Origin of the sequence: Halomonas sp. NO4 (assembly GCF_010994375.1) — a bacterium.
In the GTDB taxonomy this organism is placed as follows: Bacteria; Pseudomonadota; Gammaproteobacteria; order Pseudomonadales; family Halomonadaceae; genus Halomonas.
Genome location: NZ_WHMA01000019.1, coordinates 1 through 57671, shown reverse-complemented (window position 1 = coordinate 57671; position 57671 = coordinate 1). Strand labels below are relative to the sequence as shown.

The 57671-nt window shown below is 62.8% G+C and carries 49 protein-coding genes and 1 other RNA gene (1 of these 50 running past the window's edge); 17 read left to right on the top strand and 33 right to left on the bottom strand.

Going from position 1 to position 57671, the window contains the following annotated elements:
- Together rmuC and FEF15_RS13270 are read left to right on the top strand one after the other, a co-directional pair.
- A protein-coding gene (gene rmuC, locus FEF15_RS13275; protein ID WP_163559649.1) for a DNA recombination protein RmuC crosses the window boundary here: on the top strand, positions 1-1162 show its 3' portion. Its footprint begins 266 nt before the window's first position; 1162 of the gene's 1428 nt are visible here — the last part of the coding sequence; its start codon lies off the left edge, out of view; the stop codon is at positions 1160-1162.
- Between the two features lie 253 nt (positions 1163-1415).
- Positions 1416-2699, top strand: coding sequence for an ArgE/DapE family deacylase (locus FEF15_RS13270; RefSeq protein WP_163559648.1), 1284 nt, complete (start codon positions 1416-1418; stop codon positions 2697-2699).
- A 93-nt stretch (positions 2700-2792) separates the two neighbouring features.
- Here the strand turns inward: FEF15_RS13270 and FEF15_RS13265 are convergent, their stop codons facing one another.
- From FEF15_RS13265 to FEF15_RS13250, 4 genes are all read right to left on the bottom strand, one after another.
- Positions 2793-3098 carry a hypothetical protein gene (locus FEF15_RS13265; RefSeq protein ID WP_163559647.1) on the bottom strand — a complete coding sequence of 102 codons (306 nt, stop codon included), beginning with the start codon at positions 3096-3098 and terminating at the stop codon, positions 2793-2795.
- Positions 3099-3507: 409 nt separating this feature from the next.
- Positions 3508-4518, bottom strand: coding sequence for a restriction endonuclease (locus FEF15_RS13260; protein ID WP_163559646.1), 1011 nt, complete (start codon positions 4516-4518; stop codon positions 3508-3510).
- Between the two features lie 143 nt (positions 4519-4661).
- On the bottom strand, positions 4662-5027 hold the full coding sequence (locus FEF15_RS13255) for a hypothetical protein (protein WP_163559645.1): 366 nt from the start codon (positions 5025-5027) through the stop codon (positions 4662-4664).
- A 22-nt stretch (positions 5028-5049) separates the two neighbouring features.
- The gene (locus tag FEF15_RS13250) at positions 5050-5556 is read right to left on the bottom strand and encodes a hypothetical protein (RefSeq protein ID WP_163559644.1); all 507 of its coding nucleotides are present in this window, start codon (positions 5554-5556) and stop codon (positions 5050-5052) included.
- A gap of 250 nt (positions 5557-5806) precedes the next feature.
- On the opposite strand from FEF15_RS13250, the gene FEF15_RS13245 reads away from it, so the two are divergent.
- Entirely contained in the window at positions 5807-6421 is a 615-nt protein-coding gene (locus FEF15_RS13245; RefSeq protein WP_163559643.1) for a recombinase family protein, read from the top strand.
- A gap of 266 nt (positions 6422-6687) precedes the next feature.
- Here the strand turns inward: FEF15_RS13245 and FEF15_RS13240 are convergent, their stop codons facing one another.
- From FEF15_RS13240 to ffs, 5 genes are all read right to left on the bottom strand, one after another.
- A complete protein-coding gene (locus tag FEF15_RS13240; protein ID WP_163559642.1) occupies positions 6688-6921 on the bottom strand; it encodes a hypothetical protein in 234 nt (77 codons plus the stop codon).
- Between the two features lie 172 nt (positions 6922-7093).
- Positions 7094-8530: a hypothetical protein gene (locus tag FEF15_RS13235; RefSeq protein WP_163559641.1), complete on the bottom strand. Its 1437-nt coding sequence runs from the start codon at positions 8528-8530 to the stop codon at positions 7094-7096.
- Positions 8531-9235: 705 nt separating this feature from the next.
- A complete protein-coding gene (locus tag FEF15_RS13230; protein ID WP_163559640.1) occupies positions 9236-9604 on the bottom strand; it encodes a zinc ribbon domain-containing protein in 369 nt (122 codons plus the stop codon).
- 36 nt (positions 9605-9640) lie between these two features.
- Complete coding sequence (locus FEF15_RS13225; protein ID WP_205598533.1) at positions 9641-10870, bottom strand: site-specific integrase; 1230 nt, start codon at positions 10868-10870, stop codon at positions 9641-9643.
- Positions 10871-10940: 70 nt separating this feature from the next.
- An RNA gene (gene ffs / locus FEF15_RS13220) (signal recognition particle sRNA small type) lies at positions 10941-11037 on the bottom strand.
- 230 nt (positions 11038-11267) lie between these two features.
- Here ffs and FEF15_RS13215 point away from each other — a divergent pair.
- Positions 11268-12491: a carboxylate--amine ligase gene (locus tag FEF15_RS13215; RefSeq protein WP_163559639.1), complete on the top strand. Its 1224-nt coding sequence runs from the start codon at positions 11268-11270 to the stop codon at positions 12489-12491.
- A 64-nt stretch (positions 12492-12555) separates the two neighbouring features.
- Positions 12556-14589, top strand: a complete 2034-nt coding sequence (locus FEF15_RS13210; RefSeq protein ID WP_163559655.1) for a hypothetical protein — start codon at positions 12556-12558, stop codon at positions 14587-14589.
- Between the two features lies 1 nt (position 14590).
- On the opposite strand, the gene FEF15_RS13205 is transcribed toward FEF15_RS13210, so the two are convergent.
- Positions 14591-15628 carry an AbrB family transcriptional regulator gene (locus FEF15_RS13205; RefSeq protein WP_240454171.1) on the bottom strand — a complete coding sequence of 346 codons (1038 nt, stop codon included), beginning with the start codon at positions 15626-15628 and terminating at the stop codon, positions 14591-14593.
- Positions 15629-15707: 79 nt separating this feature from the next.
- On the opposite strand from FEF15_RS13205, the gene FEF15_RS13200 reads away from it, so the two are divergent.
- The gene (locus FEF15_RS13200; protein ID WP_163559637.1) at positions 15708-16472 is read left to right on the top strand and encodes a TlyA family RNA methyltransferase; all 765 of its coding nucleotides are present in this window, start codon (positions 15708-15710) and stop codon (positions 16470-16472) included.
- Between the two features lie 3 nt (positions 16473-16475).
- On the opposite strand, the gene mscK is transcribed toward FEF15_RS13200, so the two are convergent.
- A complete protein-coding gene (gene mscK, locus FEF15_RS13195) occupies positions 16476-19805 on the bottom strand; it encodes a mechanosensitive channel MscK (protein WP_240454172.1) in 3330 nt (1109 codons plus the stop codon).
- A 249-nt stretch (positions 19806-20054) separates the two neighbouring features.
- Here mscK and FEF15_RS13190 point away from each other — a divergent pair, with 249 nt between their 5' ends.
- The 5 genes from FEF15_RS13190 (at position 20055) to FEF15_RS13170 (ending at position 22650) form a co-directional block, all read left to right on the top strand.
- Positions 20055-21077 carry a phospholipase A gene (locus tag FEF15_RS13190; RefSeq protein ID WP_163559636.1) on the top strand — a complete coding sequence of 341 codons (1023 nt, stop codon included), beginning with the start codon at positions 20055-20057 and terminating at the stop codon, positions 21075-21077.
- A gap of 67 nt (positions 21078-21144) precedes the next feature.
- Complete coding sequence (locus tag FEF15_RS13185) at positions 21145-21477, top strand: DUF883 family protein (protein ID WP_163559635.1); 333 nt, start codon at positions 21145-21147, stop codon at positions 21475-21477.
- Positions 21477-21881: a phage holin family protein gene (locus FEF15_RS13180; RefSeq protein ID WP_163559634.1), complete on the top strand. Its 405-nt coding sequence runs from the start codon at positions 21477-21479 to the stop codon at positions 21879-21881. Before FEF15_RS13185 ends, FEF15_RS13180 begins: the two co-directional genes overlap by 1 nt.
- Complete coding sequence (locus FEF15_RS13175) at positions 21859-22176, top strand: YqjK family protein (protein WP_163559633.1); 318 nt, start codon at positions 21859-21861, stop codon at positions 22174-22176. Before FEF15_RS13180 ends, FEF15_RS13175 begins: the two co-directional genes overlap by 23 nt.
- A gap of 18 nt (positions 22177-22194) precedes the next feature.
- Positions 22195-22650 (top strand): DUF4149 domain-containing protein, encoded by a 456-nt coding sequence (locus FEF15_RS13170; protein ID WP_163559632.1) that lies wholly within the window; start codon positions 22195-22197, stop codon positions 22648-22650.
- A 157-nt stretch (positions 22651-22807) separates the two neighbouring features.
- Here the strand turns inward: FEF15_RS13170 and FEF15_RS13165 are convergent, their stop codons facing one another.
- Together FEF15_RS13165 and FEF15_RS13160 are read right to left on the bottom strand one after the other, a co-directional pair.
- Positions 22808-23461, bottom strand: coding sequence for a TetR/AcrR family transcriptional regulator (locus tag FEF15_RS13165; protein ID WP_163559631.1), 654 nt, complete (start codon positions 23459-23461; stop codon positions 22808-22810).
- A 66-nt stretch (positions 23462-23527) separates the two neighbouring features.
- Entirely contained in the window at positions 23528-24703 is a 1176-nt protein-coding gene (locus tag FEF15_RS13160) for an NAD(P)/FAD-dependent oxidoreductase (RefSeq protein WP_163559630.1), read from the bottom strand.
- Positions 24704-25133: 430 nt separating this feature from the next.
- Here FEF15_RS13160 and FEF15_RS13155 point away from each other — a divergent pair, with 430 nt between their 5' ends.
- Entirely contained in the window at positions 25134-26018 is an 885-nt protein-coding gene (locus tag FEF15_RS13155) for a DNA-binding response regulator (protein ID WP_163559629.1), read from the top strand.
- 134 nt (positions 26019-26152) lie between these two features.
- On the opposite strand, the gene FEF15_RS13150 is transcribed toward FEF15_RS13155, so the two are convergent.
- The 13 genes from FEF15_RS13150 to FEF15_RS13090 form a co-directional block, all read right to left on the bottom strand.
- Entirely contained in the window at positions 26153-27457 is a 1305-nt protein-coding gene (locus tag FEF15_RS13150) for a pilus assembly protein TadG-related protein (RefSeq protein ID WP_240454170.1), read from the bottom strand.
- Between the two features lie 2 nt (positions 27458-27459).
- The gene (locus FEF15_RS13145) at positions 27460-27891 is read right to left on the bottom strand and encodes a TadE/TadG family type IV pilus assembly protein (RefSeq protein WP_163559628.1); all 432 of its coding nucleotides are present in this window, start codon (positions 27889-27891) and stop codon (positions 27460-27462) included.
- Positions 27892-27920: 29 nt separating this feature from the next.
- Positions 27921-28865, bottom strand: a complete 945-nt coding sequence (locus tag FEF15_RS13140; protein ID WP_163559627.1) for a tetratricopeptide repeat protein — start codon at positions 28863-28865, stop codon at positions 27921-27923.
- A gap of 45 nt (positions 28866-28910) precedes the next feature.
- The gene (locus FEF15_RS13135) at positions 28911-29879 is read right to left on the bottom strand and encodes a type II secretion system F family protein (RefSeq protein ID WP_163559626.1); all 969 of its coding nucleotides are present in this window, start codon (positions 29877-29879) and stop codon (positions 28911-28913) included.
- 12 nt (positions 29880-29891) lie between these two features.
- Positions 29892-30890 carry a type II secretion system F family protein gene (locus FEF15_RS13130; protein WP_240454169.1) on the bottom strand — a complete coding sequence of 333 codons (999 nt, stop codon included), beginning with the start codon at positions 30888-30890 and terminating at the stop codon, positions 29892-29894.
- Complete coding sequence (locus FEF15_RS13125; RefSeq protein WP_163559625.1) at positions 30881-32248, bottom strand: CpaF family protein; 1368 nt, start codon at positions 32246-32248, stop codon at positions 30881-30883. The genes FEF15_RS13130 and FEF15_RS13125 overlap by 10 nt, the downstream gene beginning before the upstream one ends.
- Positions 32249-32521: 273 nt before the next feature.
- Positions 32522-33709, bottom strand: coding sequence for an AAA family ATPase (locus tag FEF15_RS13120; RefSeq protein ID WP_163559624.1), 1188 nt, complete (start codon positions 33707-33709; stop codon positions 32522-32524).
- Positions 33710-33766: 57 nt separating this feature from the next.
- Complete coding sequence (locus FEF15_RS13115; RefSeq protein ID WP_163559623.1) at positions 33767-34105, bottom strand: hypothetical protein; 339 nt, start codon at positions 34103-34105, stop codon at positions 33767-33769.
- Between the two features lie 40 nt (positions 34106-34145).
- Entirely contained in the window at positions 34146-35729 is a 1584-nt protein-coding gene (locus FEF15_RS13110; RefSeq protein WP_240454168.1) for a type II and III secretion system protein family protein, read from the bottom strand.
- A 229-nt stretch (positions 35730-35958) separates the two neighbouring features.
- Complete coding sequence (cpaB, locus tag FEF15_RS13105; RefSeq protein ID WP_163559622.1) at positions 35959-36780, bottom strand: Flp pilus assembly protein CpaB; 822 nt, start codon at positions 36778-36780, stop codon at positions 35959-35961.
- On the bottom strand, positions 36777-38150 hold the full coding sequence (locus FEF15_RS13100) for an AAA family ATPase (RefSeq protein ID WP_163559621.1): 1374 nt from the start codon (positions 38148-38150) through the stop codon (positions 36777-36779). The genes cpaB and FEF15_RS13100 overlap by 4 nt, the downstream gene beginning before the upstream one ends.
- 170 nt (positions 38151-38320) lie before the next feature.
- A complete protein-coding gene (locus FEF15_RS13095; protein WP_163559620.1) occupies positions 38321-38869 on the bottom strand; it encodes an A24 family peptidase in 549 nt (182 codons plus the stop codon).
- A 95-nt stretch (positions 38870-38964) separates the two neighbouring features.
- Complete coding sequence (locus tag FEF15_RS13090) at positions 38965-39159, bottom strand: Flp family type IVb pilin (RefSeq protein ID WP_163559619.1); 195 nt, start codon at positions 39157-39159, stop codon at positions 38965-38967.
- 430 nt (positions 39160-39589) lie between these two features.
- Between FEF15_RS13090 and FEF15_RS13085 the strand changes: the two genes are divergently transcribed.
- Both FEF15_RS13085 and FEF15_RS13080 read left to right on the top strand, forming a co-directional pair.
- Positions 39590-40708, top strand: coding sequence for an efflux RND transporter periplasmic adaptor subunit (locus tag FEF15_RS13085; RefSeq protein WP_240454167.1), 1119 nt, complete (start codon positions 39590-39592; stop codon positions 40706-40708).
- Positions 40708-43821: an efflux RND transporter permease subunit gene (locus FEF15_RS13080; protein ID WP_163559617.1), complete on the top strand. Its 3114-nt coding sequence runs from the start codon at positions 40708-40710 to the stop codon at positions 43819-43821. The genes FEF15_RS13085 and FEF15_RS13080 overlap by 1 nt, the downstream gene beginning before the upstream one ends.
- Positions 43822-43861: 40 nt before the next feature.
- Here FEF15_RS13080 and FEF15_RS13075 read toward each other — a convergent pair whose 3' ends face one another.
- From FEF15_RS13075 to FEF15_RS13050, 6 genes are all read right to left on the bottom strand, one after another.
- Positions 43862-46444, bottom strand: a complete 2583-nt coding sequence (locus tag FEF15_RS13075) for an EAL domain-containing protein (protein WP_163559616.1) — start codon at positions 46442-46444, stop codon at positions 43862-43864.
- A 214-nt stretch (positions 46445-46658) separates the two neighbouring features.
- A complete protein-coding gene (locus FEF15_RS13070; protein WP_163559615.1) occupies positions 46659-47051 on the bottom strand; it encodes a hypothetical protein in 393 nt (130 codons plus the stop codon).
- Between the two features lie 61 nt (positions 47052-47112).
- Positions 47113-48693 (bottom strand): hypothetical protein, encoded by a 1581-nt coding sequence (locus tag FEF15_RS13065; RefSeq protein WP_205598532.1) that lies wholly within the window; start codon positions 48691-48693, stop codon positions 47113-47115.
- Positions 48694-48700: 7 nt separating this feature from the next.
- Positions 48701-50071 (bottom strand): NADH:flavin oxidoreductase, encoded by a 1371-nt coding sequence (locus tag FEF15_RS13060; protein WP_163559614.1) that lies wholly within the window; start codon positions 50069-50071, stop codon positions 48701-48703.
- The gene (locus FEF15_RS13055; protein ID WP_163559613.1) at positions 50068-50976 is read right to left on the bottom strand and encodes a hypothetical protein; all 909 of its coding nucleotides are present in this window, start codon (positions 50974-50976) and stop codon (positions 50068-50070) included. The genes FEF15_RS13060 and FEF15_RS13055 overlap by 4 nt, the downstream gene beginning before the upstream one ends.
- Positions 50977-51025: 49 nt before the next feature.
- Positions 51026-52834: a peroxidase family protein gene (locus tag FEF15_RS13050; RefSeq protein ID WP_163559612.1), complete on the bottom strand. Its 1809-nt coding sequence runs from the start codon at positions 52832-52834 to the stop codon at positions 51026-51028.
- A gap of 201 nt (positions 52835-53035) precedes the next feature.
- Between FEF15_RS13050 and FEF15_RS13045 the strand changes: the two genes are divergently transcribed.
- Positions 53036-53407 carry a hypothetical protein gene (locus FEF15_RS13045; RefSeq protein WP_163559611.1) on the top strand — a complete coding sequence of 124 codons (372 nt, stop codon included), beginning with the start codon at positions 53036-53038 and terminating at the stop codon, positions 53405-53407.
- Positions 53408-53441: 34 nt separating this feature from the next.
- Positions 53442-54905: a c-type cytochrome gene (locus tag FEF15_RS13040; RefSeq protein WP_163559610.1), complete on the top strand. Its 1464-nt coding sequence runs from the start codon at positions 53442-53444 to the stop codon at positions 54903-54905.
- A gap of 69 nt (positions 54906-54974) precedes the next feature.
- On the opposite strand, the gene FEF15_RS13035 is transcribed toward FEF15_RS13040, so the two are convergent.
- Positions 54975-56381 carry an alpha/beta hydrolase gene (locus FEF15_RS13035; protein WP_163559609.1) on the bottom strand — a complete coding sequence of 469 codons (1407 nt, stop codon included), beginning with the start codon at positions 56379-56381 and terminating at the stop codon, positions 54975-54977.
- A 498-nt stretch (positions 56382-56879) separates the two neighbouring features.
- On the opposite strand from FEF15_RS13035, the gene FEF15_RS13030 reads away from it, so the two are divergent.
- Positions 56880-57671, top strand: a 792-nt coding sequence (locus FEF15_RS13030; RefSeq protein ID WP_163559608.1) for an IS256 family transposase, incomplete at its 3' end; no start/stop codon positions are given.

Below are 57671 nucleotides of genomic sequence, written 5' to 3'. Positions count from 1 at the left end.
GACGGAGCTCTCCCACCTGGAGCGGCGCCACGCCGAACTCGCGACCACGCTCGACCAGAAGCAGCAGCACTTCGCCGAGCAGCTCAAGCTGCTGCGCGAGAGTCGCGATCAGCTCAGGCAGGAGTTCGAGAACCTCGCCAACGAGATCCTCGAGCGCAAGGGCAAGGCGTTCTCCGAACAGTCGCAGCAGCACCTCACCGGGCTGCTGCAGCCGCTGCACAACGAAGTCAAGGGCTTTCGCCAGCAGGTCGAGTCCCTGCACCGCGCCGATACCGAGCAGCGCGCCAGCCTGCGCACCGAGCTCAAGCATCTGCAATCGCTCAACCGCGAGATCACCGACCAGGCGAGCCGGCTCACCGAGGCGCTGCAGGGCCAGAAGAAGGTCCAGGGCAACTGGGGCGAACTGATGCTCGAGAACGTGCTGGAAGGCTCGGGCCTGCGCCCCGGCAAGGACTACCAGCGCGAGGCGAGCTTCACGACCGACCAGGGGCGCCGCCGGCCCGACGCCCTCGTCTACCTGCCCCAGGGCAAGCACCTGGTGATCGATGCCAAGACCTCGCTGGCCGCCTACGTGCGCTACGTCAACGCCGAGGACGACGCCGCGCGCCACCAGGCGCTGGCCGAACACGCCCGGGCCATGAGCGAGCGCATCACCGAACTGGCCGACAAGCACTACTACGCCCTGCCGGGCCTCAACTCGCCCGAGGTGGTGGTGATGTTCATTCCCGTGGAGTCGGCCTACGTCGAGGCGCTGAAATACGACGAGACCCTCTACCAGCGCGCCATCGAGAGCAACGTACTGGTCGCCACCCCCACCACCCTGCTGACCAGCCTCAATATCGTGCGCCAGCTATGGCGCTTCGAGGACCAGAGCCGCCACAGCGCCGAACTCGCCAACCGCGCCGAGCGCTTCTACAACAAGCTGCGCCTCTTCGTGGAGAGCCTGCAGGAGGTGGGCAAGAAGCTCGACGGCGCCCGAGAGAGCTACGACGAGGCCATGAACCGTCTGGTCAGCGGCCGCGGCAACCTGATCAAGCAGACCGCCGAGTTCAAGGAACTCGGCGTGGCCGTCAAGAAGGAGCTGCCCGGCGAGCTGGTGGAGCGTGCCGAGCTCGAGCTCGAGGCCCGTCGTGAGCGGGAGACCACTCGCGACGGAGACTGAAAGCGCTTACTGCACCGCTTCCTGCTCGCCGAAGCGCCCCTCGAACAGCTGTCTCGGAAATCCCGGGCGGACTGCCAGCTGGCGCGAAAACTGCATCCCCACTGAGGCCCTTGCGCCGATATGGCTAGAATGGATGCCATTCTGCACGGTCTATGGAGCAAGGGAGGTCGCTGAAAGCGGCCGGTGCATCAAAGCGGCGCACCGCCACTGCAGCGGCACGGCACATCGAAGACATGCCGATGGAGAGGTTCTGATGCTGAGCGCGACCGAACAACGAATCGTCGCACGCTGCAATGCCCTGATGGACGATACCCTGACGCTGACCCGCGACCTGGTGCGCGGCTACAGCGTGCTGGACCAGGAGCAGGATGCACTGGACACCATGGAAGCCTGGCTGGGCAGGCTCAACCTGCCCGTGCAGCGCGTGCCGCTGGACGCCCCCGGCTTTCTGGAACATCCGCATCGCGCCCCGGTGAACTGGCCCAGCACCGGCCGCTACAATCTGGTCTCGCGGCTGAATCCGGAGGCTCGCGGCCCGCACCTGGTGTTCAACGGCCACCTCGACGTGGTGCCCGCCGAGCCCACCGACATGTGGACCCGCCTCCCCTGGGAGCCCTGGGAAAAGGACGGCTGGCTCTACGGCCGCGGCGCCGGCGACATGAAGGCCGGTATCGCCGCCATGGTGATGGCCGTGCAGGCAGTGCGCGAGGCCGGCGAGGCGATCGACTTCCCTCTCACCCTGCAGACGGTGATCGAGGAGGAGTGCACCGGCAACGGCGCGCTGGCCTGCCTGCACCAGGGCTTCTCGGGCGACTTCTCGCTCATTCCCGAACCCTTCGGCGCGCGGATCTACAGCGGCCAGGTCGGCGTGCTGTGGTTCCGCCTGCGAGTGGACGGCGTGCCCGCCCACGTACTCGACACCCGCGCCGGGAGCAATGCCATCGAGGCACTGCTCGACTACCTGCCCGCCTTCAAGGCGCTGGAGGAGGAGATCAACGCCGGCCCGCGGCCCGCCGCCTACGCCGACCTGGAGCACCCCTTCAACCTGAGCATCGGCAAGATCGAGGGGGGGAACTGGCCGTCCAGCGTACCCGCCCACGCCGTGGTCGAGGGGCGCGTCGGCTTTCCGCCGGGCATGCCGCCCGACAGCGTAATGGTGCGGGTGCGCCAGACCGTCGAGCGCCGCCACGCCGAGCTCGGCGGCGCCGGCCCCCCGCCGCGCCTCTTCTTCCACGGCTTTCGCTCCGAGGGTCACCTGGTCGACCTCGACACCCCGGGGATTCGCCTGCTCTCGGCGTGCCACGAGGCGCTGCTCGACGAGCCGCCGGAACACTACCTCTCGACCTGCACGACCGACCTGCGCGCCTTCCACGTCAGCGGCGAGATCAACGGCACCTGCTATGGCCCGGTGGCCGAGCGCATTCACGGCGTGGACGAGTGCGTCTCCATCGACTCGATCCGTCACGTGCTCACCACCTACGCGCTGTTCCTTCATCGCTGGGGGCGGCTGGCGGGATCCGAAGGGAGTGCTGCATGACGAACGCCGGGCTCGCCCGCAACGCAAGCGGGGAGGCCATTGGCCTCCCCGCGGTGGTTGCATCGCGTTCGCGTGGTGTCTGCGATGGCGCCGTCAGGCGCAGTCGGCGGCGCCTTCGCCGAACATGTCGAAGAGCAGTTCGCGCCCCATGGGGGTGAGGATGAAACGCCCCTGGTCGTTGTAGGTGGCCGCCTCGCTGCGCTCGAGCACCTGCTGGCAGGTATCCCATTCGCTGGCTTCCGCCTGGAGCTGGCTAAGGGCGAAACGGTCGAGGCCGCGGTGGGCGATGGTCACCGTCTCCAGCACGTGGCCGTGGTGATAGAGCAGCGCCGCCACGTTGGAGAGGCACTGGCGAAGGCTGCGCTGGATTCCCGCCGTGGTGGAGGTGTCAATGGCCATGCGTCGTTTCCCTTTTCGCCATGATTTGCTGCAGCGCATGATAGCACCGCACCAAGAATTAGACAAAGGTCTAATGCTTTGCGATGGGAAAAACCGGAAGCACGACGGAGACATTGGGCACATTGGGCAATGACAGACCAGAAAAGGAGGCGGCCCCGACAGATACTCCCGAAATATTGCGTAGGGTCTTACCGAAGACGCTTCCGAGTATCTTGGCGATTGATTTTGCGAAGGTTTTTCACCAACCTGTGCTTAAGTAAATTCTCAAAAGCACCCTGATTCTATGCTGAAATTATAAAGATTTGTACCCCCTAGCGGATCACCAGGAGGAACTTCATAGACAATGCCTATAAATATCTATATTTTATCCGACAGAATTTTGTCCAATCCCCTTGCATTCACTTAGCATCTACTTTGAAAGCGTTTTTATAAAATCAAGAATGGAGTCTTCAGTCATTGCAAGAACACCAGTCTTTTCAGCAAGCTGCCAAGCAGAGCGAGTGTAACCAGCATTAGCCACGACTATAGCTAAACCAGTGCCGTAATACTGACGTGCTGAGAAGGCTTCTTGAATAGCTTTGTTGCCTACCTTCGAAGAATAGTGTTTAGACTGAATAACTGCTGAAAGACCCTTCCCTCTAATGATTAAATCAGCACCTTGATCCCCGGAACCTTTGGTAACTTCAGCGTGCATAGTGGTTTCGTTATTTATTCTTTCTGCTAAATAATGCTCAAACTCGATACCTGACATTACATCAAGCATATTCATTTCACTATCACCAGAAAAATTATTATTTTCCACAAGCAACAAGTCCTCCTCTTCTTCAAGAGAACTCTTTAACTCTTCCTCATATTCGCGAACTCTATAAGAAATAATGTCATGCAATTCTAGATAATATGTACTGTCGTGAAGAGCAAATCCAAGTTTAAAAGATGTACCTGGAAAAACCAAAGACTTAGAGGACTTGTTGATGTAATCCTTATTTTTTAATAAAAAACGCAAAACAAATCCCCAAGCTTTATTGTCAACGTAAGATGAAATTACATTACTCCATCCGTTATCAACTTTATCACCAAACTCATCGACGCATATCGAAGACGGTTTATACCCAAGAAGAACATCTATGTCTTTATCCAATCGTTGTGACAACTCACTTTGCACAGCAACAGAAATCCAGAACCTCATCATATGTACATCAATAGTACCGTTGCTTATAGCGCCGTAGCGAACGATTGATAGAAAATAATCCTGGCAGTTCTCGTTTTTATGGTGCTTGGCAAACCCAAGACAAAACCACTTTAGCGCGTCATTTTCTTTAAGCGCATTGATATAGTTAGTAACAAAATTACCATACTCGATCCTATTAAGCCCCCTGGCTACAGAATTAATATACTCAAGATCAATGTGGCAGTCTTTCATAGATAGCACCAACAATTTAGAGTTATAAACCCAATTATAGCAGAACCTTATAAAGATGCCTCTTATTTTAATCCCATCCTATTTAGATCAACCTCAAAAAACTCCCCTACCCTTCCGAGCCCTCTGCACAAATACTTGAGCACTTACTCAATATCCTTGACTCTTTGCTCGATTATTTCTATTTCGCATTCACCAAGCACCTTCATATAAATCAGTTTCGGTTTGTAATGATACTGTGAACTCTTGTACCAAATCTTAGCATCGTTAACAAACATCTCTAATGCTTCCTTCTCTTGACCCTTTTCTTCTTCTACGATTACATCAAATATAGTAATACTTTCGTTAGGATCAACTTCATTCTCTTTAAGGTACTCCACCACCCTAACAATTTCAGTTGCATAACTTACGCACTCAGTATAATTGGTTGGTGCCATTGGATGAGAATAATCCATAGCAAAGGCGGAAAAGGGAACCAACAGAGCTAACAAAAAAGTAAAAGATTTAAACATAGGCACTCCAAAAAAAGAACGGTTATTCCATTGCTTTGAAAATTTCTTGCATCAAACCAAATCGAGCATCAGATTGTTGGCGAAAAGATTTTCGTGCTTCTTCAGAGGTCATAGGCTCAGGCAGCGGAGAGGAAAGCACTTTGACCATTCTTGCTACGCACTTATCTATTTCGTATTGATCTTCCCAAGCATAATCTCCATTATTTGTTCTATTTATTACATAGTCAATAGCATCTACTTGGATTTCTTCATAGAAATCTGCATGCTTAGACATATGAGCACCATCCTCCTCATTAAACATTACTGCTATTGCATAAATATTTGCGCCATATATCAAATCCTTCGCCCTCTCTTCGTTATAAATATCAGAAAAATAGTTAGTAACAGCTAAACCTGCAAGAGAACCAGCACAGTTAACTGCCGCGATTATATCGGGGTTTAGATCTGCAAGATCATCAGACTGAGCGCTACCAGTTGAAGGAACGAGCATTGCAGAACCTATGAGGAAAGCCACTAGCGGTTTGTTCATATTGTTACCTTAGTTATTAATGAAGTATTCGGCAATATAATCTTAGCAGAGATTCCTAATTCACTCACCCTCCCTTTTCAACATTGTTCTATATCAGGGTTAAACCCGAGTCTATACCTATGCTGTTTTGATCATACCCCCAGCAGCACACCAGATCACATGCTTTTTTCGTGTTGGTAATTGACAATCGCCACCCAAAGCACCACAATTATATTCCAATACGTCAAAACAGCACAGAGAGAATCTGACCATGTTCATTCGCTCCTACCTTCGCGCCAGCACCACTGACCAAGATGCCAGTCGAGCCAAGCAGTCTCTTCAGAGCTTCACAGAAGATTATGGGCAGACAATAGCGTGTCAGTACATGGAGAATGCAAGCGGAGCTAATCCACACCGCACAGAGCTTCGTAGGCTGCTCTCGGATGCTCGACAAGGTGACGTCCTCTTGGTGGAGAGTATCGACCGTCTCTCAAGGCTACCAGCAGAAGACTGGAAGAGGCTTCGTGCTGAAATCGACCAAAAGGGATTGCGTGTCGTCGCTGTGGATCTTCCTACCAGTCATCAGGCAATGCGCGCTGATAATTCAGACGAGTTCACAGCCAGGATGCTAGATGCAATCAACTCTATGATGCTCGACATGATGGCTGCGATTGCCAGGAAGGACTATGAACAGCGCCGAGAGCGCCAGCAGCAAGGAATAGAGAAGGCAAAGGCTGAGGGGCGATATAAGGGTAGGCCTGTTGATATCGCTAAGCATAGGCGCATTCAGGAGCTTCTCAGCGCAGGATTCAGTGTCAGGAAGACAGCCGAGCATGCTGGTGCTAGCACGTATACTGTTCAGAAAGTGAAATCATCAATTTCTTGATGCCAATGGCGAGGAACGTCTAGTGTATCATACACTACTACTTGACTATGCAACCCCATAGGCTAGAGTTATCAAAGCCTTACCACTAACTTACTATGCGACAAACCTCAAAAAAATAGAAAAAATATATAACTTTGCTCTTGTTCCTGACTGACAGTCAACACCGGCCTTCATTATCGTTGACCCACGGTTGAAATTTCAGATTTATAGGTTGCAAGAGAGACTAAACGCTATGAGAATAGCTAAGTTTACAGCACCCTGATTTTCTAGCTACAATAAAGGCGTTTTATTAATACCCGCTTTGTCTTGGCTCCACCATACATTTTGTATAATTCATAAACATCGGGTACCTCCTCGAAATAATAGTTGTCACGAATCCATTTAATAAAGTTTTGCTTGGTTTTATTCTTTTGATACCATTTTTTCTTGTACTCTTTGCGGTACTGCTCGTAAGCCTCATCAACAATATGATTACAGGTAGGACACTCTTGCTTAGACATTAGATTTACCTCCTTAAGGTTTTCTATAGGGTTTTTACCTTGTTTTCTTCGATTAGGAGTAACCTACCCGCTTGCCTAGGGTAAGCCCTCAAACAGTTTTTAATATATTTTTCGTACTAATAAAGCCCCTATTCGGGTGAAACACGGGGCTTATCGTTGGTGAGATTCGTTGCTATGCTGCTTTCTTCATCCGCTCTTTAAGAATGTTCTTGGTTTGTACAGCACCGTATTGATGGTAAAGCTCTTCTACGTCTTCAAAGTCTGCAAACTGAGGATTACGATTAAGCCATTCCTTACACTTCCCGTTCTTCTGTGCCTTCGCCAATGAATCTACAGTTTCTGCGTCTTCCTCTTCATCGCTGTTCAGCCACTTGATAAATTCCCTTCTAGATTTGGCATGGGGAATCACAATGTAAACAGTTTCCTCATTGGGTACTAGTTCACCACCCTCCTTCTCAACCTCAGTAACACGGATATTAGAACGCCATACCCATTGGATAAGCTGGGATAGTGACCACTCCCTACGGTTGATCTTCTGCCCTCTCTCGCTGAAATACTGAGGGATACCGGGATTGATATGCTTGTCTAGGCACCAGACCATCAGCTTACAATTAGAATGATCGTTTGTAGCCTTAGCAGAATGGGCAAGGAATGCTTTAGGTGAACCGTCTTCGTTTTGCTCCCCTTTCCCAATTTTAAGCGTTTTAACCCAACGATTAACCGCCTTAGCATCCATCCCACCAAAGCTCTTGAAGAAGGTATAACGGGTATCCTCAAGGCTAACACCTGTCTTATCCATTGCTTCTTTAATAACCCTGTTAAGTTCCCTCTTCATCATCTCGGGATCACTATCAAAGCCAGAATGAGACATCTTGGAATCAATGTTGATATCGTCTACAATAACAATCCTTTTCCTTGCATCTTCTTTCAGCTTCCTAACACGACCCTTATCAACATCAAGAAAATGAATACCCCTTCCTTCTGTTTTAATGTAGTGATACATAATGGAAGTCTTAAATCTATGCGTTAGGATAACAACACGATCAAAGCACTGTAGGAAATCAATACCAATTTCAAACACTACATAACGACCATCAAGAAAATACACTAAGCCATTTTCAATCACGTTAAAAGTGTTCTTGTACCTGCTAGGGAATTCTTTAAGTGCTGACACCTTGCCAGTATCTTCATTAATAGAAATCAATCCAAGCTCTTCAAAAAGTTTCATATCATCATTATTTATAATGGTTGAAGGCGACACTACATCCATAGTCTCATCAATATACAGTGTCTTCTTACCTTTGAACCTACACTTCTTATTGATAAGACCAACAACCTCTGCATCAATCCGCTCATACATCTTGTGAGTAGTAATAACGTTACACTCTTCTTTGAGGACTTCTTTTAGAGAATCAAATTTAGTCTTATTATCGTCTAGTGGCTCCACAAGGTTAGCGTTAGGACATTCTTTCAAATAACGTTCTTTGATCTCTGAAAGCAATGGCACGAATACCATATTGAAATCATTAGGAGAACTGTTATTAAGTTCAATGATACACTTGCTAGACTTACCATAACCAGGGATAACACTAAGGCATTCAATTTTCATTATTTTCCTCTTCAATTTTTTACAATAGGAATCCCCACCAGTGTTAGTTGAACACAGTGTAAGGATATTAATTTAAGGTTTAGGATTAATACAAAAGGGAATTTCCGGAAAACTTCTTAAGAGCCCCGGTAGATGCCTTTTGAAAATCTTTCTTACATTCCCATTAGACCATGGGAAACACTTGACTGTCAAGAGTTAATAATCATTCTCATTTATATAAACCCTATAAAGGGGATATGTAACCTTTTTGGTGATTCACTAGAAAACTGTAATTTATCAACATATAGTGCATTTTATCTGCATATACCTACAAGATGTAGTGTCTATTCAAAATGGGGATACGCCCTATAAGGTATGGTGTTTTGAACAATTTATAGATGCTCTGTTAGATACTGGTGAAGGCTTTGTAGGTACTGCCTGTCGGCAATGTCTTACAAGGGCTGTAGAATCCTCTAGAGTGAACACAAAAAGAAAGGACTACCCTCCTTAGAAGATAGCCCTTTAGTGATTCTCTGCTTTAGTTTACGTCTTTCAAATATTCTCTTTAAACTCTATACAGAATCTGTCTAGAACACCTTTCCAATACAAGCCGTATAGAATTACAGCAAATACAACACTACCTAAAATAATCCCCATAAACAATTTATCCTTAATTTAGTGAATTACACCTTCAGTCTAGTGCATTCAACTATATTTTACCAACCTTTAAAACTTGCTTTGTATTAGCCCATAAATTTTAGAGTAAATATCAACATAAATATCCACTACCCAATTTGCCCATGTAAGTAATATATTAGGTACGTCTACATAGGGTTCAGATAGTAGAACACCATAGCCAACTATAAAGGGAAGGTTTAAGAAACCAATAAAATAAAGAGCGATCATTAATACCATTATAAATTGTATTATTGGCCATGGTAGGTACTTCCCCCAGTGTTCTGCAACATACACCATTGAACTTTTAAGGATGCTGATTGAAAAATCATATTTATAATCTTTAGCACCACAATGAGGACACGCTTTAGCTGTAGTGCTAACCTGACCTCCACATTCTGTACATTCCGTGATAGCCATAGCTTCCTCCTTGCAAGTTATTCACTAATATTAAATTCACAGACTATCACTGTCAATAGATTCTACTACATCGACTAATACCTTAGGCTTGTAATCTTTTCCATATCTGTTGTTCGTGATTCCTCCTGTTGTATGGCCAAGAAGAGCACCTATAAGGTTCTCACTGATACCTTTCTGCTTGAGATGGTCAGCAACCGTATGGCGAAAGCTATAAAAATCTTTCTTTTCATCACCCATCAAGCCTATTGACTGTCTTAACCTAGCAAACCACTTAGAGGGCTGTGCTGAATACCCGTGTTTTTTATGTCGTGTTAACTCAGGGAACACCTTGGAGGAATCCCCTAAAAAATCTATATACTCAAGGAATCCTAATTCAATGAGCTTACTATGAACAGGGATCACCCTTTCTGAATTCTCAGTTTTCAAGCATTGATCTATCATTGTCTGTTGGATATGAATACAAGGAATCCCGTCAACAAACTTTATATCTTTCGTGTAAAGCTGACATAGCTCATTTAGCCTTGCACCAGTGTATAGACCAAGATAGGGAAGCCAGTATTTAAAAGGCTTGTTTTGATGCTGTATCGCTTCAAATATTTTGGCTAGGTCATCACCCGTGAAGGTGCTTCTAAAGCTATTCTGCTTCTGTTTTACCTTGATCTTCATGCCATAGAAGGGATTGTTGACGAGATACCCTTCCCTTACAGCATAGGCAAAGAAGCTTGAGAGGTATTTTATATAGTTGTTGTAGGTGGTGATTGTTATGTTGGTGGTTGCTTCCTTGATGATCGTGTTAAGGCTCTTGTCTCCTTTGATCCTGTTCAACCTTGGAGGGAGCTGTAAGGCAACCTCTCGAAAGCGTTTGGCATGATCCAGGGTGATAGCCTCAACCTGTATATTCCCAATGACTCTAATAAGTAGATTTATTATGAATTCTTTGTCATCAATCGTCTTGATCGAGACACCTTCTAGAGCTTGCTGGCGTTTGTAGGCTTCCAAGACGCTAGAAATGACAGGTTTGGGGGCCTGTAGAGGTGTGACAGGGGCTTTTTCAGAACCCTGCCCAGCAAGGATGCCCATAGCTTCTGTCAGGGCTTCTGCACAGCGCATGACAGCTTCACGCTTGGAACGGGTACGTAAGGAACGTCTAAATTCGATCTTGCCGATGGAGGAACGTTGCGAAGGAGGGATCACCAGACGAAAGTAGTAGATGCCGTGTCTGGATCGGATCAGGTAGGGAGGGTTAGAGGGCATTTGGATCACCATTTTGGATGCCTTGACGGAACCAATGGTGAAAAAGCCTTCAAAATCAATTATATACCTGAAAAGGAGGCGGCCCCGACAGCCACATCCCGGCACACGCGGCCACCGCTACCGTTGCTCCCTTCCGGGCCTGGCGGGGTTCGCGGTTTGGCGTTGCGGGAGGACCGACGGGGCCACCACAGCGCGATGCCAGCCAGACAAGCCCTAGCTTTAGCATCGATCTCGGCGTTGCATCAATGACTTGCCGAGAGCTGCGTACTATATCAGCGCCACCCCCTGCCAGCAAGCGCCGCGGACGCGACAGCGCAGCGCCGCTGCTGTGTGAAGCGTTGGATCGTCGTGTATGGTTAGAGGACACGCCAGACAGCGACCGACCCCCTAACCGCTGAGGAGGCAGATCATGAAGAAGGATCCGAACAAGGGGTACATCGCCCTGCTGGGCTGGAGCCTGAGTGCCGTCGAGGCCGCCGAGAACTTCGACCGCCGTTACGTGGTGGTGGCGCCCGAATGGGCCGAAGAGTACTGCGATACCCACGATATTCCCTACGTGCCGTGGAACTTCGAGCGCCTCAACGACCGCTCCATGGAAATCGCCGAAACGCTCAAGGAGAAGGGTGTCGACGTCGCCATTCCCCTCTTCGAAGAGACCGTGGAGTGGGCAGGTGCCATCAACTCGCTGCTCCTCGACAAGCCGCGCCTCTACGGCCAGTCCCTGCTGCTGCGCGACAAGGCGCTGATGAAACGCCGCGCCCAGCTCGGCGGCATCCGCGTGGGCATCTTCGAGGAGGCCCACGACCACGCCGACGTCATCCGCTTCCTCAAGCGCGTCAACCAGACCCTGCTCAAGCTCGACGGCGACCCCAACGACCCCATCCACCTCAAGGCGTTCGACAAGGCCGGCTGCCTGGGCCACCGGGTGATCCGCACGCCCGACGAGGTCGATACCATCCCCGACGAGGAGTTCCCGGTGCTGATGGAGTCGCACCTGGACGGCTGGGAGTTCGCCGTGGAAGCGTGGATCCACAACGGCAAGATCGCCTTCCTGAACATCTCCGAGTACGTGACGCTGGGCTACTCGGTGTTTGTGCCGGCCTCGCCGGAACTCGAACAGTACCGTCCGCAGATCACTGCGCAGATCGAGAAGCTGATCAAGGCCTTCGACATCGACTTCGGGCTGATCCACCCCGAGTACTTCGTCACCAGCGACGGCGAGATGTACTTTGGCGAGGTGGCGTATCGCCCGCCGGGCTTCAAGGTCTTCGAGCTGCTCGAGCGGGTCTACGGTTTCAATGCCTACCAGGCGAGCATGCTGGTGTTCGATCCCAAGACCAAGCCCGAGGAAGTCCAGGCGTTTTTCCCCAAGGAAGTGGTCGATGCCGACGGTTACGCTGGCTGCTTCGGTGTCTACCCGCGCCGCCGGGTGGTCAGCCGCCTGGAGATCCCCGAGGAGGTCGAGGACGACCCCTACTTCGAGTCCCACGAGTTGACCCCGCCGGTGGAGGAGACCGTGACCAAGCGTACGGCCTTTGGTACCCACTGGGGCCTGGTCTACTTCAAGGGCGACGAGGCCGCACGCATGAAGGAACTCCTCAAGAATTTGGAAGAACTTGATTTCTATGTCTGATCAAGGCGTCATGGCAGTAATGACAGCCTGAAGACGAGGAGTCGGCGTGACGACGCATGATGAGATGAACCCGGGTGGTGATGCGCCGGCCGACAATAGCAAGCTGCTCGGACTGCTCCAGAAGCTGGACGAGGCGATCACCCTGCTGGGCGAGGCACGCGAGTTCGCCAAGCCCGGCAAGCTGCCCCGGGTGCTGGATACCGCTCGCCGGGTCATGCTCCAGCCGGGTGGCTGTGCCGCCATGGAGGCGCGCGCCCAAACCCTGGAGAAGGCCGGGGTCTTCGTCGGTTCCGACTGGGAGACCCCCCAGTACCTGGTGCCCACCCTGACCACCTATGCCCTGAAGAGCGCCGATCCCAACACCGTGGTGATCGAGGCGCTCAGCGAGCTGCGGCTGCTGGCAGTGGCCAAGGGCAACTACCTGCACCCCCAGGTTTCGGAGGAGCAGGCGCACCACTACCTGACCCAGACCATGGCCATCAACCTGTGGCTGCTGTTCGGCGCGCCCACCGAGGCCGAGCGCGAAACCCAGGGGCGGCTGGCCCAGCTGCCGCGCAATCTCTTCCAGCACCTGGCCGAGCGCATCGGCTACGAGCACGTGATCGATCAGCTGATCGAGGAGATCTGGCGCATCCTCCAGCAGCGTCCCATCCAGGTGGAATCGGTCAAGCAGATGATCACCCAGATCGCCATCTGCCAGGCCAATCCCGAGATCGACCTGGGGGCCAGCGGCCAGGGCGCCGACCGCCTGGTCAGCTCCCTGTTCGGGCCCACGCGGGCCTGCCGCGAGGACCCGGGCATCGAGGTGTACCGAGAGCGACTCTCCAGCATGGACAGCACCGCCCTGCAGGGTGAGGCGACGGGGTTCGCCAGGGCCATGCACGACACCGGTCTGGTCTCTGCCTATCATCCCGTGCTGCTGCGCTACCTGCTGGACCACAGCGACCACCTGCTGGCCGAGGCGATGGGGCTCTCCTCCACCGGCCGCGACTGCCTGCTGTGCTATCGCGAGCTGGTCCACGCCTTGATTCGGGGCGGGGTCTATCCGGCCACTCCCCAGGCGGTCTACGGCCTGGCGCTGATGCTGGAACGCGGCATCCTCTACCAGCCGCCGGTGGCCCCGGCGATGTGGCGCCAGTTGGGGCTGACGCTGTCGGAGTGGTCCCAGGCACGCCTCAATCTCGCCTTCGGCGAGGATACCTCGCCCCGGGCCCGGCTGCTCGAGGGGGTGCTGTGCATGCTCGGCTTGCCTCTTGGTGTGGGTCAGGGCAATAACCCCACCTGCCAGTCGGCCCGAGCGCTGTCGATGTGGGCCTACAACGACCCCGACTACCTGCTGCAGATGGTGGCCTGGGCGGCTCGCGACGACGACATCATCATGCACTTCGAGGGCATGCCGCTCTCCTCCATGGCCAGCCTCTCCGGCGTGGCCCAGAGCCTGCCCATGGACCTCGACCCGGTATCGCTGATCGTGGTGCCACATCTCGACCGCATCTATGCCGAAATGGGACGTCGCTGCATCGGCCGCGAAGGCGACCCGCATCGCTGGGTCAACCCGGAGTTCCACGGCTGGTGGTCGGGGCGCGGCTTTCGCATCAACGTCGACGTGGGAACCGGCCAGCTTCACGAGCTGGACGACTTCCTGCGCCACTTCTATGCCAGCTATCACCCCTACTACAACGGCAATCAGCCGCTGATCCACCCCCAGCCGGCAGGCATCGCCATCACCGACAGTGCCGCCCGCTTCATCGGCTGGCACGCCATCACGGTGCTACGCGCATCCCTCGACCCGACCGACACCATGCGGGTGTACTTCTTCAACCCTAACAACGACAGCGGCCAGGACTGGGGCGACGGCATCAAGGTGAGCACGGCGGGCCACGGCGAGCGCTTCGGCGAATCGTCGCTGCCCTTCGAGCAGTTCGCCTCGCGGCTCTATATCTTCCATTACGACCCGCTGGAGCGGGGCGAACTGGCCCAGGTCAGCCAGGAGGAGCTCGACCGGGTGACCGGCTATATCCACCGCAGCTGGGGCGCGGACCGGGTACCGCCCACCGACCTGCAGGCCAACGCCGGGCAGGCGCCCGACAGGGAGTGAATCAGCGGCCGGGGCGCTGGGGCAGCGGCAGGAAGCGTGCCCATAGCGGCGCGACAAGCATCAGCACCACCATGCGCAGCAGGTGGTGAAAGGCAACGAACACCGGGTCGAGCTCCAGCGCCACCGCCAAGATCGCCATCTCGCCAATGCCGCCGGGCGCCAGCGCCAGCAGCGCCACGTCCCGTGGCACCCCGACCAGGTGGTGGATCAGCTCGGCAAACAGCGCCAGCACCGCCAGCGCCACCAGGGTTGCGACCAGCGCCTGGAACGCATAGCGCGCGAGACGCCGCGAGGAGAGGCCACGAAAGCGCGAGCCGATGGCGCTGCCCAGCACCCACAGCATGCCGCTGAGCCCCCAGTCGGGCAACTCTAGGCTGGCGATATCCAAGCCCGACAGCAAGCCGGCCACCAGCAGCGGCGTGAGTAGCGCCGGCGTGGGCAGGCGCAGCCAGCGTCCCAGCGGAAGCAGCAGCGGCAACGCCAGCAGCATCCACAGGGACGCCGGATCGGGGTCCACGGCGGCGGCCACCTCGCCACCGCTCGCCCCCTCCCAGACCCAGAACAGCGGCGGCAGGATCAACACCACCAGCACCACGCGGAGCGACTGGGCGATGGCGATGCGTCGCGGGTCACCGCCGCACTTCTCGCCCATCAGGATCATCGCCGTCATCGCCCCCGGCGCCGAAGCGAACCAGGCGCTCACCGAATCGAAGCCGCAGCGCCGATACCAGGCCGCCGCCGCGCTCGTGGAAACCGCCACCCCTGCCAGTAGCAACGCCGCCGAGAGCGGCCAGTCGAACACCCTCTCGGCCAGTTGGGGCGTCACCTGGCTGCCCAGCACCAGGCCGAGCACGCCGAGGAACACTTCGCGCAGACGTTCGGGTACACGCACCTCGACGCCCCGGGCTGCAACGATCAGGTTGGCAACCAGCGGGCCCAGCATCCAGGCCAGCGGCAGGCCGATAAGCTGAAACAGTCCGCCCCCCACGGCGCCCACGCCCAGCGAAATGGCCAGCGCCCTTGCGTCACGTCGCCCCACGGTGGCTCCTTCTGTTAACCGGCTAACTAATACAGTATGCCATACTGGCGCCGTCGCTTCCGGCAGCCGGAGAAACCACATGCCCCGCCTCGATCAACTGCTCGTCGCCCAGGGCCTGGCCCGCTCGCGCACCCGCGCCCAGCGCCTGATCCACCACGGCCGTGTCAGCCTGGCCGAGACGGGGCGGGCACTCACCAAGCCCGGCGAGAAGCTTCCCGATGAAACGCCTCTCGTGGTGGCCGAAGAGCCGGAGGAACGCTACGTCTCGCGCGCCGGGCTCAAGCTGGAAGCGCTGATCGAGGCCCTGGGACTTGACCTCACCGGCAGGCTGGTACTGGACGTGGGGCAGTCCACTGGCGGCTTCACCGACTGCGCCCTGCATGCCGGCGCCCGCCACGTGATCGGCGTGGAGGTAGGCCACGACCAGCTCGCCCCCGAGCTGCGCGCGGATGCGCGGGTGACCTGCCTGGAGGGACTCAACGCCCGGGCAATGACCGATGATCCGCGCCTGCACGAGGCCTTCGCGGCCCAGGGCGCCACGGGGCCGGCACTGGCCGTGATGGACGTCTCCTTCATCTCCCAGACGCTGATCCTGCCCCAGTTGGCCGCCCTGCTGCCGCCCGGCGGGGAGCTGGCGAGCCTGGTCAAGCCGCAGTTCGAAGTGGGCCCGGGCGGGGTCAACGCCCGTGGCCTGGTCGACGATCCCGCCCGCTATCCCGAGGTGGAGGCGCGCATTCGCGCCTGCTGCGCCGAGTACGGCCTTCGCGTGTGCCACTGGCAGGAAAGCCCCCTGCGCGGCGGCGACGGGAATCGCGAGTTTCTGCTGCACGCCGTAAAGGCATGAAGATCAGCGCCCCGCATCCCCCGCATCGATATCGCCGGGGTCGCCCTTGGCACCGGGCGGCGGATGGGCCGGATCGATCACCTGCCCGCTGGACGCGCTCTCCACGCGCCGTGCCGTGCCGTCGGCACGATGCAGCCAGACATCGAGCTGATTGAAGGCGATATCGACGCCGTGCTCGGCGAACAGCTCACCCACCCGGCAGTTGATCTCGTCGGTGGCGTAGAGCCGGTCGCCCAGACCGTTGACGAAGATGCGCAGCTCGAAGTCCAGGGTGCTCTCGCCGTAGCTCATGAAGAAGACCTGCGGCTCCGGGTCGGTCAGCACCCGCGGGTTCTCGTCGGCGGCCTCACGCAGCAGGCGATGTACCAGGCGGTGGTCGGAGCCATAGGCCACGCCGAAGGTGAGCACCACTCGGGTGATGGTGTCCGATAGCGACCAGTTGATCAGCTGGTCGGTAACGAAGGTTTTGTTAGGGATGATGATCTCCTTGCGGTCGAAATCGGTCACCGTGGTGGCGCGGATGCGGATCTTGCTCACCGTGCCGGTGAGATTGCCGAGCGTGATGGTGTCACCGATGCGCGCTGGCCGCTCGAAGAGGATGATCAGCCCCGAGACGAAGTTGGCGAAGATCTCCTGCAGCCCGAAGCCCAGGCCCACACCCAGCGCCGCCACCAGCCACTGCAGCTGGCTCCAGGCCACGCCCAGGGTACCCAACGCCGTGACCACCCCCGTACCGATGATGGTATAGGAGAGCAGCGAGGTGATGGCATAGGCGCTGCCCTGCTTGAGCTCGAGGCGCGAGAGCACGCTCACCTCCAGCAGCCCCGGCAGGTTGCGCGCCATCATCAACGTCAGCAGCACGACCAGCAGCGCGGTGAAGAGATCGGCCACCGAAAGCATGTTCGCCACCACCTCGGCGCCCTCCCCTGCGGCGGGCTCGAGCAGGGTGACTTGCTCCAGGTAGCCGAGCACCGCAAAGAGATCGGACCACACCAGGTAGAGCACCGCGAAGAAGCCGATCAGCAGAATCAGCTTGGACAGGCGCAGCGACTGCTGATTGACCTGCTCCATGTCGAGCGGCGGCTCCTCGACCACTTCCAGGCCTCCTTCGGCTCCCTCCTGCACCTGGGCGCGTCGGCGCGCCAGCGCCCGGCGATAGGCCAGCCGCCGTGCAGCCACGGCCAGGCCGCGCACCACTGCCGCTTCCACCAGGATCCACAGCCCCAGCAGGTAGAGAGTGATGACGAAACGCCCCACTAGGCTCAGCGCCGTGTACTCGTAGCCGTAGGCGATCAGGCCGACCAGCACCAGGGGCACCATCGCCAAGGCAAGCCCCAGCACCAGGCGGAACAGCTTGACGCCGAAGAAGGGGGTATGGGCCAGGATCAGCTTGGCCAGCACCACGCTAAGGCCGAGCAGGCCAGCGAACAGCAGTCCCAGCGCCAAGGGACGCTGCGAGAGCTCGATCTCCGCCCCACGCGCCAGCGGCGCGATCAGCAGTACCGGCACCAGGGTCACCGCCAGCCACAGCAGCCACCAGCGCAGTCTTACCGCATAGCCGGACGGCCAGTAGAAGTGACGAATGGCGACACCGTCGGCCACCAGCAGCCGGCGCGCCCAGGCAATCACCGCCCAGGCCAGCGCCAGGTGCAAGAGCGACTCACCGACATCGCCGGCCAATCCGCCGGTGCCCAGCAGCAGGGCCAACCCGGCCGCCTGTAGGCAGAGCGGACCAGGAAGCGCCAGCAGCGCATTGAGCGCAATCGCCTGGGGCGTATGACCCTGAGTGTCGTGCTTGAGATGGCCGATCTCCTCGTGGAGCTGCCCCAGGCGACGCTGGATACGGCGCCGACTCAGCGCCAGGCCGGCGGCGAACAGCAGGACCGGCAAACCGGCCAACGCTCGGGCGTCCGGCAGTGCCCAATGGCCGGGCAACAGTTCGCGCCACTCACCCTCACGCCACTCCAGCATGAGCTTGTCGGTCAGGCTGCTCAGCCAAGCGAGGTCCAGCGGGCGCGCGTTGGCGATCCAGAACAGCTGCTCGTCGATGGTGGTCCGCAACTCATCGCTCGTCGCCAGCAGCTGCTGCTGGTTAAGCTGCAGGTCGATGGCGGCACTGAGCATTTCGCCATAGGCCTGCTCGAGCTGGTCCACCAGCTCGCGGCGCCCTTGGTAGAGGGTGAGCAGCGAATCGATCAATTCCGGCGACGCTTCCGCGTCGGCCTCCTCGAGACGACGACGGGCGAGCTGTTCGCCCTCGCGCAGGTCGTCACGCTGGCGGCCTAGCTCGAACTGCTTGAGGCGCAGGTCGGCGATCTCGTCCTGCAACCCGCGGCGCTCCTCCACCCGCGGCAGCGACTGACGCTGTTCGCGCAGGATGCGCGACAGCAGAATGCTGCCGCGGATGGCATCGATCTGCTCATTGAGGGTGCGCTGCAGCTGGCGCACTCGCTCGAGCTGACGGCGGATCTCGAGCCCCTCACGCACCAAGCGGTTGCCCTGATCGGTGGCCTGCAACAACTCGAGGCTCATGTTGCGATTGATCTCCTGGGCACGGGTCACCACGGGGTGGCCGACCACCCCCTCCTCGTCACTCACCGCCGCGGCGATGGCCTGCTCCGACTGCTCACGCTGGCGGCGGTCGATGATCCCCTGCAGCAGCGTCAACCGCGCCTCCTGGTTGGCTACCTGACGTTCGAGCAGGTTGCGATGTACCTGGTCCAGCTCGCGCAGCCGGGTGTTGGTAGCCAGCTGACGCTGGTGCAGTTGCAGCGTCTGCTCGGCCAGCTCACGTTCTATGCGCAGGCGAACGCGTCGCGGATCGTCCTCGGGTACCTGACGCTCGCCCAGTTCCGCTAATTGACGACGCACCTCATCCTGGCGCTGCATGGCCTCGCTGATCGACTGCTGGGCGCGTTCCGGCAACGTCTGTGCGTTGAGCAGCCGCGACGAAACATCCGCCAACTCGTCCTGGAGCCGCGACAGCTCGACACCGGCCTCCTCGCGGCGGGACTGCAGCGCCTCTAGGGAGAGTGCCTCCAGCTCCTCTACCGTCTCATTCTGCGAACTTTGCTCCATGCGGCGCAGTTCCTGCTGCAAGCGCTGCAGTTCATCGGGGGCCTCACGGACTCGCGCCTCCAACTGCTCGCGCTGTTCGCGCACTGCCTCTAGCCGCCCCAAGGCATCGAGCGCCCCCTGCAGGGCGTCAATGTCGGCCTGGGCCGTCTCGCTCGGGGTCTCGCCCTCTGCTGGCTGGAGCGACTCGAGCCGCGACTCGAGAGCCTCTCGGCTGGGCAATTCCTGGGCGGCGACGAAGGGGGTGAACCCCCACAAACCCAGCAGCCACAGAGCCAGGAACAGCCCGCCGGCTGATCGCGACAGGGAGAGGAAACAAGCAACAGGACGGGCGTTCAAGGTGCGACCTCGGCAATGACGAAAAAACCGTTGCCGATTCTCGGCCTCATGAGCCGGCGAGGCAATCCTCCTGTTACAGGGCGCAAGCCCTCTGTCGCCGTGCGTATACGGTTGACTTGCCCGGCCGGCGTGTTAGAACGGAATCTCCACCCACGGAGGCAGACACTCATGAGTCCCGTTCGCCCTGCCCTGCTCGTTGCCCTCCTGCTGGCCACGACCGGTGCCGCTCTGGCCGCCGAACCGGGAACGGAAGCCAACCGCGCTGCCATCGAGGCGCGCATCGAAGCGCTCAACGCAGAGCTGACCGAACTGCAGCGCCAGCTGGAAACCCTGCCCGAGGAGAACGGCGGCGCCCTCGACAGGGAGGAAGAGGCAACCCGCGAGGAGATCGCCCAGCGCCGCCAGTTGGAGCGCGAATCGACGCGCAATCCCCTGGCCATCACCTCGCACCGTCGCAACTACCTGCTGCCCCTCAGTTACAGCCACGACCCGGAGACCCAGAACTTCGCTGCCGTTACCAACGGCAACAGCCCCAAAGATTTCGAGGTGAAGTACCAGTTCAGCGTCAAGGTGAACATGGTGGAGGACCTGTTCGGCGACAAGGGCGACCTGTATTTCGCCTATACCCAGCGCAGTTGGTGGCAGGCCTACAACGCCGACTCCTCCTCGCCGTTTCGCGAGACCAACTACGAACCGGAGGTCTTTCTCTCCTTCGACAACGCCTGGCGCCTGTTCGGCTGGACCAATTCTCGCAACCGCATCGCGTTCAACCACCAGTCCAACGGTCAGTCCGGCGAGCTGTCGCGCAGCTGGAATCGGTTCTACCTGGAGAGCCTGTTCCGCCGCGGCGACTGGGCCCTCAACCTGGCGCCGCACTGGCGGGTGCCGGAATCCTCGAGCGACGACGACAACCCCGACATCCACCGCTACATGGGCTATGGCGACATCACCCTCGCCCGGCGCCTCGAGGGCGATGCCGAGGCCAGCCTGATGGTGCGCGGCAACCCCGGTGCCGGCCACATGGGCGCCCAGGTCGACTACTCCTGGCCGCTGTTCGGCAATATCCGCGGCCATGTGCAGTACTACTACGGCTACGGCGAGAGCCTCATCGACTACGACTACCGCAACCAGCGCCTGAGCCTCGGCTTCAGCATCAATCCACTGTTCTCCGGCAGCGGCTCGGCACAGTAAGCTCAATTGAACTCGATACGGCGACTGCTATGCTGAGCCTGTCATTCATCGTCAGAGGAAGACTGTCATGGCATCTCGTACGCCCAATACCGACGCAAGCACCCAGCAGCTGAAGGAAGACCTGCACCACCTGTCGCGCACCATCGAAGAGCTGGTCAGCGCCACTGCCGACGACTCCCGCAGCAACATCAAGGAGTTGCGCGAGCGCGCCGAGCAGCGCCTCAAGGACACCCGCGAGCGGCTAGAAGCGCGCGGCGAGCGGTTCTACGGCGAGGCCCGTGACAGCGTCACCCAGCAGGCCGATGCCTGCGACCGCTACGTCCACGAGAATCCCTGGACCAGCATCGGTATCGGCGCCGCCGTCGGTGTGGTCATCGGCATGCTGATCGGGCGGCGCTGATGGCATCGAGCCAAGGACCGGCACACCGCCTGCTCGAGGCCGTCAAGCGGCTGCTCGGCAGTCTCGTTGCCGCCGGCGAGACACGCCTTCAGCTGCTCGTTGTGGAACTGGAGGAAGAGCGCGCCCGGGTCGTCACCCTGCTACTGCTGATCGGCGCGAGCCTGGTGATGCTGCTGCTGGGCCTGGCCGTGCTCGTCCTGCTGGTGGCGGTCTTCTTCTGGGACAGCCACCGCCTGGCCGCCATGGGCATCAGCGCCGGCGCGCTGATCGGCGGCAGCCTGCTGCTGGCCCTGGTGGCACGCGCCCAGGCCCGCCGCCACACCCTGCTCAAGCAGACCCTGACCCAGCTCGCCACCGACCGTGAACTGGCGGAGAGACGCCGTGACGACACGCCCACCCGCTGAGTCGCCATCCCCCCGCCCGAGCCGAGCCGAACGCAAGGCCCGGCTGCTCGCCACCATCGAGCAACAGCGCATCGACATCCTCGTCGACGCCCATCGCCTGCGCGAAGCCAGCCGACCGATCGACGACGGCTGGCACAGCCTGATGCGCTTCAAGACCGCTTTCATCGCGGCAGGCGGCGTGGCCCTGTTTCAGGGTGCGCGTCATCCGCATAGCCTGGTACGCCTCGCCCGCCGGGCGGTGGCCGCTGCCCTGCTGGTTAATCGCGCGCGACGCCTGCTTCGGCTCGTCCGCTGATCATCGAGGAGACCGTCCATGCCGCTCGCCATCACCCTGCACCTGCTCGCCGCCGTCATCTGGGTGGGGGGCATGTTTCTCGCCTGGATGGTCCTGCGTCCGGTCGCGGCAGGCCTGCTCGATCCGCCCCAGCGGCTCACGCTGTGGGCACGGGTGTTCCAGCGCTTCTTCCCCTGGGTATGGGCGGCGGTGGCGGTGCTGCTTGCCACCGGCCTGTGGATGCTGTTCAGCGTGTTCGGTGGCATGGCCGCGGCACGCTGGCACATCCACCTGATGCTTGCCATCGGCCTGGTGATGATGGCGATCTTCGCCTACATCTGGTTCGTTCCCTACCCCCGACTGCATGCCGCCGTGCAGGCCAAGAGCTGGCCCGAGGGCGGCAACCACCTGGGACGCATCCGCCGCCTGGTCGGCCTCAACCTGATCCTTGGCCTGGTGACCGTGGTGGTGGCCAGCGGCGGCCGCTACTTCTGAGGGAGTGCGCGCACTTAGCTTTGTCCGAAAAGTCGTCGAGCGATGGTCAGACAAGGCAAAAATCGGTGAAAAGACGGAGTTTACGTGGTGTAAATGAGTACTTTGAGCCGATTTTTAACGCCGTATGACCGAGCGCAGGCAGTTTTCAGACAAAGCGTTATAGCGTTGCCGAGACGGGCGTTCGCGCCTTGTGCCTGGGCATCGGCACCCACTTCATCCACCGCTCGCCGTGATCGAGGCGTTTCTCCACGAAGCGCCGCGTGCGCCGCTGCCCTTCGCTGCTGTCCGTGGCCCACACGGCCAGGGCGGCCAGAAACAGACTGGTCAGGGCGACTTCCTCGACCTGGGCGCGACGGCTGCCGTAGCGCGCCTCCAGTTGCGCCGCCTCGCGCAGCCACTGCACGGTGCGCGACAGGTCGAAAGGCAGGGGGGTCCAGGTATGCAGGTGCGGCAGGTGCGCCTTGGTGCGCAGCATCTGCAGGGTAACGCGGCGATGGGCGGCAAAGGCGTCGAACCAGGCCATCAGGCAGTGCTCGATACGCACCCGCTCCGGCCAGTCGGCAAAGGTGGCCGGCTTCTCGGCGAGCATGGCGCGCCAGCCGCGCCGAAACCAGGCGTTGGCCACGGCGTCCAGGTCGCGGAACTCCCCAAGCACCACCGACATGGGCAATTCGAGCGCGCGGGCTACCTCGGTCAGGCGCACGGCCTGCCAGCCCTGGGATTCCGCCTGGTGGACGGCCTCGTCGACGACGCTCTCGACAAGGGACGCCATCTCGACATTCGACGAGCGGTCTACGGCGATCATGGTCATGGCACGGCTCTCCCTCGAACACAGCTCCCAACACGAGCATAGACCATGGGAACCGGTCTGATGGGCTTACAGGGCGTTGCCGCAGGCCACCCCGCTGGCCCAGGCCCACTGGAAGTTGTGGCCGCCCAGCTCGCCGGTCACGTCGAGCACCTCGCCGATGAAGCGCAGCGGCGGCAGCCCCGCCACGGCAAAGGTCTTCGAGGAGATCGCCCGGGTGTCGACGCCGCCCAGGGTCACCTCGGCGGTGCGCCAGCCCTCGGTGCCGGCGGGCTTGAGCCGCCACTCGGCCAGCGCCCGGGCCCAGCCCTCGAGCCGCGCATTGCTGAAGTCCGCCAGCACGCCGTCGTCGCCGTGCCACTCGGTGAGCGCCTGGGCGAGGCGCTTGGGCAGCTGCTCGGCCAGCCAGGTGGAGAGCTGCCGCCGGGGCGTCTCCCGGCGCGCCCGGGCCAACGCCTCGAAGGCGTCCCGGCCGGGCAAGAGGTCGATCCGCAGCTCGTCGCCGGGCTGCCAGTGGCTGGAGATCTGCAGCATGGCCGGCCCGGAGAGCCCACGGTGGGTGAAGAGCATGGGCTCGGCGTAGCGGCCGCCACGGCAGGTCACCGCCACCTCGCAGGCCACCCCGGCCAGGTCGGCGGCGCGCGCCTTCCACGGCGAACTCAGGGTGAACGGCACCAGCGCCGGGCGAGTCGGGGTCACTTCGAGCCCGAACTGGCACGCCAGGTCGTAGCCGAAGCCGGTGGCGCCCAGGGTGGGGATGGAGAGCCCGCCGGTGGCCACCACCAGGGCGCCACAGTCGAGGCGCCCCAGGGAGGTTTCAAGGCGCATGCCCTCCCCCACGGGCGTCACCGACTCGACGGCGGTCTTGAGGCGAAGCTCGACGCCGGCCCACTCACACTCGGTGAGCAGCACGCCGAGCAGCTCCTTGGCGGAATGGGCGCAGAAGAGCTGGCCCGGCGCCTTCTCCACGTACTCCACGCCGTGACGCTCCACCAGCTCGACGAAGTGCTCGGGCCGGTAGCGCTTCAGCGCCGAGATGCAGAAGTGGGGGTTGTTCGAGAAGAAATTGGCGGGCGTGGAGGCCAGGTTGGTGAAGTTGCAGCGCCCGCCGCCGGACATCAGGATCTTCTTGCCCGCCTTGTTGGCATGATCCACCACCAGCACCCGCCGTCCGGCGTAACCGGCGGTGAGCGCGCACATCAACCCGGCGGCTCCGGCGCCGATCACCACCACGTCGTAGGTCATGCCTCTCTCCCGCCCGCTGCTTCGAGGGCGGGGATTGTAGCAGCTCGTCTCCCTCGGCTCAGGTCACCGGCTCGAGGTGATGTCAGTGTTGGTGCTTTTTGATTGGCACGCTGAGTACCGTACGCTATGCTTACCGAGAAATTACATTTGGTAACATCAAGAGAGCCATTCCACGCTTTTTTATCAGTCCTCTCATACTTGCAGCTTGATGGCCTGAACTACAATGAGCATGAGCTCGCTACCCAACAGGTCACGGACCGGGGCACAATTGACACCTAACTGTCTGAAAAATAGAAGAATTAAAAAAACTCAACAATAAACACGGCAAGCCCCATAAAAAAAGAACGTCACATGTACGCATCGGAACCGCACTCGGACGATAGGATTATCGTCTCGTCGTACGGTACCGGCTGAGCGCAGGGAGAAATTCATGGTACCTCATGACTACATGCTCATTGTGCTGCGAACCATTCAGGAACCACTGGATGACGAATACCACCAGGCCTTGAAGCGGCAAGGGTATCATCTTGAAATCATTGCCCCGGGGCAGGATCCCATCCCCCAGATGAAGCAGCGGCCCCCCATCGCCGCTTGTTTCCAGTTCGACTACCCGGATCTCGAAGGCCTCGGCAGCCTGCGCGAAGCCAAGAAGGCCTTCCCCACCATTCCCCTGCTGATGATCACCCAGGCCCACTCCGAGCACCTGGCCGTCTGGGCGTTTCGTGCCCGAGTATGGGACTACTTCGTGCAACCCTTCGATATGACACGTTTCCTGGAGGTGATGGCCAGTTTGTACGACGCACGCTTGCCAGAAAAAGCCAAGGCCACCAACCGGCCAGTGGCCGAGGTCAAGAACCACATTCCGCCGGAGGCACGGCTTTACTGTTCAGCCCCTGGCGACGACCAGGCAAAACTGCAACGGGTCGTCTCGTATATCGACCAGAACCTGCACCGCAAGATCGTTCAGGCGGAGGTCGCCGGCCTCTGCGGACAGAGTGCCTTTCAGTTCAGCCGCTTCTTCCGGCGCGTGACCGGTATTACTTTCCAGGAGTACCTGATGCACCGGCGCATCAACGAAGCCATGCGCTTGCTGGCCAACCCCAAGGTCACCATCACCGATGTGTGCTTCACGGTGGGCTTTCGCGACCTCTCCTACTTCACCCGCACCTTCCAGCGCTACGTCGGCAAGCCCCCTTCCAGCTACCGGCTGGAGGCCACGGAATCGGCCAACGCACGGGCGAAAACCGAGCGCCCCAATTCCCCTCCAGCCGCACTGCCCGAGCTCCCCCCGCTGCTGAAGTCGCTCAACCCCTGAAGTTACGAAGCGTGCAAGCGCCAGGGGGAAAGCTTCCACGGTTCTGGGGCACGGTTCTTGGGAAAGATCACGCAACAGGAGCGCCGGCGAGGCCACCGCCTTGCCGGCGTTCTGTTGAGCAGGAATGCCGACCATCAGTCCACCAGCACCGGAATCTGTGCCAGGATGCCGTAGTTCTCGCCGCCGGTCTGGCCCTTGGGTTCGTGGACGCTGCAACTGGGCAGAAAATAGATGCTCATCTTGCGCCAGTCGGCCGGATCGCCATTCTCGAACTGGAGCTCGAAGTGATCCACGAAGTCATCCCAGCGCTCTTCCCCATCCGTGCTGGCATTCTCCCACTGCCCGGGCCACTCGACATCCTCCGAATCGGGAGCGAGCCCCATTTTCTCGGGGGCAAACTCATCGATCTTGTTCTCCTGGGCATTACTGACGACCCAGACGATATGCACAGTGACAGCTCCTACTAAAGCGTTTTGTGGCGCCACGCCCGACTCACAGTCGATCACCGGCAGCGTCAGCGTCCAGGTGACTTCGCGGCTGGTCTCATCGACCCAGCGGTCATAGAAAGCATCAAAAGCCGACTGGACCTGGCCATTGTTGGTGGCAATATCCTCACCAAAGTACATCTCGTTTTCGTTACCATCGCCTTCCACTAAATCGCGTATTTCCTTGGCATTAGTGGCACCACTATCATCGTGCTCGAAGTTGGTCCAGCCCCCCGTCTGATCCCCCTCGGGGATAAATCGCCCGACATCGCAAGAGTAGTTTCCGCCGGGATTCATGAGGGCTTGCTTGCATAGTGCGATGGGCTGATCGACGTCTTCCGGTCGCAGCGTACCGGCAAAACCGATATAGGCCACCGAACGGGCCAAGACATCCACGTCATCAATACCCAGCACGCTGGCAAAGAACGTTTCCACAGGGGACTGCTGACGCGCCGTGACCACCTCCACGGCATTGATGAAGTTAGTATCGAGGTCCAACTCGTCCGTCGTACGCTCATGCAGGTCCACCACCTCCGTGGAAGGGTTTGCCGTAAAGGTTCGATTGGTGAAGCTCCAGTGCCCGCGCCTCGCGCTGATGACTTCCGCGGCTTCCCCCTGGCTGCCATTGGACTGGGCAGCCTGCGTGGCCCACCCCTCTGCACTCAAGTAGTTGACGCCATCATAAGGATCAGTCCCATCATTGATCTTGACTTCAGTTCCATTGATCGGATCGTCAACCGTGATGTAAAGCTGCCTGGCTCCCGCCAAGGACCCAGCATCGGCTGCGTTATGAAGCTCATTTCTTGCCACATAAAGGTTACCGACATCTACCGCCAAGGCCATGAAGCCCAACAAAACGACGAGAGAAACAGCGACTAGCACAACCGATACACCCTGTTGCCTCTTTCGTCCTAACCAGCGATCATCAACGTTTATCATGTTATAGTTTTTCATGACTATTCCGCCCGCATGCTGGTGACAGCCTGAATCTCGATTAACTCACCCACGATTCCTGGCAGAAGAAGGAACTTATAGGGATAGTCAACGGTGACAGTGACGTCACTACCCGGCGTCATATTCATATCAGATCGGGTGATATCAATCGTCATTTCCGCAGGACCACCTAGCGATATCAAATACTGTTCAGCGTAGTCTTTTACTGCCTGTTCTATGGCATCGTCTTCAGCTACAAGGTCACGGGGCATTGGACGAAATAATATCCCTGTCCTGGCTCCCTCCCGACTAGCATTGGTCAGCACCGCTTTGTCATACAAGGCAACACTCAACTCAATTACTCCAAATAAAATAAGGAATAAAGCAAATGATGTAATTGCAAACTCTACAACCTCAGCCCCTTGCTGCTTGTGTAACGAGCGCGCCCTTTTCATGGTCGCCCCTCCCTGTATGCAGGTATGCCTTAGTTGGCGGACTGACGACTGCCGTTACGCCGCATCAAATTGTCCAGATTCTTGGCGTTCTGGCTGGCGGTGATGTAATAGGCAGGCGACAGGCGCATGGCCTCCTCGAAGAAGCCCATGGCGTCGTCATAGCGCCCTTCCAGCATCGAGATGTAGCCGATGTCGTTGTAGGCCTTGGCACGGTCGCCGTTTCGGGCCACCGCTTCTACCGCCGTCTCGAAGTCGCCCTCGCGGGCGTAAACCAGTCCCAGGTTCCGCCAGGCCAGCTCGTAGCCGGGGTTGGCGCTTACCGCGCGGCGCAGCGACTGGCGGGCGCCATCCCAGTCGCCGGCCAGGTAGCGCGAATAGCCCAGATTGTTGAGCACCAGTGGGGTTTGGGGGCTCGCCTCCAGCGCTGTTTCGTAGTGGCCTCGGGCCTGGCCATAGTCACCCCAAATATCGGCGATCACTCCCAGGGCGTTATGCGCCTGCCAAGGAGCACGACCACGCGAAACCAGCGGCTGCAACTGCTGCTCGGCGGCGTCATAGTCCCGCTGTTCGAGCAGGGCGACGCCCAGCGCCGTGTGGGCACCCACGTGACTGTCGTCGATCTCCAGCGCCCAGCGGTAGGCCTTCTCGGCCAGGTCGTGATTACCCCGGCCGTGATGGATGATGCCGATGCGATAGAGCGGATCGGCCTGGGGCGTCTTCTCCATGCGCAGGCCACGCAGGTACTCGAACAGTGCCCGATCCGGGTCGCTCGCGCGTAGCGCTGCCGCCCCGTTTCGATAGGCCTCCTCCGGCGAGCCGACGGGGAAGGCCGTGCTGTACTCCACCGAGGAATTGCCCTCTGCAAGCGCTGCATAGGGGTCTGCGCCCACCTGCCGCTGAGCGTTGCTGGCACAGCCCCCAAGCGTCAGGGCCAGCGCAAGACAGACAACCGGTTTCTTGAGTGCAAATTTCATGTGACTCTCCCTGGGGCTCTGTTGAGTACAACGAATTGGCCAGGATCAGCGCCCGGCAAGCGCCGCCATGGCGCCCAAAAGCGGTGGCCCCAGCGTTACCACAAAAAAGCTGGGCAGGATGCAGAAGATCAACGGGAAGAGCATCTTGGTGCTGACCTTGGCGGCTCGCTCCTCGGCCTGCTGGGTGCGCTTGTCGCGCAGCTCCACGGCGAAGAGCCGCAGTGTCATGGCGAGGCTGGTACCGAAGCGCATGCTCTGAAGCAGGGTGGTCACCAGGCCGCGGATGTCGTCGACGCCGGTGCGCTCTTCCAGGTCGCGCAGTGCCGTCTTGTTATCCATGCCCGCGCGGGTCTGCAGGCCATAAATATGCAACTCGTCGGCCAGCTCCGGGTGGCTGATCTCCAGGTCGCGCGCCACGCGCTGGATGGCCGCCCCCAGGCCCAGCCCCGCCTCGCTGCACACCACCAGCAGGTCCAGGGCATCCGGCAGACCGCGACTGATCAGTTTCGAGCGCTGCTTGATGGCGCGGTCCAGCCAGAAACGTGGCAACAGATAGCCGGCCACCGCCAGGCAAGCAATCAGCAAGGCTCCAATATTCAGCGGCATGCGCAGGAAGGGCAGTACGATCAGCATCACCAGTGGCGGCACGACGGTGAGCAGCAGACGCACACCAAAGAAGAGGTTGACCGCCCCGGGAGAGCGCTTACCGGCCCGACGAAGATCGCGGGCAATGCGGCTCCTGGCCTCTTCCTCGGTGGGCACCAGTCGCTCCCCCATCGGCCCCAGCCATTCACGAAGGCCCGATTCCGAGTTTGCCGCACCGCCGGCACCGCTCGCCTCCAGGCTGCGCAGGCGCCGGCGCAGCGGATCGGAGAGCCCCATCACCACCATGGTCATGGCGATGAGAAGGGCAAAGATCGCCAACCCCAGCAGGGCGGCGAAGCCCATCTGCGCCGCTGCGGGATCATTGAGCCATTCGTTCAGGGGCTGCATCCAAACCAGTACGGTATCCATCTCACGCCCTCCTCAAACCTCGACACGCACGATCTTGCGCAGCCACAGAATCCCGATGATCACCATCACGAAGGCGGCCACTACCAACTGACGCCCCAATGGATCCTCGGTGAGCATCGGGATGAAATCCGGGTTGACCAGCATGAGGACTCCCCCCAGGACGAAGGGCAGCAGCGAGAGAATCCAGCCAGCCATCCGCCCCTCGGCCGAGAGGGTGCGCACCTTGCGCTGGAAGCGGAAACGGTCGCGCACCACGGCGGCCAGGTTATCGAGCAGCTCGGCCAGGTTGCCGCCGGTCTCCTTCTGGATCAGCACCGAGGTGATAAAGATCATCACCGTCACGCTCTGCACGCGCCGTAACATCCCGAGCAGGGCGCCCCGCACATCGCCGCCGTAGTTGATCTCCATGAAGGCGATACGAAATTCGCCGGCGATAGGCTCGGCCAGCTCCTCCGCCACCAGGTGCATGGCATCGCTGAAGGGGTGGCCGGCACGCAGCGCCCGGGCCATGATGATCAACGCATCGGGCAGTTGCTCCTCGAAGCGGGCCAAACGACGTTTGCGCGCCCGCATCAGTCGCACAAATGGGAACACCGCCACGCCCACTCCGAGCAAAATGCCCAGCACTGGCTGGGGCAGCAGCAGGTAGCCCGCCACCCCGCTGATGCCCCCCAGGCAGACCGAGTAGAGCACCACCCGGTAGGCGGGCGTTTCCTGCCCCGCCTGCTCGATGAGCTGGTGAATGCGGGCCATGCCCGGCAGCCGTTCCAGGGCGCGCTCCAGCGGCGAGAGCTTTCTCAAGTATTTGCTCTGGATCAATGAAGCGCCGCCCTGCTGCCCTTCACCGGAGATCGCCCGCAGGCGCTTCTTGAGCCGCTTCTGCGCCTGGCGATTCTCGCCGAAGGCGGGCACCAGAAAGCTCTGCATCAGCAGGAAGACGGCGATGAACACCATGCCGATGACGATCGTCTGATCGGAGATCTGGATGTCCATCAGGCTGCTCAGATCCATGACCGTTGACCTCCCCCCGTGTTCTGGAAGATCTCCAGGCCCGGGTCGAGCCCGCGGCGTTTGAGGTAATCGTGGAAGCCCGGCACCACGCCGGTAGCCAGGTAGCGGCCCACCACCTTGCCGTCGGCATCGAGGCCTTCGCGCTCGAAGCGGAAAATCTCCGACATGGTGATGATCTCGCCCTCCTGGCCGTTGACCTCCTGCACGCTGACCAGGCGGCGCACGCCGTCTTCCTGACGCTCGATCTGCACCACCACGTCGATGGCCGAGGCAATCTGCGAGCGCAGCGCCTGGGGAGGAAGCTGGTAACCGCTCATGGCCACCATGTTCTCGATCCGCGTCAGGGCATCGCGCGGCGTGTTGGCGTGAACGGTGGTGAGCGAGCCGTCGTGGCCGGTGTTCATGGCCTGCAGCATGTCGAAGGCCTCGCCGCCGCGCACCTCGCCCACCACGATGCGGTCGGGGCGCATGCGCAGGCTGTTGCGCACCAGGTCGCGCTGGCTGATCTCCCCCTTGCCCTCGATGTTGGGCGGGCGCGTCTCCAGGCGCCCCACGTGGGGCTGCTGAAGCTGCAGCTCCGCCGAGTCCTCGATGGTGACGATGCGCTCGTCGTGGGGAATGAAGCTGGAGAGTACGTTGAGTAGCGTGGTCTTGCCGGCACCGGTGCCGCCGGAAACCAGCACGTTGAGGCGCGCCTGGACCACCTTTTCCAGCAGGCGGGCGATCTCGGGCGAGAGGCTGCCGTACTCGACCAGGCTCTCGACCCCCAGGCGCTCCACGGCAAAACGGCGAATGGAGAGCATGGGGCCGTCGATGGCGAGCGGCTGAATCACCGCGTTGACCCGCGAGCCATCCTTGAGGCGGGCATCCACCATGGGCGAAGACTCGTCGATGCGCCGGCCCACGCTGGAGACGATACGGTCGATGATGGTCATCAGGTGGGCGTCGCTGTCGAAGCGCAGCGCCGTCTGCTCCAGCTTGCCGCGCCGCTCCACGTAGATGGGCGTGGTGCCGTTGACCAGGATGTCGGAGATCGTCTTGTCGGCGAGCAGCGTCTCCAGCGGCCCCAGGCCCAGCACCTCGTCCTGCAGCTCCGTGACGATGCGCTGGCGAACCCCGGCGTTGAAGGGCAGCGTCTCCTTGCTCATCAGCGACTCGCACACCTGCTGCACCTGAAGCCGCGCCTCGCGCTCCTCCAGGGTGCTCAGCAGGGTGAGGTCCATCACCTTGACCAGCTTGCGGAAGAGCTGCTGCTTGTACTCCTGCTCCTCGCGAGACAGGCGCACGGCGCCACGGCTGGCCCACCCGGCTCGCAGGTCGCCTTCGGTTCCTGGGTTCATGCGCTCTCGCAGGTTCATGGCCGTTCTCCTGGTGGATGATTCCTAGTCCCGATCATTGTTTTTCGTGACGCCAGCTTGGTAGCAATCTCCTTATGTGGGAGGCCGGCTCTGTGGGAGGCCGGTTTACCGGGCGAAGGCGCCGCAGGCGCCCTTTTGGCAGCGCTGCGCGCTGCTTCGCGAGCTGAAGCTCCCTCCCACCTACTTCCTCCTCGAGCTGAAGCTCCCTCCCACCTACTTCCTCCTCGAGCTGAAGCTCCTTCCCACGAGGCCCCTCCCACCTGATAGTCATTCTCAGTGTCGCCTCGGCAGGGCCCAGCCCAGCAGCGAGCGCTTTCTGCCCGCCCCGGCACCCGGCGAGGGGGTATCCAGCGCTTCGGCCAGTGCCTTGAACTGGCGCGTCAGCGGTGCCTTGGGGGCGATATCGTGGAGCGGGCTGCCTACGTTGATGCTGTGGCAGGCGCGCTTGAAGTCGTTGGGCAGGGTACGCCGCGCCAGCCCCGGCAGGGCATCGCCGATGGCGTCCAGGCTGACGTCGCTCTTCTTGTCGTAGCGGTTGACCACCACGCTGATTCGCGAGGGAGAGATCCTGAGCTCGTGGACGAGGATGTCGCGCAGGCGCTGGGCATCGTGCAGGTGAGCCACGCTCTGCTGCATCACCATCAAGACGCGGTCGGCGCGCTCCAGCACGCAGGCGGTGGCGCCGTTGAGCCAGCGCGGCAGGTCGATCACCACCTCGTCATTGGCGCTCGCCAGCACCTGCAGCAGCTGCTCGACCCGGTTCTCGGGTACCTCGCCGAGGCTCAGATGGTCGCCCGGCGACGAGGCCAGCAGCGCAAGGCCGCTGCCATGACGCTGCAGATAGGCCTCCAGTGCCAGGGCATCGAGGCTGTCGGCGGATTCCAGCGCCCGCACCAGGCCGTGATCGGGCACCAGGTTGAAGTAGAGCGGCAGCGAGCCGAACTGCACGTCCATGTCCACCAGTACCGTACTGCGCTCCTGCCGGGTCAGGCGGTGGGCCAGGTTGGCCGCCACCAGGCTGGCGCCGGAGCCGCCCTTGGCGTTGATCACCGCCGTGGTGCGTGCCTCGTGGCCGGGGTCTTCCAGGCGGTCGCGGGACAGCTCGCGCAGGAACTGGATGATCTCGCTGTCGTCGATGGGCGGCGAGAAAAAATCGCGGGCCCCGGCGCGCATGGCCAGGCGAATCAGCTCCACGTTGCCTTTCGGCCCCACCACCAGCAGCGGCGGCCGCTCGCTAGCCGGGCGCTCGCACAGCGCCGTCAGCTCGGCCTCCCAGTGATCGCCCACCAGCAGCACCAGGGCATCGGGCAGCGGGGCAACCCCCTCCAGCGGGTCGACGTGGCCGTTGACCATCAGCCGGGAGGTCACCTGGATGTCGCCCTGGCTGCACAGCAAGCTTTCCAGGGCCTGGAGTTCCCCCCTCGCCCTTCCCGCCAGCAGTATCTCGAGCCGTTTGCGCATCGTTTCACCTGCCTCTCATTGCCGCTGTCATCGAATGGCGCATCAACGTGTTTCCCTTCATTGCTTCGAGCTCGGCGCCTGGCCACCGCCGGCCGGCGGGAGGCGATAGATGCGCATGGCCTCGGCCGCCTTGGCGCCGTGCAGTGGCGGCACCTCGTCGCCGGGCTCGTAGGTCTGGATCGCCTTGGTGTGGCGCACGCTGTCGCCATAGGCCGGCAGGTCAGCCCCCGGGCGTGGCGCCATGCAGCCGGTCATCGCAAGGGCCAGGGCGACGGCGGACACCGCCAGCCTGCAAACCGCGAACCGCTCGGTATCGTTCTTCTCGGAGCGGGTATCGCTGTTCCGGGAAGTGGCTGCGTTCAGTATGTGAAAACGGGTTGCGTGGAAACGAGTCATGGTGCGCTCTCCCTGGCTGGGCGAAGTGGATAGGCGGCGATCAGAGATCATGACCGAAACGCCCTTCGGTGCCGCCTTCCGGCCGGCTCGACATCAGCTCCAGATCGAAGCTACTGGGGCGCGGCCGCGGGGTACCCCCCTCCTCCACGGGCTGGAAGCTGCCCAGCAGGTAGAACTCCAGATCGTTCGGCGGCACGAAGGAGCCGGTGGGCAGGCGCACCTGCTCCGGGGCAAAGGAGCGCGCCAGGCGCGGGGTGACGAAGATCACCAACTCCGTCTGCTCCTTGATGAACTCCTGGCTGCGGAACAGCGCGCCGAGCACCGGCACCTCGCCCAGGCCCGGCAGCTTGGAGACGTTCTCGCGCAGGCTCTCGTTGAGCATGCCGGCGATGGCGATGGTCTGGCCGGTGGCCAGCTCCACCGTGGAGCTGGCGCTGCGCTTGGTGAGCGCGGGCACGAAGAACTGGGTGCTCACGCCGCTGCCCACCCCCACCTGGAGGCTGTTGGCCGGCACCAGGTCGGAGACCGAGACATCCACCTTGAGGTTGATGGCGCCGGAGTCCAGCACCACGGGCAGGAAGCCGAGGCCCACGCCGAACTCCTTGTGCTCGATGGCCACCTGGCCGTCGCCCTGGGGCACGGGAATGGGGAACTCGCCCCCGGCCAGGAAGCGTGCCGGCTCGCCGGTGAGGGTGGTCAAGTTGGGCTCGGCGAGGATCTTGGCGACCCCTTCGGTGCTGGCGGCATCCAGCACCAGGTTGAGCAGGTAGTCGCCACGCTGGTAGCTGGCGAAGATGCCGGTGTCCTCGATGGTGGCAGTGGCCGGTGCAAACTCATCGACGACGGGACCGATCGGCGTGCCACCATCAAACACCGGCATCCGGCCACCCAAGCCTTCAGCCCCCTCGAAGACGGCATCCGGAAAGCTGGCACCACCACTGACCGCGCCGGCACGGAAGGCCGAGGAGCCGACATTGAAGACGTTGAAGTTGGCTTCGAGGCGCTTGACCAGCGAGCGCGACACCTCCGCCACCTTGACGTCGAGCATCACCTGCTGGGCGCCGCCCACCTGCATGAGGTTGAGCACCGTGCCCTCCTCGCCGCCGGCGTAACGGTTGGCCAGGCGCATGGCCGTCTCCAGCCGCTCGGCGCTGGAGACCTCGCCGCTGAGCACGATCCCGTCCTGGGATGAACGCACCTGGATACTCTCGCCGGGGAGCAGCTCGTGCAGGTTGCTCTTGAGGGTCTCCAGGTCGTGAGTGACGGTGACGTTGAGCGCCCCTTCGACGTTCTCGGAGCGGTCCCACAGCACCACGTTGGTGGTGCCGGTGGACTTGCCGAGTACATAGAGCTGCCGAGAGCCCATCACCACGATGTCGGCGATCTCGGGGTTGCCCACCGAGACCACCCGCACCGGACGGGGAAATTCCAGCACCTGACCCTTGTCGATCGCCACGGCCACCGAGACCGACCGCCCCTCCAGCGGCATGGAAACGCGGCGGGTGGGATCCGATTGCTGGGCGGGCAGCTCCATCCCCCAGCCTGCCGCCAGCAGTGCCACCAGTGTCAGGAACAGCCACTTGATGGCTCCATGGCGTCCCGAGCGGTTGTGGTTGATGATCATGGCGATTCTCCCCTGCTTTAATAAGCTTCTACGAATCCAGCCGCTGTATTGTGGGAGGCCGGTTTACCGGACGAAGGCATTGTGGGAGGCCGGCTCTGCCGGCGGTTCGACGCTTCGACGAAGGCGCCGCAGGCGCCCTGGTTTCTCCTGGCAGCGCTGCGCGCTGCTTCGCGAGCTGAAGCTCCCTCCCACTAACCTCCTTTCCACCAGCGTTTATTTCGTTACATCTTCAGTTGCGTACGTTGACGGAGCTCATCTGGGTGCCGCGCAGCACGTCCACCCGTCGCTGTACCGGGGCGGCACGCCGCGGCGGCGGTGCGGGTTCGTCGCGCTTCTCCAGCTCCGGCAGGTTGAGCACCGAGCGCTGCGCCACCATCATGTCGTTCTCTTCCTCCTTCTCCAGGGGGTTGCGCAGGGTGAGCTGCACCTTGCCCTCCTGGGTGGCCTTGACCAGGGTCTCGGCCTGCTTGGTGGTTACCGCCACGGTGACGGCGCGCACGATCACCGGGCCGTCGCGCTCCTGGCTGGCGATCTGGTCCACGGCCAGCACCTTGAGGTTGCGCAGCACGGTCTTGGATTCGACGCTGTCGCGGCTGCCGTTGCGCTTGGTGGAGAGAACGTCGACCCGGTTGCCCGGCAGCAGGAAGCCGGCGACCCCCACCACGTCGTCGACCCGCACGCTCATCGCCCGCATGCCGGGGTCGAGCAGTGCCGCCAGGGCGCTGCCACCCAGGTGTTCGGAGACCCGCCCCTCTAGCACCACCTCGCCGGGGTAGATCACCTGGTTGCTGACCCGCCCCACTACCTTCTCGACATCGTTGAAGCTGTTGGGCGGCACCACGTCCTTGGGCATGGTGACCATCTTGAGGTCGGAGGCCTGCACGGTGGTGCCGAACGGCACCTGGAGCGCGGCCACCACCACCTGGGTGGCGTCGGCCAGGGCCTCATTGTCGCCGTCCTGCTCCTGCATCCAGTTCATGGCCACCACGGCGGCCCCCAGCGCCATGATCAGCGAGAGCGCGAACATGGCGAAAATACCCTTGCGTTTCATGATGCGTCCCTCCGGTTGGCGGTGGCGCCTCCGGTCGCGCCGCTGGCGGCGTCGGAGAAGTCACCGAAATAGGTCTGCCAGGCCCAGCGCAGGATCTCGCGATCCGGCGCCTCGCGCCCCTGGTAGGCGAGCTGGTCCTGGGCGAGGCTCAGGATGTCGCGCGGATGACAGGCCAGCAGCGGCATGCCGTGGCGTTCGTGCAGTTCGTCGATGGCGAATTCCGCCAGGCCCTGCTCGAAGGGCAGCCCCAGGGTGCGACACTGCTGCTGCCAGATGGCGAGGTACGCCTCGCGCTCCAGCGGCGCGAAGCGGATCTTGTAGCCGATGCGGCGCAGGAAGGCGGCATCGGCCAAGGAGAGCGGGTCGAGGTTGGTGGAGAAGACCAGCGCCACGTCGAAGGGCACGCTGAAGTGGTAGCCGTTGGACAGCGCCAGGAAGTCGCGACGCTCCTCCAGCGGCACGATCCAGCGATTGAAGAGTTCGGTGGGCGTCATGCGCTGGCGGCCCAGGTCGTCGATCACCAGCATGCCGTTGTTGGCGAGCAACTGCACCGGCGCCTGGTGGATACGGGTGGCGCCGTCGTACTGCACTTCGAGCCGCTCCATGGTGAGCTCGCCGCCGGTGACCACGCAGGGGCGGTGGCAGCGTACGTAGCGCGGGTCGTGGCCGTGTTCCATGTAGAGCTGCATCGAGGGGGCCGCCTCGAGCGGGTCTTCCAGCGATTGATGCACGGCGGGGTCGAAGCAGCGCACCGCCTTGCCGCCCACCAGGATGGCGTGGGGCACCATTACCTCCCCTTCCAGCAGCCGCACCAGGCGCCGGGCGATATAACTCTTGCCGGTGCCGGCATGGCCGTGGATGAACATGGCGCGGCCGGAGTGCAGCCCCGGGCCGAGCTGGTCGAGCAGCGCCGGGTCGATCACGGTGTCGGCGAAGGCCGCCATCACCGTCTCGCGCTGGATGCCCACCTCGGAGAGCGCCTGCTCACGCACCCGCTCGCTGTAGGCCTCCAGGGTGACCGGCGCCTTGCCGCTGTAACCGTCGCGGTTGAAGGCCTCCAGCGCCGAGGCGCGGCCGCGGTCAGTGAGGCCGAAGCGCAGCGCCCCGGCCTCACCCTGGCCGCGCACCTCCACGCGCCCCTCCTCGCGCAGGAAGCGGCACACCTCCTCCACCACGCTGCCGGACAGCGCACTTTCGCGGCTCAGCTGATGCAGGTCGAGAACGCCCTGCTCGAAGAGCTGCTTGACCAGCAGGTCGCCGAGATACAGCAGCGACAGCCCGGTCTCCGCCACCGTGCCGGGGCGCGGCGCCCGCCGGGCCGCCGTACCGCCGGCGGTGACGTTGTGGAAGGTTGGCGCTTCCTGGTTCATGGACGACCTCACGTTTCGTTACAAACCGTTATCTTGCGATCGAATGGCCTGGCAATGGCCGCTGGTGGCTTCCAGCTTTAGCTTCCCGCGTTCCTGCTCTTTTTCCTTTCCTTCCCTTGTCCCTCGCACCTCGACCCTGATTTTTCCGCGAGCCTCGAACCTCGTCCCTGTCATCCCAGCGGCCATTGCCAGATCATCCAGGCCGTGGTGCCGATGGCGATAGCCACCGCAAAGGGAAACTTCCTCCCCATCACCTCGCCTTTTTCCGGCTTTATATAAATCGGCCTTCCGGTAGCTACCAGAGTCTTCGCCATCAATCCATAGCGTGCCACCGGTGAAGAAGACCGCCGAAATAGCACGGCAAACCCGATATAGAATAGTGCAATTATTGATCCTGCTATAATGCTGGCCAATGCCGCCTGAAAGGCGCCCAAAGGCCCAAGAAAGGTACCCACCGCCGCCATCAACTTGGCGTCGCCGGCGCCGGTAAAGCCCATCAGGTAGCCGGGCATAAAAACTGCCAGCCCCACCAGAAGGCCGTAGATGGCGGCCAGGACACCGCCCAGACCTTCCAGCACTCCTTGCAGCAGCAACCCCATGGCGGCTCCGGCCAGAGTCAGAAAATTCGGAATCACTCGCTTTGTCATGTCTGACATTACTGCTAAACCTATCAGAAGAAACAAGAGATCTTGAGGGAAAAAAGATTCGCCAATAATCATCGGTTCCTCCAGAAAATCTGCAAATATCAGACTTAATAATTTGTCAAAAAGGAGCGTCTTTAAAGACGCCCCTGACCTTTACAAAATTCATCTATTTACGTACCTGAAGGAACAATGGTCCCCAAATAAGTAGTGATTTGCGTAATCACAGCTTCAAGTTGATCCCCTAACGTAGCAAATAAACCAACAGTTGCAGCAACCAATAGTGAGACGATCAGTACCCACTCTACAGTCTCAGCGCCTTCTTCATCCTTCCAGAAACGCTCGATCCCTTGCATCAGCTTGTTCATGACATTTCTCCTTCGGATTGCGTCACTAAACCTGCGTTGTGTGATTCAAGGAGCGTCGGCTATTTCGATCGCTCACGTGACTGAGCTTCGTAGTTACAAACCAGTTACGCTTGGATAATCTTGCATACAATTGGAACTATCTTGCAGGCGGCAGCGGTAAAGAGGGGGTCGCGGCGGGCGCGATGGCTGTGGGTGGGCGGAGGCAGCCAGGGCTGTACAAGGGCAATGGCCAGTCGATTCGGGCTGCGGTGTGGGCTGTGCAGTCGGACACGGCGATTCGTACAATTCGCGTACAGGAATGGAAAATTTGTCGATTGTTGTCGTATTGTCGAGGGAGCGGGAGGGTAGGCTAGGGAATCGAGCCGCTCGTTCTCGCTCTTTTCGTCTCTCGCATCGTCGCCAGGCATTGCCCCACACCATGAGCCGTTCCATGACCCGTCGTGCTTCCCCTCCTCCTCTTGCCGCCCCGGTGGTTGCCCTGCTGCTGGGCCTGCTGCTGTCGCTGGCTTGCGCTCCCCTGGCGATGGCGCAGCAGCAGCCCACGGCGGTGATCGCCGCCCGCGCCACCCTGGCGCCCTGGTCCGATCCGCTGTCGTCTCTGGGCACCTTGCGCGCCGACGAGAGCGTGACGCTCTCCGCCACGGTGACGGAGATCGTGACCGAGCTGAACTTCCGCGACGGCGAGACGGTGGCGGCGAATCAGCTCCTGGTGCGCCTGGCCGACGCCGAGGCCCAGGCCAACCTGCGCGCCGCCCAGGCGCGACGCGACGAGCGTCGCAACGCCGTGAACCGGCTCAGCCAATTGCAGAGCCGCAACCTGGCCCCGCGGGCCGACGCGGAGGACGCCCAGGCACAGCTGCGCCAGGTGGAGGCGGAGATCCAGTCGCTGGAGGCCCAGCTCGCCGACTACCGCATTCATGCTCCCTTCGATGGCGTGGTGGGCTTTCGCAACGTCAGCGTGGGCACTCTGGTCACCCCCGGCACGGAGCTGGTGACCCTGGACAAGCTCGACGTCATGAAACTCGACTTCACGCTGCCCGAGGTCGCCCTGGGGCAGATCGCCCCCGGCCTGCCGCTGAAGGCCACCACCGCGGCCTATCCGGAAACCCCCTTCGAAGGCGAGATCGCCAGCATCGGCACCCGGGTCGACCCGGTGAGCCGCAGCGTCACGGTGCGGGCCGAGCTGGACAACCCCACGCTACGGCTGCGCCCCGGCATGCTCATGAACGTCGAGGTGCTGCGCGAGCCCCGCGAAGCACTGGTGATTCCCGAATCGGCCCTGATCCCGGAGGGGCGCCGCCAGTACGTCCTGGTGCTCGATGAGGCCGATCAGCACCGCGTGACCCGTCGCGAGATCACCATCGGCGCGCGCCGCGAGGGCGAGGTCGAGGTGCTGGAGGGGCTCGCTGCGCAGGACCTGGTGGTGGCCCACGGCACCGAGCGGGTGCGCGATGGCCAACCGACCCGCCTGCTCGGCATCCTCGATGACGACACCACCATTCCGGAGCTGCTGCGCCAGGGCCGTGACACGGCGGAGGCGAACGGCTGATGCGCCTTTCCGATGTCTCCGTCCAGCGCCCGGTGCTGGCCACGGTACTCGCCGCGCTGATCGTCGCCTTCGGCCTGCTGGCCCTGCAGCGCCTGCCGCTGCAGGAGTACCCCACCATCGATCCGCCCATCGTCAGCGTGAACACCGAGTATCCGGGCGCGTCGGCCAGCGTCGTGGAAACCCGCATCACGCAGGTGCTGGAAGACCGCATCGCGGGGGTCTCGGGCATCGAGGCGATCACGTCGTCCAGCGAGGATGGCGACTCCCGGATCACCATCGCGTTCGGCCTGGACCGGGACATCGACTCGGCGGCCAACGACATCCGCGACCGTGTCTCGGATGCCATGGGCAACCTTCCCGAGGAGGCCGCCCCACCCGAGGTCGAGAAGGCCGACTCCGGCTCCGATGTGGTGCTGTGGCTCGCGCTGACCGGCGAAGGCTACGACATGGCCGAGCTCACCGACTATGCCAACCGCTACCTGGTCGACCGGTTCTCGGTGCAGAACGGTGTATCGCGGGTCATCATCGGCGGGGGACGCGACTACGCCATGCGGGTGTGGCTGGACGCCGACGCCCTGGCGGCCCGCGAGCTCACCGCCGGCGATGTCGAAGATACGCTGCGCGCCGAGAATGTCGAACTCCCGGGCGGTTCCATCGAATCCGCGGCGCGCCAGTTCATCGTGCGCTTGCCACGCGGCTTCTCGACCCCCGAGGACTTTCGCCAGTTGGCCCTGACCGAGGGCAGCGACGGCTATCTCGTGCGACTCGGCGACGTGGCCCGGGTGGAGATCGGTGCCGTGGAAGAGCGCACCATCTTCCGCGGCAATGGCGTGCCCATGGTGGGGCTGGGCATGATGAAGCAGTCCACCGCCAACGTGCTGGAGATCTCCGACGGGGTGCTGGCGGAGATGGAGCGTATTCAGGACACCCTGCCCGATGGCATGGACCTGCGCCTGAATTACGACTCCTCGGTGTTCGTCTCCGGCGCCATTTCCCAGGTGGTGCAGACGCTGTTCATCGCCATGGGACTGGTGGTGGTGGCGATCTTCGTCTTTCTCGGCAACCTGCGTACCACCCTGATTCCCGCGGTCACCGTGCCCATCGCCCTGATCGGCACCTTCGCCGCGCTGGCCACGATGGGCTTCACCATCAACCTGCTCACTCTCCTCGCCCTGGTACTCGCCATCGGCCTGATCGTCGATGACGCCATCGTGGTGCTGGAGAACATCCATCGCCGCATGCACGACCACGGCGAGACGCCGCTGGTGGCGGCGTTCCGCGGCACCCGGCAGATCGCCTTCGCCGTCATCGCCACCACCCTGGTGCTGATCGCCGTCTTCGTGCCACTGAGTTTTCTGCAGGGCGACATCGGCCGACTCTTCTCGGAATTTGCCCTGACGCTGGCCGCCGCCGTCGCCATCTCCAGCCTGTTGGCGCTGACGCTGACGCCGATGATGGCCTCGAAGATTCTCCGCTCGAACATGACCGAGGGCCGCCTGGCCCGCGCCGTGCAGTGGGCCCTGGAACACTCTCGCTGCATCTACCGCCGCCTGCTGGAGCGCGTGCTCAAGCTGCGCTGGCTGGTGTTGGCGCTGTTTCTCGGCGTCGTTGGCGGCATGGTGTGGCTCAATGAGCAACTGCCCAACGAGTACACCCCGAGCGAGGATCGCGGCAACTTCTGGGTGCTGGTCAACGGCCCGCCCGGTGCCACCTACGACTACATGCTCGACTACATGGACGAGATCGAGGCGCGGCTGTTGTCGATGATCGAGACCGGCGAGGTCGAGAAGGTGGTGGTGCGCGCCCCGCGCGGCTGGGGCAATATCGAGACCTTCAACAGCGGCTTCGTCATCGTCAACCTGGCCGACTGGGGCAGCCGCCGCGACGCCTGGACCATCATGGACGAGGTGCGCCAGCAGCTCGCCGACTTGCCCGGCGTGCGCGCCTTTCCGGTGATGCGCCAGGGATTCGGCGCCAGCGTGGAGAAGCCCGTGCAGTTCGTGCTCGGTGGCGGCACCTACGAGCAACTGGCCGAATGGCGCGACACCCTGATTGCCCACGTTCGTGAAAACAACCCGCGCATCACCGGCCTGGACAGCGACTACGAAGAGAACCAGCCCCAGCTGCAGGTCGACATCGACTACGGCCGCGCCGCCGAGCTGGGCGTCACCGTCACCGAGATCGGCCGCACCCTGGAAACCCTGCTGGGGGGGCGCATCGTGACGCGCTATGTCGACGACGGCGAGGAGTACGACGTCATCCTCGAAGGCGAACCCGGCGCCCGCCCCAGCCCCTCGAGCCTCGAGAGCCTGCGGGTGCGCTCGGCGCGCAGCGGCGAGCTGATATCGCTGGCCAGCCTGGTCTCCATCAGCGACTTTGCCGGGCCCAGCACGCTGAACCGCTTCAACCGGCTGCGTGCCATCACCATCCAGGCCGACCTCGCCGACGGCTATGCGCTGGGCGAGGCGCTGGCCTACCTGAAGGACACGGTGGCGGAGATACTGCCCGCCGAGGCCCAGACCGACGTCAAGGGCGCCTCGCGGGACTATCAGGAAGCCAGCGGCGCCACCGCCTTTCTTCTCGGCCTGGGCATTCTCGTGGTCTTTCTGGTGCTGGCCGGCCAGTTCGAGAGCTTCGTGCACCCCTTCGTGATCATGCTCACGGTACCGCTGGCGATCTGCGGCGCCCTGCTGGGGCTCTACCTGACGGGGCAGTCCCTGAACATCTACAGCCAGGTGGGCCTGGTGATGCTGGTGGGGCTGGCCGCCAAGAACGGCATCCTGATCGTGGAGTTCGTCAACCAGCTGCGCGACCAGGGGTATGCCTTCCATGACGCCCTGGTGGAAGCCGCAGTGACCCGTCTGCGCCCCATCGTGATGACGGCCGTGACCACCATGGCCGGCGCCGTGCCGCTGATCGTTTCCAGCGGGGCCGGCGCCGAGACCCGCCTGGTGATCGGTACCGTGATCCTCTGCGGGCTGGCCGCCGCCACCCTGTTCACGCTCTTCGTGGTGCCGGTGGCCTACGACCTGCTGGCACGCCGCACCGGCTCACCCGGCGAGGTCGCTCGCCGCCTGGAGCGGGAAATGGGAGAGGCCCCGGCGGGACATTGAGGACAGGAAGCGTTGCGTCGGCGCATCGGCGCCGTGACGCTCAGGGCGCGGCCGGCACCGGCAGCCGGCCCAGCACCAACTCCTCGCGGGGAACCGGGCGGCTGTAGAGATAGCCCTGGAAGGAGTGGCAGCCGTGCGCCTTGAGCCACCGGTGCTGCTCGGCGGTTTCCACCCCTTCGGCGGTGACCTCGAGGCCCAGGCTGTTGGCCAGCGTGATGGTGGTCTCGATGATGGCCGCGTCCACCGGATCGTCGAGCAGGTCATGCACGAAGGACTGGTCGATCTTGAGCTGGTGCAACGGCAGGCGCTTGAGGTAGTTGAGCGACGAGTAGCCGGTGCCGAAGTCGTCCAGCCCGAAGCGGATGCCCAACTCACTCAGCGCCGTCATGGTCTCGCGCACGTGCTCGGGGTCATCCATGAGCAGGCTTTCCGTCACCTCCATGATCAACCGCTCGGGGCGCGCGCCGGTGTCGGCGAGCAGTCGCTGGACCTGGGCCACGAAATCGGCCTGCTGGAACTGCACGGAGCTCACGTTCACCGAGATCGTCAGCGCCTCGGTGGCCGGGGCGTCGGCCCAGGCCGCCAGCTGGCGGCAGGCCGTCGCCAGCACCCAGTGGCCGATCGGCAGGATCAGCTGGCTCGACTCGGCCAGGGGAATGAACACCCCGGGGGAGACGCTGCCGCGCCGAGGGTGGTGCCAGCGCAGCAGCGCCTCCACCCCGGCGACACGGATATCGCCATCGACCTGAACCTGATAGTGCAGGCTCAGCTCGTCACGCTGCAGCGCCTGGTGCAGGTCGGCTTCCAGGTGGACCCGCGCCATCACCGCCGCCTGCATCTCGCTGCTGAAGAAGCGCAGGGCATTGCCGCCTGCGCTCTTGGCCTGCTGCAGGGCGATATCCGCCTGCTGCATGGCGGTATCCACGCTCGCCTCGCGGCCGCCGAACAGGGTAATGCCGATGCTGCCGGTGGTCGGCAGGCCGCTGGCATCGAGGTCGCGGGCCTCCAGCACGGCGGCCAGCAGCTTTTCCGCCACCCGCTCGGCGATGCTTGCCGCCCGCGCCATCTCCTCGCCCAGGTCGTGGAGCAGCAGCACGAACTCGTCGGCCCCCAGGCGCGCGAGGGTATCGCTCTCGCGCACCGCCTCGCTGAGGCGCTCGGCGACCCGATGCAGCAGCTGATCGCCACGGTGCAGCCCCTGGAGGTCGTTGACCACCTTGAAGTTGTCCAGGTCGATGAACAGCAGCGCCGCATAGCGGTTGGAGCGGCGTACCGTCTTGGTGACCAGCTCCAGGTGGTCGAGCAGCAGGCGCCGATTGGGCAGCCCGGTCAGGGGGTCGTAGAAGGTCAGGCGGTGATTGTGCGCCTGTATCTCCCGGTAGTCGGTGATGTCCGTGGAGATGCCGCACAGGGACTGGATGGAGCCACTGGCGTCGCGAAGCGGCAGCTTAGCGGAGAGGAAGGTGAGCGCGCGATTGTTCTTCTTGAGGATCTCGACCTCCTCGGCCACGACCTTCTCGCCATGGTCGATGACGCGCAGGTCGTTATGGTGCAGGCTGGCGACGGTCTCGGCATCGAAGAAGTCGCTGTCCCGCTTGCCGACGACCTGCTCGGGCGAGAGGTCGAGAAGCTCGCACACCTTGCGGTTGGCATAGGTATAGCGCAGGTCCGGCGCCTTGATATAGATATAGGCTTCCACGCTGTCGAGAATGGTCGACAGGCGCTCCTTGACGGCCTCCAGATCGGCGGTGCGCGCCGCCACCCGACGCTTGAGCAGCAGATTGCCTCCCAGGGCGAACACCAGCAGCCCCGCCAGGGCCACCATGCCCCACCATACCGCGGGCGGTATCAGCGTCTGGCCGGACTCGGCCCCCCGCCAGCGCTGCAAGGCAGCATAGTAGGGGGACTCGCCGTCACTCTTCCAGCGCGCCAGATACGCGTCGATGCGCGCCAGCACCGCCGGCTGCCGTCCGCCGCTGCTGGCGTAGAAGAGCCGCGCCGGCTGGAACATGATCGAGGTGCTGCGCAACCCATGCTCGGCGGCTTGCCAGCCCCCGTAGAAGTGGTTGCTCACGGCCACGTCGGCATCGCCGTCACGCACCGCCGCGAAGGCCTCGTCATAGGACGCCACCGGCACCCAGACGGCCGAGGCGCCGAAGCTCTCGAGCAACTGGCGCAGGTAGTCGTGCTGCATCGAGCCCTCGAGCACGGCGACGCGCTGACCGTCGAGGTCGAGTGCCGTTTCCAGCGTCTCGCCCTCCCCCTGATAGACTTGCGACCAGCTGTGAAGGGCGGGCTCGCGGTGGAAATCCAGCCTCTCGGCGCGCGCCTCGCTCCAGCCCACGTCGGGCAGCAGGTCGATTTCGCCACGCTCGAGGGCCTGCAGGCACGCCTGCCACTGGCAGGTGACGGTCTCCAGCTGCCAGCCTTCGCGCCGGGCCATGGCTGTGAGCAGGTCACCGAGAATCCCCGACGGGCGCTCGGCCTCGTCGAGCTGGAGCTTCGGCGGGTTGTGGTAGACACCCACGCGCAGCGTCTCGCCGGCCGCCAAGCTCGGCAAACCGACGAACAGTATCAGGCAAGCGCCCTTCCCAAGCGCCGACCTCAGGCGAGATAAAGACATCCTGTCACCAGTTCCTACGCTTTGTCTGAAAACTGCCTACGCTCGGTCATACGGCGTTAAAAATCGGCTCAAAGTACTCATTTACACCACGTAAACTCCGTCTTTTCACCGATTTTTGCCTTGTCTGACCATCGCTCGACGACTTTTCGGACAAAGCTTGGATCATGAGCCCTGTATCGCAGAGACGGCCCGGTCACTGTGTTGCGCCGCGGCGTCAGGGTTTGGCCATCAGGTCGGTACGCCAGGCCCGCCAGAACGTCACGCCCTGCAGCACGGCAAACACGGCCTCGTAGAGTGCCGGCAGCCACAGGAAGCCCGAGGCGAACAGGAGGAACAGCGCGAAGAGCCCCCGGAACAGAATCGACAGCAGCGCGACCAGTCGATTGAGCAGCGGTGACAGGGCGGCCGGCAAGTAGAGCAGCCCGACCACGATCATGGCCAGGCCGGCGTAGCGAGGCCAGGTCAGGGGCGCCGCCAGGTCGGCGCGAATCAGCGCCAGGAAGCTCTCGGGCCACCACCACAGCCACAGGCCGAGCAGCACATTGAGGACGATGCCGGCCAGCATCACCCGCCGAAAGGTCCGGAAGGTATCCTGTGAGGTCTGCATATCGGTACTCCCTGGCCAGAGGCGTCGGCGCTGGTAAGGTCAGCGGCAGAAGGTCGATCGGTCAGAACGTCATTAGATAGTCGAGCAGGGCCGCCCGCTCCTCCGCACCCAGCCCGGTGCCATACGCATGGCCCTGGTTGCCGTTGCCGGGCAGGCGGGTGTCGAAGCAGAAGCCCTCGTCCAGGGGCTCCCCCGGGGTGCAGTCGGGTGCCACGAAGCCGCCCTTTTCGTCGTCCAGCACGTCCAGGCCGCGGACGAAGGCGACGGGGCGCTCCTCTGGCGGCAGCAGCAGGTCGTGCAGGGTCGGCACCGAGCCGTTGTGCAGGTAGGGGGCGCGCAGCCAGAGCCCGTCGAGGGGCTGGTTGGCGTAGCCGTCGGTCTTGCGGAAGTGGCGGAAGCGGTAGCGCTCGTCGTCGGCGAACAGGGTGAGCTGGTCGCGGCGCAGCGCCTCGGTGTAGCTGTCCAGGCGCGCCGGGTCGACGCCGAGCCGCTCGTTGGGCACCACCTCGCCGAGGCGCTCGCCCTCGAAGACGTAGCGCCCGTCCTCCTGGTAGCCGTGGCAGTCGGCGCAGTGGCGCATGTAGAGCGCCTTGCCGGCCGCCACGCTCTCGGCATCGGGATCGTGGGGGCTGGGCGGCGGTTCGAGGTCGAGCAGCCAGTCGGCAACCCGCTCGATAGAGGCGTGGTCGACGCTCTCCTCGGTGACCCCGGCGCCCAGGGCGGCGCTCAGGTTGCGCTCCTGCAGCGAGGCGTTGTTGCCGTCCCAGTGCAGGTCCATACCCTGGCGAGGGCGCTGCAGGAAGATCGACGGGAAGTCCGCGGTGCCGATCCGCTCGCCCTCCGACAGGTCGGCGAGGGTCATGTCGAACTGGATCAGCTTGTAGGGATTGAAGGTGTCGACCCGCCCCGGCCCCCAGGCCGGCTGCTCCGCCAGCAGCGGGGCGAGCCGCGCCCGGGTCGCCAGCAGCCCCTCGCGCACCCGGGGCAACACGGCGTGCCGCCACACCAGGCGCTCGACCCAGCCCAGCTCCTGGCCCTGCTCCTCCATGGCGGCGAGCACGCTGTCCGGCGCCAGCCGCGGGTCGTCGGCGATCTCCAGCAGGAAGGCGATGAAGCCGTTGAGGTCGAGGTTGTTGGACGGCATGCCCGAGATCAGACGCGGCTCGGCGTCGGGGGACTCGCGCACCGTGCCGGTATGGCATACCGCGCAGTTGAACCAGCCCAGCTCCACGCCACGCACCTCGCGGGTGCCCACGCCGATGGGCAGGTCGCCCGCGCCCAGGTTGTCGCCCGGGGCATAGAGGAAGCCGAAGGCCGCGTAGCCCTCCTCGCCGCGGCCCTGCTCACCTTCCTTACCACCGAAGTGCTCGGGGAAGAGCTCGGGCAGCACCCGCCACAGCCGCACCGGCAGGCCGCTGGCCGGCTCGCTGCCGATGGAGCCGTGGCGGAAGTGAGCCTCGGGGTCGGCGTAGTGGCGCACCGATTCGCCGCTGTAGCGCCACAGGGTGGGGATGCCGATCGCCAGGACCAGCACGCCGACCACCACCACGGTCAGCGCCAGCAGGGTCAGCGGCAGGCGCCGCCAGCGGCGACGGCGGGTCTCGTGCTGCACGGCGGTGACGGGGGGCTCCTGACGTCTCATGGCAGCCTCACGGGGTGTGCGCTTTCGTTTCGCGAGCGGGCGGCACCGGCGGCAACTGCAGCTCGGGCCGGGTCTCGTAGATGGCCATCAGCGACTCGAGCATGCGCTCGTGGTCGCCGCCGAAGCGCTCGAGCTCATAGCAGCCCAGCGGGTTCTTGGGCGCGTTGAGCAGGCACTTGTTGCAGAAGGTGCAGGGGTTCTCCGGGACGTCGTGGCCCGCCTGCCACTGGCGCGGCAGATCGGGGTTGGCGATCAGCGCCCGGGCGCTGGAGACGGCGTCGCAGGCCCCCGAGGCGATGGCCTCGCGCACCAGGGAGGCACGCTGGTAGCCGCCGGTGCTGATCACCGGGATGTTCACCGCCTCGCGGATGGCACGCGCCTCGTCCAGGCCGATGCCTTCCACCTCGCGGCCGCGCCGGTGGCGGAACCACAGCCAGCGGAAGATCCCGCGCAGCGCCGGGTAGCGGAACAGCAGGTAGTTGCGGAAGGTGTCGACCCCGGCGGAGAGCATGGTGTCGTAAGTGCTGGCGATGGTCTCGAAGGGGAAGTCCCCGGCCGGGTTCAGGGGGTGGGGAAAGAGGCTGCCCAGCGAGACGTGCAGGGCGTCGGCGCCGGCGGCCTCAGCCCAGCGGCACACCTGGACGGTCTCCGCCAGGCCGTTGCCCTTGCCCTCCCAGGGCAGCACGTCGTTGTGGTCCACGGCGCTGATCTTCACCTGCAGGTGGAAGTCCGGCCCCACCCGGTCGCGGATCGCCTCGATCACCTCCAGCAGGAAGCGCGCCCGGTTCATTAGCGAGCCGCCGTAGCGGTCGCGCCGGTCGTTGATCGCCGAGCTCAGGAACTGGGTGAAGAGGTAGCCGTTGGCGGCGTGCAGCTCCACGCCGTCGAGCCCCGCCTCCCGGGCGCGCCAGGCGCCGCGGGCGAAGGCCTCGACAGTGCGCTCGACCTCGTGGCCGGTCATCGCGCGGCACAGGAAGCCGTGCAGCGACTCCTTGTGGCCGGTGGCGCTGGGCGCGCGGCGATGCTGGTTGTGCACTCCGGGCAGGTCCATCTGCCGGCCGGAGTGGCTGAGCTGCAGGATGTACTGGCAGTCGAAGCGGTGCACCGCCTCGCCGAGGCGCTGCCAGAGGGGGATGAAGTCGTCGCGATGGATGGTGGCGTAGCCGGCGACGATGCGCCCCTCCATCTGCACCGGCACGAAGGAGGAGAGGATGGCCCCCACCCCGCCTCGGGCGAAGCGGCACTCCCAGTTGATCCGGGTCTGGGTCAGGCTGCCGTCCTCGTTGTCGAAGCGCCCGGAGACGTTGGAGCGCAGCATGCGGTTCTTGATCGTGATGTTGCGCCACTTCAGCGGCGTGAAGATGACATCCTCGCTCATGCGCCTCGCCCCCCTTGCTGCACTGCCATGGCCCGCTCCCAGACCGCCGCCAGCAGCGACAGGATGAAGCCCTGGGCCGGGCAGCGCGCCCAGCTCTCGCCCATGAAGGCCAGTTCGCGATCGCCGCTGCCCAGGGCGGCCTCCGCCAGGCGCAGCACCACCAGGTCGTCGGGTTCCAGCCGGCGCGGCGCGCAGGGCGTCGACAGCGGCCTCCGCACCCGGCGCAGCAGCGTCTCCGGCGCCGCCAGGGTGCGGCCCAGCACCGCTGCCAGGGAGAGCCCGCGGGCCTGGGGCGTGGCGGCCAGCTCGCGCATCGCCGCCAGCGACGCCACCAGGTTGTGCACGGCGATGCCGGTGGCGTGCAGGGCCAAGGGCTCGCCGCCGGCACGCTCCGCCAGCAGCCGCCGGGCGCGGCGAAGCTGTCCGGTGACCCTTTGGCCCAGGGCGCGCAGGACGTTGACGCGGGGATAGGCATCGAGCAGCCGGGCCGCGGCATAGCTCGCCTCGTCGGCGCGGTAATCGTCGCGGAACAGCCGCCCCAGCAGCCCCTGGGCGGCGGGCCCCAGCACTTCGGCCTCGGCCTGACCGGCCACCGCCTCGACCAGGCTCTTGAAGGCCGGGTCCCGCTGCCAGGCCGTCGCCTCGGCGCGCTCGTCGAGGCGCCGCCCCAGCTCGGCATGGCGCGCCTCGCGACCCTCGGCCTCGCGGGCCAGCAGGGCGGGCAGCGGCTCGCCGTCGAAGACGAAGGCCTGGCGCAGGAGGGCCAGGCGCAGGCGATTGATCAGCCCGCCGGCGGGCGCCAGGTGGCGGTCGAGGCGCGGCTCGGCATCCAGCCGGCGGATCTCGCGGGCGTCGCTCACCTCCACCAGGTTGACGAGGCCGGGAATGCTCAGGCGCCTGGCCATGGTACCTCCCTATCGATCCGGACTCGCCGCGCGACTCTAGCCACGCGACCTATTGACGAGACCAGGGAAAGAAGACGTTGCGCACCCCTTCCATCCGCGGCTGCAGCTCGGGAAAGTGGCGACCGATCACCGTGCGCAGGCTGTTGTCGTCGATCCACTGCATGCCCGCCCGGGTGTAGACCTCAGGGGTGTAGTCGTCAGTGAAGAAGCGGTCGCTCTTGAGGCGCCGGGAGGCCATCAGGATGAAGATGCGAAAGGCGGTGTCACTGAAGGCGAAGCCGGGCGGCGGGATCTCGGCGAGGCAGCCGGTAAGCAGGTCGACCTGCTCCACGTCGCCGTAGACCGCCTCCAGCTCGCGCTGCCACTCGGGATTGTCGGTGAGCTCGGCGAAGCTTTGCGGCGCCGGCATGTCGATCAGCCGGCGGAAACGGCAGTAGCGCGGCACGCCACGCTCGCGGTCGCGCAGCACGTCGATGGTGGCCAGGTCGATGGTGCGCTCGTGGGGCGCCTGCTTGGCGTGCTGCTGCAGGTGGCGCGGGAAGTTGTGCAGCACCAGGGCACCGGGGTGGCTGGTGCCCAGCGAATAGAGGGCGTCGGCCAGCGGCACCTCGGCGTAGAGCGACTGGGTGCGCGAGCCGGCCACCTCGGTCAGGCCGCACGCCTTGAGCGGGGCGTCGTCGGCCTGGCGCCGGAAGTCGAAGTAGTCGGGCACCAGCGGATGCATGCGGTAGACGGCAGTGAACTCCTCGGTGATGGCGTAGGGCGCGGCGTGGTGATCCGCCGGCGAGCCGGCGATGCCGCTGAGCAGTTCGCTGTCGCTGACCCGGCCGCGGCTGCGGTAGAAGTGCTCGTCGAGGATGCCCCACCAGTTGGCGCGCATGCCCAGGCGCAGCTCCGGGGTGTCGAGCAGGGCCGGCGTCCACTCCACGGTGTGGATCTTGGCGATCAGGGCGGTGTTGATCAGGCGCGCCTTCTGGAACAGCCATTCGCCGTCGCGGTTCGGGTGGTCGATGCGCAGCCGGTCGACGATGGCGTTGTGCTCCCAGGCGAAAAGGGTGTGCATCAGCGACAGCCCCACCCACCAGTTGCCGTTGACCCCCGCCAGCTCGATGCCGTGCTCGTCCCGGGGCAGGTGGCCGTCGGGGCGCAGGTAGAGCTTGCCGTCGGGCAGCAGCTCGCCGCTCTCCGGGTCGCTGCGCACCAGGCGCTGGCGCTCGAGGCTGCTGCCGTAGATCTGCGAGCCGTCCCACCACTGGGTCTCGGTGTTGAGGAAAGTCTCCGGATAGCCCTCGTCGGCGGCGCCGCGGGTCGGGTCGCGGCGCGAGCGAAGCACCGTCATGCGATCCCAGGGCCAGTCGTCCTCCTCGTCGAGGGGGATCTCGTGGGGTGTGGCTTCGGCGTCGTTGGAGCCGTGGCTGAACCAGTCGTGGACCATGAACTGCAGCCAGGCGGGCACCAGGACGTTCAGGGTGGTGGCCGGCGTGAAGCTCTCGCGGGTCATCAGCCGGCGGCTCACCACCCGTGGGCTCGGCGTCATCAACGCCTCGCCGGTCTCGGGGAACGTCTCGGCGATGGGCACGTTGCGCCCGAAGCGGGTATGGGCCTTGCCCATGCAGGGGGCCGCCAGGTCGTTGTAGCTGCCGTCGGGGGTGCGACAGCCGCGCACGTCGAAATCGCCCTTGTCGGGATCCGGCGGACGCTCGCGTTCGGTGTCGTGGAGGTTGTGCCAGCGCAGGTTGCCACGCAGGGCGACGAGGTTAAGGACGGCGATCGGGAAGGGGAACCGGTACCACTGGCGGCGCCGGTTGATGCGCCGAAACAGGCGACCGAGCAGACCGCTGCCGCGTTGTCCGAACATGGAAATCCTCCCTGAGTAGACGCCGTCGCTGAAATCAGGACGGGGCACCGCCCCTTGCCGGCCTTCGCCTCATCGAGGTATGAAAGGCCTCACCCCTGCAGGTTGAACGTGACCCTACCGTAAGTGACAACTAACCTTTAGCACAGGGTTTCACCCCTCCTCAATGTCGCGCCCCGTCTCATGGGGCTCCAAGGAGGACGCTTGGCTAAGGGTAGCTACGCGACAGGATTTCGCACCATGGTATTGCTGGGGGTGGCGGCCAATCTGGCCCTGGCGGTACCTGCGGTCTTCGCCCCCAATGCAGTGATCGCGCTGGTGGGTGGGGCGCCGGTGGCCGAGACAGTGTGGCCCGCCTTCGCCGGCTGGCTGCTGATCCTGCTCAGCCTGTTCTACCTGCCGGCGGCCTTCGACCCCATCCGCTACCGGGTCGTCGCCGTGCTGACGGTGCTGGCGCGTTTCGCCGGGGTCGTGTTCTTCACGCTGCTGTATCCCCAATTCCTGCTGCTCGCCCTGTTCGACCTGTTCTTTGGCGTCACCCAGGGTGCGCTGCTGCTGGCGCTCGGCCGACGCTGAGCGGCGTCTTCGGCTCATTCGGGAGGAAACAGTCATGGCTCGCAAGGATCACGCCCAGCCCAAGTCCCGCCGCTGGCTCGCCTGGCTGGCCCTGCTGCTGGTGCTGGGCGCCGCAGTCGCGGCGGTCGGCTGGTACCAGCTGTTCCGTGAGGAGCCTCAGCACTTCGACAGCGTCGAGGTTTACTACCGCTACGGCTCCATCGGCACCGAGCCGGAGGAGGGGCTGCCCTACTGGATCTGGCGCGTGCTGCCGGAGGTGTTCCCGCAGCACCTGCCGGACTATCGCGACGCCGAGGGCTACGCCGCCCTGGGCATGGTCTGGGAGGAGGGCGAACCCACACCGGTGGGGTTCTCGCGCAAGACCATCGGCTTCCCGCGCATCGGCATCAACTGCGCGGCCTGCCACACGGCCACCTACCGCACGGCGCCGGACGGCGAGCGCCGCATCGTGCCCGCCGGCCCCCACCAGACCTTCGACCCCCAGGCCTACCTGCGTTTCCTGGGCGACGCCGCCGCCGACCCGGACTTCACCGCCGACACCCTGCTGGCGGCCATCGAGGAGCAGGCCGAGCTCTCCTGGCTCGATCGCCTGCTCTACCGCTTCCTGATCATCCCGCGCACCCGCGATGGGCTGCGGGAACAGGCCGAGCGCTTCACCTGGACCGAGGAGCGGCCGCGCTGGGGACCGGGGCGCATCGATCCTTTCAACCCGGTGAAGTTCCACCCCGATCTGCTGGCCCTGGACCCCGCCGAGGACGACACCATCGGCAACTCCGACATCATGCCGCTGTGGGCCATGGACGAGCAGGAAGGCTACGCTCTGCACTGGGACGGGCTCAACGACTCCCTCACCGAAGTGGTGCTCAGCGGCGCCATCGGCGACGGCGCCCGCCCCGACTCCCTGCCGGTGGAGGACTTGGGTGAACTGGAGGCCTACCTGCGCGACCTGGCGCCGCCGTCCTACCCCTTCGACACCCGGGACCAACAGATGGCCGCGCGCGGCGAGGAGCTCTTCCAGGAAACCTGCGCGACCTGCCATGGCCCCGAGGGCGCGCGCACCGGCACGGTGATCCCCCAGTCGGAGGTGGGCACCGACCGCCACCGACTCGAGATGTGGACCGCCGAGTCCGCCGAGCGCTACAACGCCTACGCCGAGGAGTACCCCTGGGACTTCGACGCTTTCGTCAAGACCGACGGCTACGTGGCCAAGCCGCTGACCGGCATCTGGCTGCGCGCCCCCTACCTGCACAACGGCTCGGTGCCCACCATCGAGGATCTGCTGCGCCCCGTCGAGGAGCGCCCCGCGGTGTTCTACCGCGGCTACGACGTCTACCACCCCGAGCGCCTGGGCTTCATCCACGCGGGTGAGGAGGCCGAGCGGCACGGCTTCCGCTACGACACCGCCGAGCCCGGCAACAGCAACCAGGGTCATGAGTACGGCACCGAGCTGCCGGCGGAGGACCGGGATGCGCTGGTCGAGTACCTCAAGACGCTCTAGCTGCTCCATCTGACGAGCAGCCTGTACCCGGCCCTCGAGCGGGTCGATACCGACAACAGCTCGCCCCGTTCAGCCCTGCTCCACGTTCAAGCGGAAGACGTTGTCGGCCTGGGAACGGTGCAAACAGACATCCACCAGCAGGGTGCGATGCGGCTGGAAGAACTCTGCCAGCTGGGCGTCGTCCAGGCAGAGATCCTCGATGTCCTCGTCGGCCAGGGTACGAAACCCCACCGGCGTGTAACGGGCATGGTCCTCGTCCTCATCGAGCATCGGCTCGGCGGTGATCGACATGCCCAGCCGGGTGCCGGCACGCTCGACGGCTTGGCACAGCCGGGCGGTGTCGATATACAGGCTGCGCAGCGAGGCATCGGCCTGGTAGGTATGCACCTTGCGGATCGCCTCCTCGTGGATGGTGCGGGCCAGGCCGCCGCCGTCGGGGCGGTTGGGATCGTAGAACTCGATCAGGTAGTCCTCGACGGGCACGTCGAACTGATCGCGCACGCGCACCACGGTGTTCTGGAAGCCGGGCTTGCCGCGCCGATCCCCAGGCTGGCGAGTCAGCTGCTGGTTGGCCGCCTCGCACTCGTCACAGAAATCGGGGAACGCCGCGTCTTCGAGGGTCAGGGCGCGCTCGATCAGCGTCAGGGTGTCCCGCTGGGCACGGCTCAGTCGACTTTCGGCGGCATCGAGCTTGACCGCCGAGTGATCCAGCCCATCGAGGATCCGAAAGGCACAGCGTCCACTGGACGGCCGGTAGTCGGCCATCTCCGGCACGGTGACCCGGTTGCCGTCGCGGACCTCCTCGCGAAAGGCGATATGCACCTGGGCGCAGTTAAGGTTGGCAGTGGAAAGTCGGACGGTGCCGTCGCCGCCCTCTTCGTTGGCCAGCGAGCGGATGCCGCCGTAACCGGTGTTACCACACAACACGGTGCACAGGACGCGCCCGGGCGCATACATGCCCTCACCCTCGACGAACCGGTCCTGCATGGCCAACTCCCAGCTGAAGGGGCTGGCCAGTTCCAGGCCACGCAGGATATTGGCCCCGGTCTCCATGACCGCCTGCCCCGCCTGACGGCTGAAAAAGCCGTTGGCGATGCGCCCCAGCATCGAACGGCCCATGTGGGCCAGCGGTGAGCCGAAGTTGGCCGGTGCGAGCATCACCAGATGCTTGACCGGGGTGGAGTCGGGAGCGAAGTGACGCACCAGCCAGTCGCGGATCACCAGGCCACCGGTGGAGTGGACAATGACGTCCACGCTAGCGGCATCGCGGGGAAGCCTCCGCGCTGTCCAGGCGCGATCCAGGGCCGCCTGCAGGTCATCGAAGCGCAGGGCATCATCCTTGGAAAGGTAGTCACCGATAGCGATGCGCTGAATGTGCCCCGGTCCCAGCCGCTTGCGCAGGTGCCCCACCAGCTTCTCGAAAGAACTGCCCTCGTCGTTCCAGCCATGCAGCAGTACCAGGGGACGATTGCTCATGTCACGGCCTCCCACTCGCTGTTTCACCCCGGGGCGGGACGTGACACCCCAGCCACCCGCGCCTCGGCACTTGCGTTACTGCAGAGTAGCCGCATATTCGCGTTCGGGTTGGGGAACACCATCGCTGTCAAGGCGCACGCACCACGTCTCCGGACACCGGTTCTTCACCATGCAGAGCATTCCGGCTTGGCCTATGTAGGCGACTTTGCAGAAAGACAAGATAGCGCTGCAGAAAGAAATCACGAGATGAAATATTAACATTATGATTTTTTTATTCTTTTAGCATAGGCCTTTCTGCAAGATGCGTGCTATGCCAGAAAGGAAGGCCTTCCTGCACACCACAGAACATCCCAGTTATGGTCGAGAAGTTGCTCGAGCTCTGACCGTTCCCAGGAGTGTGAGTTAAGCTCAAGTCTGGTGTATGGGAGGAGGTAGGAAGGGTGGCGTATCCTGTTGATTGATCACGACCAAGATCTCAACCAACAGAGTGGATACGCCATGACCGATTCTACCCTCCGGGCTCTTTCACAACCAGAACCCCAGGTTGCTGACTCGCTGCACGAGCTGCTGCGCCAAGGCGCCCGTGACCTGATCGCCAAGGCCGTCGAGGCCGAGCTGGCCACCTTCCTGGCGCAGTATGCCGATCAGCGGCTCGACGATGGCCGTCAGGCCGTGGTCCGCAACGGCTACCTACCCGAGCGCACGGTCCAGACCGGGATCGGGGATGTCAGCGTCCAGGTGCCCAAGGTGCGTGACCGCAGCGGCGGTGGCGCTCGCTTCAACAGCAGCCTGCTGCCGCCCTACCTGAAGCGGGCCCGCAGCATCGAGGAGCTGATCCCCTGGCTCTACCTGAAGGGGATCTCCACCGGCGACTACCAGGAGACCCTGGCGGCACTGCTGGGCGACCAGGCCAAGGGGCTGTCGGCCAACACGGTATCGCGGCTCAAGAAGCAGTGGGAAGACGAGCATACCGAGTGGCGGCAGCGGGACCTGGCAGACCGGCGCTACGTCTACTGGTGGGCCGACGGAATCTACAGCAACGTGCGCCTAGATGACCGCCTGTGCCTGCTGGTGATCATCGGGGTCACCGAGCAGGGCCGCAAGGAGCTGGTGGCCGTCGAGGACGGCTTCCGCGAATCGGCGGACAGCTGGGAGACCCTGCTGACAGGTCTGCGAGAGCGTGGCCTGACCCAGGCTCCCAAGCTGGCGGTGGGCGACGGTGCCATGGGCTTCTGGGCGGCGCTGAGCAAGGTTTACCCGGCGACCGACCATCAGCGCTGCTGGGTCCAC

Coding starts and splice junctions, on each gene's coding strand:
- FEF15_RS13270 (WP_163559648.1), top strand. CDS start 1,416: ATGCTGAGCGCGACCGAACAACGAATCGTCGCACGCTGCAATGCCCTG.
- FEF15_RS13265 (WP_163559647.1), bottom strand. CDS start 3,098: ATGGCCATTGACACCTCCACCACGGCGGGAATCCAGCGCAGCCTTCGC.
- FEF15_RS13260 (WP_163559646.1), bottom strand. CDS start 4,518: ATGAAAGACTGCCACATTGATCTTGAGTATATTAATTCTGTAGCCAGG.
- FEF15_RS13255 (WP_163559645.1), bottom strand. CDS start 5,027: ATGTTTAAATCTTTTACTTTTTTGTTAGCTCTGTTGGTTCCCTTTTCC.
- FEF15_RS13250 (WP_163559644.1), bottom strand. CDS start 5,556: ATGAACAAACCGCTAGTGGCTTTCCTCATAGGTTCTGCAATGCTCGTT.
- FEF15_RS13245 (WP_163559643.1), top strand. CDS start 5,807: ATGTTCATTCGCTCCTACCTTCGCGCCAGCACCACTGACCAAGATGCC.
- FEF15_RS13240 (WP_163559642.1), bottom strand. CDS start 6,921: ATGTCTAAGCAAGAGTGTCCTACCTGTAATCATATTGTTGATGAGGCT.
- FEF15_RS13235 (WP_163559641.1), bottom strand. CDS start 8,530: ATGAAAATTGAATGCCTTAGTGTTATCCCTGGTTATGGTAAGTCTAGC.
- FEF15_RS13230 (WP_163559640.1), bottom strand. CDS start 9,604: ATGGCTATCACGGAATGTACAGAATGTGGAGGTCAGGTTAGCACTACA.
- FEF15_RS13225 (WP_205598533.1), bottom strand. CDS start 10,870: ATGGTGATCCAAATGCCCTCTAACCCTCCCTACCTGATCCGATCCAGA.
- FEF15_RS13215 (WP_163559639.1), top strand. CDS start 11,268: ATGAAGAAGGATCCGAACAAGGGGTACATCGCCCTGCTGGGCTGGAGC.
- FEF15_RS13210 (WP_163559655.1), top strand. CDS start 12,556: ATGAACCCGGGTGGTGATGCGCCGGCCGACAATAGCAAGCTGCTCGGA.
- FEF15_RS13200 (WP_163559637.1), top strand. CDS start 15,708: ATGCCCCGCCTCGATCAACTGCTCGTCGCCCAGGGCCTGGCCCGCTCG.
- FEF15_RS13190 (WP_163559636.1), top strand. CDS start 20,055: ATGAGTCCCGTTCGCCCTGCCCTGCTCGTTGCCCTCCTGCTGGCCACG.
- FEF15_RS13185 (WP_163559635.1), top strand. CDS start 21,145: ATGGCATCTCGTACGCCCAATACCGACGCAAGCACCCAGCAGCTGAAG.
- FEF15_RS13180 (WP_163559634.1), top strand. CDS start 21,477: ATGGCATCGAGCCAAGGACCGGCACACCGCCTGCTCGAGGCCGTCAAG.
- FEF15_RS13170 (WP_163559632.1), top strand. CDS start 22,195: ATGCCGCTCGCCATCACCCTGCACCTGCTCGCCGCCGTCATCTGGGTG.
- FEF15_RS13165 (WP_163559631.1), bottom strand. CDS start 23,461: ATGACCATGATCGCCGTAGACCGCTCGTCGAATGTCGAGATGGCGTCC.
- FEF15_RS13160 (WP_163559630.1), bottom strand. CDS start 24,703: ATGACCTACGACGTGGTGGTGATCGGCGCCGGAGCCGCCGGGTTGATG.
- FEF15_RS13155 (WP_163559629.1), top strand. CDS start 25,134: ATGGTACCTCATGACTACATGCTCATTGTGCTGCGAACCATTCAGGAA.
- FEF15_RS13150 (WP_240454170.1), bottom strand. CDS start 27,457: ATGAAAAACTATAACATGATAAACGTTGATGATCGCTGGTTAGGACGA.
- FEF15_RS13145 (WP_163559628.1), bottom strand. CDS start 27,891: ATGAAAAGGGCGCGCTCGTTACACAAGCAGCAAGGGGCTGAGGTTGTA.
- FEF15_RS13140 (WP_163559627.1), bottom strand. CDS start 28,865: ATGAAATTTGCACTCAAGAAACCGGTTGTCTGTCTTGCGCTGGCCCTG.
- FEF15_RS13135 (WP_163559626.1), bottom strand. CDS start 29,879: ATGGATACCGTACTGGTTTGGATGCAGCCCCTGAACGAATGGCTCAAT.
- FEF15_RS13130 (WP_240454169.1), bottom strand. CDS start 30,890: ATGGATCTGAGCAGCCTGATGGACATCCAGATCTCCGATCAGACGATC.
- FEF15_RS13125 (WP_163559625.1), bottom strand. CDS start 32,248: ATGAACCTGCGAGAGCGCATGAACCCAGGAACCGAAGGCGACCTGCGA.
- FEF15_RS13120 (WP_163559624.1), bottom strand. CDS start 33,709: ATGCGCAAACGGCTCGAGATACTGCTGGCGGGAAGGGCGAGGGGGGAA.
- FEF15_RS13115 (WP_163559623.1), bottom strand. CDS start 34,105: ATGACTCGTTTCCACGCAACCCGTTTTCACATACTGAACGCAGCCACT.
- FEF15_RS13110 (WP_240454168.1), bottom strand. CDS start 35,729: ATGATCATCAACCACAACCGCTCGGGACGCCATGGAGCCATCAAGTGG.
- cpaB (WP_163559622.1), bottom strand. CDS start 36,780: ATGAAACGCAAGGGTATTTTCGCCATGTTCGCGCTCTCGCTGATCATG.
- FEF15_RS13100 (WP_163559621.1), bottom strand. CDS start 38,150: ATGAACCAGGAAGCGCCAACCTTCCACAACGTCACCGCCGGCGGTACG.
- FEF15_RS13095 (WP_163559620.1), bottom strand. CDS start 38,869: ATGATTATTGGCGAATCTTTTTTCCCTCAAGATCTCTTGTTTCTTCTG.
- FEF15_RS13090 (WP_163559619.1), bottom strand. CDS start 39,159: ATGAACAAGCTGATGCAAGGGATCGAGCGTTTCTGGAAGGATGAAGAA.
- FEF15_RS13085 (WP_240454167.1), top strand. CDS start 39,590: ATGACCCGTCGTGCTTCCCCTCCTCCTCTTGCCGCCCCGGTGGTTGCC.
- FEF15_RS13080 (WP_163559617.1), top strand. CDS start 40,708: ATGCGCCTTTCCGATGTCTCCGTCCAGCGCCCGGTGCTGGCCACGGTA.
- FEF15_RS13075 (WP_163559616.1), bottom strand. CDS start 46,444: ATGTCTTTATCTCGCCTGAGGTCGGCGCTTGGGAAGGGCGCTTGCCTG.
- FEF15_RS13070 (WP_163559615.1), bottom strand. CDS start 47,051: ATGCAGACCTCACAGGATACCTTCCGGACCTTTCGGCGGGTGATGCTG.
- FEF15_RS13065 (WP_205598532.1), bottom strand. CDS start 48,693: ATGAGACGTCAGGAGCCCCCCGTCACCGCCGTGCAGCACGAGACCCGC.
- FEF15_RS13060 (WP_163559614.1), bottom strand. CDS start 50,071: ATGAGCGAGGATGTCATCTTCACGCCGCTGAAGTGGCGCAACATCACG.
- FEF15_RS13055 (WP_163559613.1), bottom strand. CDS start 50,976: ATGGCCAGGCGCCTGAGCATTCCCGGCCTCGTCAACCTGGTGGAGGTG.
- FEF15_RS13050 (WP_163559612.1), bottom strand. CDS start 52,834: ATGTTCGGACAACGCGGCAGCGGTCTGCTCGGTCGCCTGTTTCGGCGC.
- FEF15_RS13040 (WP_163559610.1), top strand. CDS start 53,442: ATGGCTCGCAAGGATCACGCCCAGCCCAAGTCCCGCCGCTGGCTCGCC.
- FEF15_RS13035 (WP_163559609.1), bottom strand. CDS start 56,381: ATGAGCAATCGTCCCCTGGTACTGCTGCATGGCTGGAACGACGAGGGC.